Source organism: Rhodococcus chondri (genome assembly GCF_036327435.1).
GTDB classification, from domain to species: domain Bacteria; phylum Actinomycetota; class Actinomycetes; order Mycobacteriales; family Mycobacteriaceae; genus Rhodococcus; species Rhodococcus chondri.
The window spans coordinates 1-41,263 of the sequence record NZ_JAUZMZ010000023.1 but is presented as its reverse complement, the minus strand read 5'-3'; the positions used below and the strand labels follow the sequence as shown (position 1 = coordinate 41,263).

At 66.2% G+C, this 41,263-nt stretch carries 36 protein-coding genes and 2 tRNA genes; 13 read left to right on the top strand and 25 right to left on the bottom strand.

Annotated elements, in window-relative coordinates; genetic code table 11:
• Nucleotides 1-100: 100 nt before the first annotated feature.
• On the bottom strand, nucleotides 101-610 hold the full coding sequence (locus Q8814_RS06480) for a copper chaperone PCu(A)C (RefSeq protein ID WP_330151197.1): 510 nt from the start codon (nucleotides 608-610) through the stop codon (nucleotides 101-103).
• A gap of 85 nt (nucleotides 611-695) precedes the next feature.
• Nucleotides 696-1,196 (bottom strand): hypothetical protein, encoded by a 501-nt coding sequence (locus tag Q8814_RS06475; RefSeq protein ID WP_330151196.1) that lies wholly within the window; start codon nucleotides 1,194-1,196, stop codon nucleotides 696-698.
• Between the two features lie 156 nt (nucleotides 1,197-1,352).
• On the opposite strand from Q8814_RS06475, the gene Q8814_RS06470 reads away from it, so the two are divergent.
• From Q8814_RS06470 to Q8814_RS06460, 3 genes are read left to right on the top strand one after another with little or no spacing between them, the layout of a single operon-like run.
• The gene (locus Q8814_RS06470) at nucleotides 1,353-2,483 is read left to right on the top strand and encodes an ABC transporter permease (protein WP_330151195.1); all 1,131 of its coding nucleotides are present in this window, start codon (nucleotides 1,353-1,355) and stop codon (nucleotides 2,481-2,483) included.
• Nucleotides 2,480-3,160 (top strand): ABC transporter ATP-binding protein, encoded by a 681-nt coding sequence (locus tag Q8814_RS06465; RefSeq protein WP_330151194.1) that lies wholly within the window; start codon nucleotides 2,480-2,482, stop codon nucleotides 3,158-3,160. The genes Q8814_RS06470 and Q8814_RS06465 overlap by 4 nt, the downstream gene beginning before the upstream one ends.
• A 31-nt stretch (nucleotides 3,161-3,191) precedes the next feature.
• The gene (locus Q8814_RS06460) at nucleotides 3,192-3,764 is read left to right on the top strand and encodes a TetR/AcrR family transcriptional regulator (RefSeq protein ID WP_330151193.1); all 573 of its coding nucleotides are present in this window, start codon (nucleotides 3,192-3,194) and stop codon (nucleotides 3,762-3,764) included.
• 36 nt (nucleotides 3,765-3,800) lie between these two features.
• On the opposite strand, the gene Q8814_RS06455 is transcribed toward Q8814_RS06460, so the two are convergent.
• From Q8814_RS06455 to dnaA, 15 genes are all read right to left on the bottom strand, one after another.
• On the bottom strand, nucleotides 3,801-4,241 hold the full coding sequence (locus Q8814_RS06455; RefSeq protein ID WP_330151192.1) for an SAM-dependent methyltransferase: 441 nt from the start codon (nucleotides 4,239-4,241) through the stop codon (nucleotides 3,801-3,803).
• A 173-nt stretch (nucleotides 4,242-4,414) separates the two neighbouring features.
• Nucleotides 4,415-4,487: transfer RNA gene (locus Q8814_RS06450), tRNA-Ala, on the bottom strand.
• 136 nt (nucleotides 4,488-4,623) lie between these two features.
• Nucleotides 4,624-4,697, bottom strand: a tRNA-Ile gene (locus tag Q8814_RS06445).
• A 75-nt stretch (nucleotides 4,698-4,772) separates the two neighbouring features.
• Entirely contained in the window at nucleotides 4,773-6,005 is a 1,233-nt protein-coding gene (locus Q8814_RS06440) for a DUF3566 domain-containing protein (RefSeq protein WP_330151191.1), read from the bottom strand.
• Entirely contained in the window at nucleotides 6,006-8,510 is a 2,505-nt protein-coding gene (gyrA, locus tag Q8814_RS06435) for a DNA gyrase subunit A (protein ID WP_330151190.1), read from the bottom strand. It lies immediately after the preceding gene.
• Between the two features lie 224 nt (nucleotides 8,511-8,734).
• Nucleotides 8,735-9,553 carry an MHYT domain-containing protein gene (locus tag Q8814_RS06430; protein ID WP_330151189.1) on the bottom strand — a complete coding sequence of 273 codons (819 nt, stop codon included), beginning with the start codon at nucleotides 9,551-9,553 and terminating at the stop codon, nucleotides 8,735-8,737.
• A 215-nt stretch (nucleotides 9,554-9,768) separates the two neighbouring features.
• Nucleotides 9,769-10,323 (bottom strand): GTP-binding protein, encoded by a 555-nt coding sequence (locus tag Q8814_RS06425; RefSeq protein ID WP_330151188.1) that lies wholly within the window; start codon nucleotides 10,321-10,323, stop codon nucleotides 9,769-9,771.
• 13 nt (nucleotides 10,324-10,336) lie between these two features.
• Nucleotides 10,337-10,711, bottom strand: a complete 375-nt coding sequence (locus tag Q8814_RS06420) for a DUF742 domain-containing protein (protein ID WP_330151187.1) — start codon at nucleotides 10,709-10,711, stop codon at nucleotides 10,337-10,339.
• A gap of 13 nt (nucleotides 10,712-10,724) precedes the next feature.
• Nucleotides 10,725-11,141, bottom strand: coding sequence for a roadblock/LC7 domain-containing protein (locus tag Q8814_RS06415; RefSeq protein WP_330151186.1), 417 nt, complete (start codon nucleotides 11,139-11,141; stop codon nucleotides 10,725-10,727).
• Nucleotides 11,138-14,587, bottom strand: coding sequence for a sensor histidine kinase (locus Q8814_RS06410; protein WP_330151185.1), 3,450 nt, complete (start codon nucleotides 14,585-14,587; stop codon nucleotides 11,138-11,140). Before Q8814_RS06410 ends, Q8814_RS06415 begins: the two co-directional genes overlap by 4 nt.
• A gap of 390 nt (nucleotides 14,588-14,977) precedes the next feature.
• Nucleotides 14,978-17,017: a DNA topoisomerase (ATP-hydrolyzing) subunit B gene (gene gyrB, locus Q8814_RS06405; RefSeq protein WP_330151184.1), complete on the bottom strand. Its 2,040-nt coding sequence runs from the start codon at nucleotides 17,015-17,017 to the stop codon at nucleotides 14,978-14,980.
• 214 nt (nucleotides 17,018-17,231) lie between these two features.
• Nucleotides 17,232-17,789, bottom strand: coding sequence for a DUF721 family protein (locus Q8814_RS06400; RefSeq protein ID WP_330151199.1), 558 nt, complete (start codon nucleotides 17,787-17,789; stop codon nucleotides 17,232-17,234).
• Nucleotides 17,790-17,796: 7 nt separating this feature from the next.
• Nucleotides 17,797-19,035, bottom strand: coding sequence for a DNA replication/repair protein RecF (recF, locus tag Q8814_RS06395; RefSeq protein WP_330151183.1), 1,239 nt, complete (start codon nucleotides 19,033-19,035; stop codon nucleotides 17,797-17,799).
• Between the two features lie 25 nt (nucleotides 19,036-19,060).
• Nucleotides 19,061-20,245 carry a DNA polymerase III subunit beta gene (gene dnaN / locus Q8814_RS06390; protein ID WP_330151182.1) on the bottom strand — a complete coding sequence of 395 codons (1,185 nt, stop codon included), beginning with the start codon at nucleotides 20,243-20,245 and terminating at the stop codon, nucleotides 19,061-19,063.
• Between the two features lie 511 nt (nucleotides 20,246-20,756).
• Nucleotides 20,757-22,418 carry a chromosomal replication initiator protein DnaA gene (gene dnaA / locus Q8814_RS06385; protein WP_408015847.1) on the bottom strand — a complete coding sequence of 554 codons (1,662 nt, stop codon included), beginning with the start codon at nucleotides 22,416-22,418 and terminating at the stop codon, nucleotides 20,757-20,759.
• Between the two features lie 588 nt (nucleotides 22,419-23,006).
• Between dnaA and rpmH the strand changes: the two genes are divergently transcribed.
• The 9 genes from rpmH to Q8814_RS06340 all read left to right on the top strand — a co-directional run bounded on the left by rpmH (nucleotide 23,007) and on the right by Q8814_RS06340 (nucleotide 29,973).
• Entirely contained in the window at nucleotides 23,007-23,150 is a 144-nt protein-coding gene (rpmH, locus tag Q8814_RS06380; RefSeq protein WP_330151180.1) for a 50S ribosomal protein L34, read from the top strand.
• A gap of 21 nt (nucleotides 23,151-23,171) precedes the next feature.
• Nucleotides 23,172-23,588 (top strand): ribonuclease P protein component, encoded by a 417-nt coding sequence (gene rnpA / locus Q8814_RS06375; RefSeq protein ID WP_330151179.1) that lies wholly within the window; start codon nucleotides 23,172-23,174, stop codon nucleotides 23,586-23,588.
• Nucleotides 23,585-23,863, top strand: a complete 279-nt coding sequence (gene yidD, locus Q8814_RS06370) for a membrane protein insertion efficiency factor YidD (RefSeq protein WP_330151178.1) — start codon at nucleotides 23,585-23,587, stop codon at nucleotides 23,861-23,863. Before rnpA ends, yidD begins: the two co-directional genes overlap by 4 nt.
• 71 nt (nucleotides 23,864-23,934) lie before the next feature.
• The gene (gene yidC, locus Q8814_RS06365; protein WP_330151177.1) at nucleotides 23,935-25,053 is read left to right on the top strand and encodes a membrane protein insertase YidC; all 1,119 of its coding nucleotides are present in this window, start codon (nucleotides 23,935-23,937) and stop codon (nucleotides 25,051-25,053) included.
• A 22-nt stretch (nucleotides 25,054-25,075) separates the two neighbouring features.
• On the top strand, nucleotides 25,076-25,636 hold the full coding sequence (locus tag Q8814_RS06360) for a Jag family protein (protein WP_330151176.1): 561 nt from the start codon (nucleotides 25,076-25,078) through the stop codon (nucleotides 25,634-25,636).
• 134 nt (nucleotides 25,637-25,770) lie between these two features.
• Entirely contained in the window at nucleotides 25,771-26,451 is a 681-nt protein-coding gene (gene rsmG, locus Q8814_RS06355; protein WP_330151175.1) for a 16S rRNA (guanine(527)-N(7))-methyltransferase RsmG, read from the top strand.
• 584 nt (nucleotides 26,452-27,035) lie between these two features.
• Entirely contained in the window at nucleotides 27,036-28,025 is a 990-nt protein-coding gene (locus Q8814_RS06350) for a ParA family protein (protein ID WP_330151174.1), read from the top strand.
• Nucleotides 28,022-29,221 carry a ParB/RepB/Spo0J family partition protein gene (locus Q8814_RS06345; protein WP_330151173.1) on the top strand — a complete coding sequence of 400 codons (1,200 nt, stop codon included), beginning with the start codon at nucleotides 28,022-28,024 and terminating at the stop codon, nucleotides 29,219-29,221. Before Q8814_RS06350 ends, Q8814_RS06345 begins: the two co-directional genes overlap by 4 nt.
• 56 nt (nucleotides 29,222-29,277) lie before the next feature.
• A complete protein-coding gene (locus Q8814_RS06340) occupies nucleotides 29,278-29,973 on the top strand; it encodes a GNAT family N-acetyltransferase (RefSeq protein WP_330151172.1) in 696 nt (231 codons plus the stop codon).
• A 105-nt stretch (nucleotides 29,974-30,078) separates the two neighbouring features.
• On the opposite strand, the gene Q8814_RS06335 is transcribed toward Q8814_RS06340, so the two are convergent.
• The 4 genes from Q8814_RS06335 to Q8814_RS06320 form a co-directional block, all read right to left on the bottom strand.
• Entirely contained in the window at nucleotides 30,079-31,257 is a 1,179-nt protein-coding gene (locus Q8814_RS06335) for an N-acetylmuramoyl-L-alanine amidase (protein WP_330151171.1), read from the bottom strand.
• Between the two features lie 127 nt (nucleotides 31,258-31,384).
• Entirely contained in the window at nucleotides 31,385-31,720 is a 336-nt protein-coding gene (trxA, locus tag Q8814_RS06330) for a thioredoxin (RefSeq protein ID WP_330151170.1), read from the bottom strand.
• Nucleotides 31,721-31,777: 57 nt separating this feature from the next.
• Complete coding sequence (trxB, locus tag Q8814_RS06325) at nucleotides 31,778-32,752, bottom strand: thioredoxin-disulfide reductase (RefSeq protein WP_330151198.1); 975 nt, start codon at nucleotides 32,750-32,752, stop codon at nucleotides 31,778-31,780.
• Nucleotides 32,753-32,889: 137 nt separating this feature from the next.
• Nucleotides 32,890-34,122 carry an NADH:flavin oxidoreductase gene (locus Q8814_RS06320; protein WP_330151169.1) on the bottom strand — a complete coding sequence of 411 codons (1,233 nt, stop codon included), beginning with the start codon at nucleotides 34,120-34,122 and terminating at the stop codon, nucleotides 32,890-32,892.
• A gap of 99 nt (nucleotides 34,123-34,221) precedes the next feature.
• Between Q8814_RS06320 and Q8814_RS06315 the strand changes: the two genes are divergently transcribed.
• Nucleotides 34,222-34,779, top strand: coding sequence for a TetR family transcriptional regulator (locus tag Q8814_RS06315; protein ID WP_330151168.1), 558 nt, complete (start codon nucleotides 34,222-34,224; stop codon nucleotides 34,777-34,779).
• A 21-nt stretch (nucleotides 34,780-34,800) separates the two neighbouring features.
• Here Q8814_RS06315 and Q8814_RS06310 read toward each other — a convergent pair whose 3' ends face one another.
• From Q8814_RS06310 to Q8814_RS06295, 4 genes are all read right to left on the bottom strand, one after another.
• Nucleotides 34,801-35,496, bottom strand: a complete 696-nt coding sequence (locus Q8814_RS06310) for a hypothetical protein (protein WP_330151167.1) — start codon at nucleotides 35,494-35,496, stop codon at nucleotides 34,801-34,803.
• 54 nt (nucleotides 35,497-35,550) lie between these two features.
• Entirely contained in the window at nucleotides 35,551-36,132 is a 582-nt protein-coding gene (sigM, locus tag Q8814_RS06305) for an RNA polymerase sigma factor SigM (RefSeq protein ID WP_330151166.1), read from the bottom strand.
• Nucleotides 36,133-36,183: 51 nt separating this feature from the next.
• The gene (murJ, locus tag Q8814_RS06300; protein ID WP_330151165.1) at nucleotides 36,184-39,990 is read right to left on the bottom strand and encodes a murein biosynthesis integral membrane protein MurJ; all 3,807 of its coding nucleotides are present in this window, start codon (nucleotides 39,988-39,990) and stop codon (nucleotides 36,184-36,186) included.
• On the bottom strand, nucleotides 39,987-41,263 hold a 1,277-nt coding region (locus Q8814_RS06295), incomplete at its 5' end, for a DUF6049 family protein (RefSeq protein WP_330151164.1). The genes murJ and Q8814_RS06295, both read right to left, overlap by 4 nt.

Sequence of the window (41,263 nt, the reverse complement as noted above, 5' to 3'; positions counted from 1 at the left end):
GGGTGGCCGGGAGGCGGCCGCGTATCCGCCGCCGACCGCTCCGAGTCCCACGGCGCCGAGGGCGGCGGCGCCCCCACCGAGGAGACGACGCCGGCTGAACTCAGCCACCGTGGTTCATCCCTCCGGACGACGGCTCATAGTTCTCCTGCGCCCCCGCGAAGTCGCGGACCTGCGCGGTGAAGTCCTTGGTGGAGCCGTCGTCGAAGGTCAGAGTGAACGTCACCTCGGTGCCGGGGGTGACGGGTTCGATGAGGTCCATGAGCATGAGATGGTCACTGCCCGGAGCAAGGCTGTGGCTGGTGCCGGCCGCGACGGTGAGGCCGTCCGCCATCTCACGCATGACCATCGCCCCGGCGTCGCCGCCTGCCATCTCGTGCAGTTCGGTCCGGGTTGCGCTGGGGCTCGACGCGGCGACGACGTGGACGTCCGCGTCGCCGCTGTTCTCGAGTTCGGCGAAGGCGCCGGTCATGCCGCTCTCGGCGGCTTTGGCCCACGCCGAGGAAACGGTGACCGTCTCTGCGGCCGTCGGGGTCGTGGTGTCGGATCCGCACGCCGTGGCAGTGAGCAGTGCTGTTGCGGCGGCAGCGGTGTAGAACAGTGTCTTCTTCACGGGATTCTCCGTCGAATGTGCGCGCCGGGCAGGCGCGTCGATGCGCGGTCGCCTGTTCGGCGACCGGAGGTCTGTGCTGTCGGTGTCAGACCGTGACGGGTGGTCCGCGGGTGCCTCGGCCGCCCGCGAGGAGGACACCGCGACGGACGCGCGTCCGGTACGCCGGAGGGGTCGAGCCCTCGAGCCGGACCGGCGCCGCGGAATAGAGGTCGGGCACGATCCGGCGGAGTGCCGCGAGAGCGACGCGGCAGCCGGACTCGGCCCCGCGGACCAGCAGCGCCGCGACAGCGATCGCGACGACGTGCGCGAAGAACATGACCGGCCCGGGTACGTGCAGGTGGCCCTCGTCGAGCGCGAGCACGAGGTGACCGATCACCTGGCCCGCGGCGAGCGCGAGCGGGACGGAAAGCCTGGTTCCGCCGGCGAGCACACCCACAGCGACCGCGACCGCAACGAGCAGTACGGCCCCGGCCTGACCGGGGGCTTCGCCGCCGGCCAGAGCGTGCGCGGCCACACTCACCGCGATCGACGTACCGCAGACGAAGGCCGCGCGCATCCGCGCTACGAACCTCGCCTCGCCAGCCATGTCGCCAGGATACGGCAGCGACCACGAGCTACTACCCACTGTCGTAATGATCACCCTTGCGGGCGATATCGACGCACTGTCGATAAGATGTCGACATCGCGTCGATAAGTGTCACGGTTCGGCGCACGCCCTGTTCAGCCGACGAAAGATCCACACATGTTTCTGGCCCTGCGCGAACTGTGGTTTGCGCGCACCCGATTCCTCCTGATGGGGGCGGTCGTCGCCCTCATCTCCATCCTCATGGTGATCCTGTCCGGTCTGTCGTCAGGACTCGTCATCGACGGTGTCTCCGCGCTGCAGCGCACACCGGTGCAGGCATTCGCCTTCGCCGAGGGCACCAAGACCGACTCCGCATTCTCCCGCTCGGTCGTCACCGAGGAACAAGCCGACGCCTGGCGCAACCGCCCGGATGTGGCGCAGGCCGAACTGTTCGGCAACACCATCGTCAACGCCAAGACCGACAGCGGCACACCCGTCGACCTGACCCTCTTCGGCATTCGTCCCGGCTCGTTCCTCGAGCCGACCGCATCCGAGGGCACCGCACTCGGGGCGGACACCGACATCGTCCTCAGCGACAGTGCGCGCGACGCCGGTGTCGCTCTCGGCGACACCATCATCGTCGACCGTCTCGGCACCGAACTGAACGTCGTCGGATTCACCGACGACAAGCGCACCTTCGGGCACGTCGACGTCGCCTACGTGCCGCTGTCCACGTGGCAGGAAATCCACGCGGGCGTCGAACTCGGTGAACAGGCACCGGAAAGCGCCTACACCGAGGCCAGCGTCGTCGCGATTCAGGGCACCGACGGCTCACTCCCCGACCTCGCCGCAGGTGACGCCGCTGCCGGCACCGCAACGAAGACCCTCGAGGAGTCCTTCGATTCGTCCCCCGGCTACACCGCCGAGACGATGACGATGACGATGATCAAGGCGTTCCTCTACGCGATCTCCGCTCTCGTCGTCGGCGCCTTCTTCACCATCTGGACCGTGCAGCGCAGCCGCGAGATCGCCGTACTCCGCGCAATGGGCGCCTCCACCGGCTTCTTGCTCCGCGACGCGGTGTTCCAAGCGGTGCTCGTGCTCGTGGCTTCCGTCACGGTCGGGGTGCTCATCGGCCTCGGACTCGGTGCCGGACTCGAAGGGAGCGGCATGCCGTTCGTGCTGGAAGCCGGACCGATTCTGCAGGGTGCTCTCTTGCTCATCGCGCTCGGCCTGATCGGCGCCACCGTCGCCATCGTCCGCATTGTCCGCGTCGATCCGCTCGCTGCACTGGGAGAGAACCGATGACCGTCACGACCACCACCGGGCTCGTCCTGTCCGACGTCTGCCTGTCCTTCGGCGACGGTGACAGCACCGTTCACGCCCTCGATCATGTGGACCTCAGTGTTCGCGCCGGTGAGCTCATCGCCATCGTCGGACCCTCCGGGGCCGGCAAATCGAGCCTGCTGGCCGTCGCGGGCGGGCTCACCCGACCCTCGTCGGGCACCGCCACGGTCGACGGCACCGAGCTCACCAAGCTCGATCGTCGCGCGTTGACGGCCATGCGCCGCGAACGCATCGGCTTCGTCTTCCAGGCGGGCAACCTGCTGCCGGCGCTCACGGCTCGCGATCAACTGCGACTCGTCGGGAAGATCACCGGTCGCGACGTCCGCGACCCCGACGAACTGCTCGAATCCGTCGGCATGAGCCACCGCGCCGACCGGCGCCCGGGCCAACTCTCCGGCGGTGAACGTCAGCGTGTCGGTATCGCCCGGGCACTGATGAGCCGCCCGTCGCTGTTGCTCGTCGACGAACCCACAGCCGCGCTCGACCGCAAGCGCAGTCACGAGGTCGTCGAACTGCTGGCACAGGAAACCCACGAAGCCGAGGTCGCTACGATCATGGTCACCCACGACCACGACGTACTCCGGCACTGCGACCGGGTACTCGAAATGGTCGACGGGACGCTCCGGCCACACGACTGACCGGTTTACACAACGGTGAGAGGAGGGCTCGGTGCCGAAGATTTCCGCAGCGACCGTCGCGGAACATCGCGCGATTCAGCGCCGGGCCCTCCTCGACGCCGCGCTCGAACTCCTCGCCGAGGCTCCCGAACGTGCCCCCACGCTCGGTGAGATCGCGGCTCTCGCCGGGCTCGCCCGGTCCAGCGCGTACAACTATTTCCGATCCCGCGACGACCTGCTGAGAGCGGTCGTCGTGGACATGTTTCCTCGATGGAACGCCCGGGTGGTCGAGGCGATGAACAAGATCACCGACCCGGGCGAGCGGGTGCTGGCATATATCGATGTGAACCTGCAGCTGGTCGCCGAGGGTGAGCACGCGATCGTCGGCGCTCTTGCCACCTTCACACCCCAGGCATTCACCGATGAGAGCATGCTCGCGATGCACGACGATCTGGTTCTGCCACTCGTCGACGCACTGCGCGCGAGCGGCGCCGCAGATCCCGAACTCGGCGCGGAACTGATCAGCGCACTTCTGCACAAGGGCACCGAACTGATCGAAGCGGGTCGCGGACTCGACGAGGTTCGCGCTGCTGTTCGTACTGCGCTCGCAACCGCACACCCGTGACGTTTCACGTGAAACCTCGACGTCCGCTGCAGCAGCTCACACCGTGCGTGCGCGGATGGGCAGTTCGCGGAGTGGCCGACCGCCGTCGATGAAGAGGCGAGCGTGCGAGTGGGTCACTGCCGCGATGCGGTCGAGAGCCGCGATGCCGGCTTCCGGATGCCGCCCGTCGAGCGCACCCACCCGGATCGCGAAGACGAGATCGAACGGACCCTCCCCCTCGACCGGAACGAAGTCCTCGATGGCCACCCGGCGTGCAGTCAAGCGTCCTGAGGCGATCTGGCTACTGGAACGGGCCTCGAGTTGCCCGATCGCCGCCGCCGATCTGTCGATGGCAACGATATGTCCAGTGGTCAGCCGATCGGCGACCGCGCGAGCCGCGGCACCGGGACCGCAGCCGATTTCCAGCACTCGCAGGTGCGGCTGTATCGGCAGCGCTGCAACTATCTCGGCGAGTCGTGGAGAAAGGTGGGTCGTCACAGCTCACCTGCCCGCAGAGCGAGTCCTGGATCCGACATGTCACCAGTGTGACCCGACGGTGGGCGCGAGCACCCGACCGTTCTTGCCTTCTCGAACAGGAAAAGGTGGGCGCGAACGACTGAAGGACGCTTCCCGGTTTCCCGGAAAACGCCCTTCATCTGCATCTTCGACTGTGGAGCCTAGGAGATTCGAACTCCTGACATCTGCCTTGCAAAGGCAGCGCTCTACCAACTGAGCTAAGGCCCCTCACCGCTTCAGCGGCTGGAAACCTCGTGCCATTCGTCTTCGCTCCGAAGCATTCGGGCGATTCCGAGAGCAACCAGCACAGCAGTTCCCACTACAAGGAGAACCTTCATGCTGGTGGCCCTTTCGGCACGGGGAGTGGGCCTAGGAGGACTTGAACCTCCGACCTCTTCGTTATCAGCGAAGCGCTCTAACCGCCTGAGCTATAGGCCCTCGAACCGATTTGGAACACTACCCCACCTAGGCGCGTAGAAACAAATCGCCTCGGTGGGGCAGCGTTACCGCAGGTCAGTCCGGGTCGGCGAGCGTGACCTGAACTCCGCCGACCAGGTCGGTGCACAGGTTGTAGATGAACGCACCGATGGTCGCGAGCGCGGTCAGAAGCACCGTGTTGGCGAGTCCGATGACGGTGGCGTAACCGAACACCTGACCGGCGGTGACCAGGCCATCGCTGCCGGCATCCGACACGATGTCGGTGAAAGCGCTGTTCAGACGCTCCCAAACGCCCATTCCGGCGAGTACGCCGTAAAGCAGTCCCACTGCGATCATCCACACGAAGAACAGTGAGATGGAAATCACCGAGGAAATCTTGAGCATCGACCACGGGTCGATCCGGCGTACCTGCACCGTCGCCCGAAGCGGGTCGCCCGCGCCCACCGCGGCGGGAACAGCGACGGGAGCTGCGTGCGGCGCCTCGGGCGCGGGCTGGGCAGTCGGATGCTTGACCGACGACAGATCGGGAAGGTCCTTCGCGAGGTCCTTGCGCTCGATATGGCGGGTCGGACCGTCGATGACCGCGGCCTTCGCCTTCGCGGCGTTCCGATCGGCCGATTGCGCGCCTCCGGTTGCCGACGGCGCCGCGGTGCCGGTGATCACCGGACGGGTCGACGGGGCCGCCCCGGACGAGTTGGGCGCCTTCTGCTGCGTGGCTCCGGACGGACCGGCAGCCGATTGCGGTGATCCGGAACGCTCACGCTGCGGGGCGCCGGCCGGCTGGCCACCGGACGACTTACCCAAGCCGACACCGGGGACATTGGTCTGCGGCTTGTTCTGTGGAGGCGCGTTCTGGTGACTCCCCTGCGCAGGCCCTTGCGCGCCCTGCTGCTGGCCGCGCTGCCACGGCGGCTTGGGGCCCGCGGGACGCGCGGCCTGCGCAGGCCGCTGTCCTGCACCGGTCGCGTCGCCCTCACGATTGGCGGCACCGGCGGCCGGTGCGGCCTTGCCACCGGCCTGCGGAGGCTTGGACGTGGGTGACTCGACGGTCTTGTTGCCACCCAGTCCGGGCGCCTCGGCCGCAGGCTTCGCCACCGGCGGCTTGTCTGCCGGAGCCGGCGTCTTGGACGCCGGACTCGGGGCCTGATCCTTCGGCGTGGAACCCCTCGGCGCGGAGTCCTTCGGCGTGGACTCCGGTGAAGACACCGGTCCGGGAGGTGCGGACGACACTTCCTGGCCGTTCCTGATCTCGGGCGTCCGCGCGGGTGGCCGCTGCTCGGCTCCGCTGGGTCCCTGGGGAGTGCTCACTTACGACTCCTTCGCTTCGGATGCGTCGCTCACCTCGGGCTCGTCGGCGTTGCGGGCGATCGCCAGCAATGTGTCGCCCTCACCGAGGTTCATCAAACGCACTCCCTTCGTCTGTCGACCGGCCTTGCGCACCTGCTTCGCGGGGGTACGGATGACACCACCGCCCGAGGTGATCGCATACAGCTCGTCATCGTCCTCGACGATGCGCGCCCCGACCAGAGTGCCACGCCTGCGATCGAATTGAATCGTCAAGACGCCCTTACCGCCGCGACCCTGAACCGGGTAGTCCTCCATCGGGGTGCGCTTGGCGTACCCACCGGACGTCGCGACGAGCAGGTACGTGCCCTCTTTCACGACGTTGAGCGAGAGCAACCTGTCCTCGCCGTTGAACCGCATGCCCTGCACACCGGAAGTCGCGCGGCCCATGGGACGCAATGCCTCGTCGGTCGCGGAGAACCGGATCGACTGTCCCTGTTCCGAGACGAGCAGCAGATCGTCCTCCGAAGAACAGAGCACGGCTCCGACCAGCTCGTCCTCGTCGCGCAGGTTGATCGCGACGATGCCGCCGGTGCGGTTGGAGTCGAAGTCCGACAGCCGCGACTTCTTCACCAGACCGTTGCGGGTGGCGAGCACCAGGTACGGCGCGTCCTCGTAGGTCTTCAGCCGGATCACGCCCTGAATGCGCTCGTCCGGCTGGAACGCCAGCAGGTTCGCGACGTGCTGGCCGCGCGCAGTGCGGTTGGCCTCGGGCAGTTCGTACGCCTTCGCGCGGTAGACCCGCCCCTTGGTGGTGAAGAACAGCAGCCAATCGTGGGTGGACGTCACGAAGAAGTGTTTGACGATGTCGTCCTGCTTGAGGTCCGCACCCTTGACGCCCTTGCCGCCACGCTTCTGCGACCGGTACAGGTCGGTGCGTGTGCGCTTCGCGTAGCCGGTCTCGGTGATGGTGACGACCACGTCCTCGCGGGCGATGAGGTCTTCGTCGGCGACGTCGCCGTCGGCCGCGATGATGCGGGTGCGTCGATCGTCGCCGTACTTCTCGACGATTTCGATCAGCTCGTCGCGGACGATCGCGCGCTGACGTTCCGGCTTGGCGAGGATGTCCTTGTAGTCCTCGATCTCGCGTTCGATCTCGGCGAGATCGTCGATGATCTTCTGCCGTTCGAGCGCGGCGAGGCGACGCAGCTGCATCGCCAGGATCGCGTCGGCCTGGATCTCGTCGACGGTGAGCAGCTCGATCAGGCCGGTACGGGCGATGTCGACCGTCCGAGACCCGCGGATCAGGGCGATGACCTCGTCGAGTGCATCGAGCGCCTTGACCAGGCCGCGCAGGATGTGGGCGCGTTCCTCGGCCTTGCGCAGCAGATAGCGCGTACGGCGGTTGATGACTTCGAGCTGATGGTTCACATACAGCCGGATCATCTGGTCGAGCCGCAGGGTGCGCGGCACGCCGTCGACGATCGAGAGCATGTTGCAGCCGAAGCTGGTGTGCAGCTGCGTGTGCTTGTACAGATTGTTGAGCACGACCTTGGCGACCGCATCGCGCCGCACGGTGACGACGATCCGCATGCCGACGCGATCGGACGATTCGTCGTGGATGTCGGAAATGCCGGCGATCTTGCCGTCGCGGACCTGTTCGGCGATCGAGGTGATCAGGTTGTCCGGATTCACCATGTAGGGCAGTTCGGTGATGACGATGGTCGATCGGCCCTTGGCGTCTTCTTCGATCTCGACGACGCCGCGCATCTTCACCGAGCCGCGCCCGGTGGTGTACGCGTCGTGGATGCCCTGCGACCCGACGATGAGACCGGAGGTCGGGAAGTCGGGTCCCTTGATGCGTTCCATGACGGCCGCGAGGGTCGCTTCTTCGTCGGCCTCGTAGTTCTCGAGCGCCCAGTAGATCGCGTCGGCGACTTCGCGCAGGTTGTGCGGCGGAATGTTCGTCGCCATACCGACCGCGATGCCGCCCGACCCGTTGATCAACAGGTTGGGGATACGGCTGGGGAGAACCTTCGGTTCCTGCGTGCGCCCGTCGTAGTTCGGCTGGAAATCGACAGTTTCGTGATCGATTTCGCGGAGCATCTCCATCGCCAGCGGCGTGAGACGGCACTCCGTGTATCGCATGGCGGCCGCGCCGTCGTTGCCGCGGGAACCGAAGTTGCCCTGCCCGTCGACGAGGGGATAGCGCAGCGCCCACGGCTGCGCGAGTCGCACCAGGGTGTCGTAGATGGAGGCATCGCCGTGCGGGTGGTAATTGCCCATCGTCTCGGCCACGGCGCGGGCCGACTTCACATAGCCGCGGTCCGGCCGGAATCCGTTGTCGAACATGGCGTACAGCACACGACGGTGCACCGGCTTGAGGCCGTCACGCACGTCGGGCAGAGCGCGGCCCACGATCACGCTCATCGCGTAATCGATGTAGCTGTTCTGCATTTCGTGCTGGATGTCGACGGGCTCGATGCGGTCGTGCCCCGGCCCCTCCGGAGGCAACGTGGTGTCGGTCATGAGCTCCTTCTTCTACTCGGCTCGAACGTCCGGTCCGGGCCTTCGCCCGGTGGACGTCTCGCAACCACCCGAGTCTATAGGTGCAGGTCAGCTAACACAGCGGAGGACACCACTTTCCGCCCTGCCGGGTGAGTGGAGGCTTCGCCGATCACGCCGCCGGACCGTCGCTGCGTGTTCCCGCAGTGCCGGTTCGCCCTCCCTGCTGCTCGATCCACCCGTGCATCTCAGGCCTGCCGTTCGTCCCGGTCCGCCGCCGCACCGACCCACGCGGCCACCTCACGCTCACGCCGAAGTTCCTCGGAAGTCGGCGTTGCCATCAGCGCCAGCACCGGGACTGCGAGCACTCCGACGCCGACGATGAAACCGGGAAACAGCAACGACATCACGGTCATGCCGGCAGGACTCGGGGCAGCCGGATCGACGGTTACGTCGATCCCGGCCATGCCGGTGTAGTGCAGCGACACGACCGCACACCCCATGACCAGAGCGGCGGGTATACGAACAAGCCAATGTTCCGCATTGCGTGAGAGCCACAGCGCGGTGATCGAGGCGACGACACCGATGAGAATGGAATACAGCACGAACGTCGTGCCCTGATCCAGGGATCCCTGGATTCGTACCGCGGCCATGCCGTTGTAGTGCATACCGGCGACCGCGAAGCCCATGATGACACCGCCGATTCCCAATCGCGACGTCGGCGACACCGACCGCATCCACGGAACGTCGGCGTCCAGCAACCACAGGCCGAACCAGGTTGCTCCCACGGCGAGCACCACGGAGAAGATCGTCAGCCCCAGGCCGTAGCGCACGGAGGATCCGGGGACCGCGAACCCCATCATCCCGATGAAGTGCATCAGCCAGATCGCGACACCCCCGATCGACAGCGCGGCCATGAAAGTCCAGCGACTCCGGTTGGATCCGGTGTGAGCGGTTGCCGCCCGCCGGGCGCAGGTCAGTCCTACGAAGGAACCGACAACCGATGTGAGATACGCGAGAAAGAAGACCCACGTCCCCATGGCGAAGTGGTGAAGCTCGTGCGACATGCGCCCCCCATGACAATGCACTTCCCGGCGCAGCCCCCGCGTGGTGGTGTACCGGATCGACCGGACAACTTCGAACGACGTCCCCCGACGCCACCTAACCTACGATATGAACATCAATCGTATTGGGTAAGAAGAGATTACGCGGCCACCCGACCGATGCCGACAAACCGCGCATCTCCTCACCGCTGTATCCACGACCGTGAATCAGCGGTCCGTCACTGCCCCACAGGCTGATGCAACTTCCGCAGCGCGTACTCCGTCACGGTGACGAGAGCCTGCTTCGCCGACTCACGTGCACGCGCATCGATGGACACGATCGGCACCTCCGGGGAGATCGCCATCGCCTGACGGATGTCCTCGAGCGGATATCGCGGTGCATCGTCGAACTCGTTGATCGCGACGATGAACGGCAGGTTCCGCGCCTCGAAAAAGTCGACGGCAGCGAAACTCTCGTCCAGTCGCCGGGTATCGATCAGCACGATCGCGCCGATAGCGCCGCGGATGAGGTCGTCCCACATGAACCAGAAGCGATGCTGACCCGGCGTACCGAACAGGTACAGCACGAGATCCTCGGCCAGACTGATACGGCCGAAGTCCATCGCCACCGTGGTGGTCGCCTTCTGAGGCGTTGCGGTGAGGTTGTCGACCCCATCACTGGCGTTGGTCACCAGCGCTTCGGTGCGGAGCGGAACGATTTCCGACACTGCCCCGACCAGCGTGGTCTTACCGACACCGAAGCCGCCGGCGATCACGATCTTGGTCGAGGTCACGCGCTTCGTGGCGTTAGAGTTCGCGAAGTCCACTCAGGACCCTTTCAATCAGCTCACGACGCTCGGCGTCGCTCGAATCGTCTTTCAGCGTGGCCAGGATCTGTACATGCCCGGCTTCGACGAGGTCGGCGACGAGAACACGGGCCACTCCGAGCGGCACACCCACCCGAGCCGCGATCTCGGCGACCGACGGGGATTCCTTACACAGCTCCAGAATCGTGGCGTTGATGTTGTCCAGGTCCCGGCGCCGATCATCGGTGCCGGGGATTGCCTGGATCAACGCCTCCAACGCCAGTTCGACCGCAGGAGCTGTACGTCCCGAAGTCAGCGAGTACGGCCGGACCAGACTGGGCTGGTCCGGCACCGACTCCGGCTTACGCGGTTCCATGGCCACCTCGACGTCAGGACCCCTGGCCGACCCGCGGTGTCGCCTCGACCGAAGCACCCACCCGGTCCACCAGAAGTGCCATCTCGTAGCCGACCTGTCCGATATCGCATTCCGACGCGGTCAGCGCCGCAAGATGAGAACCGTCGCCGACACTCATCAGCAGCAGGTACCCGTGCTGCATCTCGACGACCGACTGCAGCACACCCCCGCCGTCGAACAACTGCGACACGCCGTTCGACAGGCTTGCGAGGCCCGAGGTGACCGCAGCGAGTTGCTCGGCGCGGTCGATGGGAAGGTGAGCGCTGGCAGCCATCAACAGGCCGTCGGCGGACACGAGGACTGCATGCGAGACACCGGGAACTTCGCGCGCAAAGTTGGAAACCAACCAGTCCAGCGGACGGGTTACATCGGATCCATGGTCAATGTTCATCGAACTCCCTGTTCATTGTTCTCACGTGTACTTGCATTCGCCGAGGCGCGTCCACTCAGGACGCCCCTCTGGTGGCGACTGAGGTTTGCCCGAATGGCTTCCGGGTCCCGGCGTCGAATCGTCTTCGGCTGTTCCGCCGGAGTCGGGGGCTTGACGGCACCCGGCACCAGGCGATGTCCCGGCGCGCGGCGTGGCAGGCCCGCGGTGGTGTGTTCTTCCACCGGCGTGGCCGCCGCACGTTGCGCGGCTTCCCACCCGGCGTCCGCGGCGGACTGCCACTCCCGCTTCCGCCGGTCCTCGGGCAGGCTCGTCGGATCGATCAGCCAGTCCGACATCATGTGGGAAAAGATCGGTGTGCCGGCCGCAGGGTGCGGTCTCAGGGCGTTGACGTCGGGACGCGGCTGGAAGAACGAGGCCGTCCTGGCCGAGTTCGTCCGGTAGCGGTGCCGGGTGGAGCGAATGTCGTCACCCTGCGCCGATCCGGGTGCCCCGGTGGATACGGGCTCGTTCCCATTCGGCGTGGCCGTGGCAGGCCGCGCGAACGGACCGTTGTCGTCGGATCGCTGCGGAGGAAGTCCGGGTGTCGCGCCGGGGCGACGCTGCGGCAGCCCGTTGGGAGCTTCGGGCGGCTGTGGTGCGGCGGTACGGCCGGGTTGCAGGCCCGGTGTCGCACCGGGCCGACGCTGCGGAAGACCGGGTGCGGCCACAGTGGACTGTTGTGCGGGAGCCGGTGCGGGCGCACGCTGCGGCACACCGGGCGTAGCGCCGGGCCGACGCCGCGGAAGACCCGAACCACCCTCGCCGGGAGCCGAATCAGGTGCACGCCGGATCGGTTCGGCGGGAGCCGGCGCGGCATGCGCGGACGGCACGTACGAGGACGGTCGAGGCCGCGCCTCCCACTCCCGACGGTCGCGCTCCTGCCGCTCCCGGTCCTGACGCTCCCATTCCTGACGCGCTCGGAGCTGAGACTGCCGTTCCTGCTCTTCCTGCTGCAGACGGCGTTCCTGCTCACGCTCGGACTGGTAACGCTCCTGCTGCTCCCGCTCGCGCCGGTCGTGCTCGCGCCGCGCCCGTTCGGCTTCGTCGGCCGATCCGGACTGGCTGCGCTGGGGCAGAGCCGACACGAATGCGGCCGCGGCATCGGGCTGGATACGCCGCGGAGCCGGCTGCGATTGCGATTGAGGCAGACCGGGCGTGGCGCCCGGCCGGCGGGTGGGAAGGCCCGGGGTCGCACCCGGCCGGCGCTGCGGAAGCCCGGAGGCCGCACCGGAACCGCCGTGTCGCACTTCCTCCGACGGCGGTGCCTGCCGCACTGCCTCGGACGGTGCGACCTGTCGCGCAGCCTCCAGCGGCGTGAATTCGGGACGTCCCGATTCCGGACGATGCTGTTCCGAACCCGCATACTCGGATCGATCCTGCTCCGAACGAACCTCGTCGCGATCGGTCTCCGTACGAACCGGCTCCGACGGTGCCGGTTCCAGTTCGGGCCGGGCAGCGGGAAGTGGCAGCTGCGGCATATCGCGCGAGGCGACCGGCTCGGGGCGCGCGGCTTCCGCCGGCACCAACGGCTGCGGACCTGTTTGCGACAGCGCGAGCGGCGACACGAGCAGCACGTCCGGAATGTGGACGCTGGCGGTTATACCCGGGTTGCGGGCCGTGTCGAAGGTCGGGCGCAGACGCACGGTGAGCGCGTGGCGCTCGGCGAGCCGCGACACCACGAACAGACCCATGTGACGTGCCGTGTCCGGTCCGACTTCGCCGCCCTGCGAAAGCCGGATGTTGATGACCTCGAGTTCGTCCGCCGGGATACCGATGCCACGATCGGCGATCTCGACGAGCAGACCGCCGTCGACGGCGCGCGCGAAGCTGAACGTCACGTTGCTGTCCGGCGGAGATGCCCGCAGCGAGTTGTCGACGAGTTCGGCAAGAAGGTGGACGATGTCGGTTGCCACCGCGCCACTGAGCGCACCGTCCGGCGTCGAACCGATCTGAACTCGCTGGTAATCCTCGACCTCGGACATCGCGGCGCGAAGGATGTCGCCGAGCTGAACCGGCGCGGAATGACCGCGGCGCATCCGGGTACCGGAGAGGATCAGCAGGTTGTCACCGTTGCGGCGCATACGGGCCGCGAGATGGTCCAGCCGGAACAGACTCTCGAGACGACTCGGATCCTTTTCCTCGTACTCGAGCTTTTCGATGAGACCGAGCTGCTGCTCGACGAGGGACTTGCTTCGTCGGGCGAGGGTCTCGAACATGTCGTTGATCTGCAGCCGCAGGTGCGCCTGCTCACCTGCCAGTCGCAGGGCCTGGCCGTGCATATCGTCGACGGCGCGAGCGAGCTGCCCGATTTCCTCGGTGGTGTGCACCGGGACACGCGTGAACTCGATGTCCTCGATGTCGTCGCCGACCTTGATCCGGTCGATCGCCTCGGGCAGCTCCTGCCGGGCGACCTTGAGGGTGCCGTAACGCAGCCGGCGGATCGGGCCGACCAGCGACCGGGAGACCAGCAAGGCGAGAACGAGAGCAGCCAGCAGCGTCGCAAGGACGATCGCGGTGTCGCGGAGGGCGGCAGAACGGGTTTCGGCGGCGCGATCGAGGACTGTCGAACTGATCTGCTGCGACGCGTCTTCGATGATGCCGCCGTAGACGTCGACGCTGTTGAGCATCGACGCGCGCAGGTTGAGGATCGGAAGCGGTCCCTGTCCGGCTGCGGCGACCATGTCGGTGCGTTCCTGCACACCGTCGCGCAGCTCGCCGATCTGGGCGTCGGCCAGCGGGTACGACCGGGCGAGCAACTCGAGCATCGCGAGTTCGCCACCGGACGCGGCGATGAGATCCGTGCCGGGCGTGCTGGGGTCGTTGAGGATCTGCAGCACGCCCATGACCTGACCGAACAGGTATCGCTGGGAGTACCAGGCGTTGATCAGGCGGGTGCCGTATTCGACGACTTCCTCATCCGAGGTCTGATCGAGGATCGCCTCGACGATGCGGTTCAGATTGTCGCGAACCTCATTGGTGACCGTCGCGATCTCTTCGATCGGAACCGGGCCGTTCTGCAGCTTGTTGTAGAGGGTCTGAGCGGTCGCGACAGTGCGCTCGAGGTCTGCGGTGACCGCGCCGTCGAAGTCGGGATTCTCGGCGATGGTCTGAACCGACCCGAAGGTATCGCCGAGTCTGTCCATCTCTTCGGGAGTTACAACTCCGGCGGCAGCACTCGCAGTGGCCGTGGCGAAGGCGGTCGAGAAATCGACGATTTCGGGTACCAGGGAGACCTGGTCGGCGGCGGAGGAGAAGTGGACGGCGTTACTGAGCTCTTCTTCGACGCGAAGACCTCCCAGCACCATCGCCACTGTTACGGGGACAGCGAGGACGGCGGTGACCTTCCTGCGAAGACCCCACCCTTCGATGTTCCACCACCGCTGCCGAGGCAGCGATTCGTCACTCATGAGTTACAGCTCTCCTTCCACCCCGCTCCCGCCCGGCGACGAGCACCCGCGAGCATCTCACTCGAAGGTGAGGGCAGTTACCGCTGGATTCGGTCGAACAGGGCGTTCCTGGGTGAGGGCACCATATCGGGACATACAGCGAATATGGAAGAAGATCTTTCCCATACTCTCCGTCATCCCCCTTGCGCCCTGTACGGCAGCCACGCATACGAGTGGCCGAATGAAGTGTACTCACCGGTAACCGGCAGCGTGAGCGGCGTGTCGGAGTGATCTGCCACAAACACGCGACACGCGTTGTGATTTCCCTCACAGCGCGTGCCGCGGCGGTTCGATTTCACCTTCGCTTCATCTTGCATCGCCGGGCCGAACCGGATTTCGCCGATCTCCCGGTCAGACGTCGAGGAATCGTACGTCCTTCGCATTGCGCGTGATGAAGCTGCGACGGGCCCCGACATCCTCACCCATCAGAATGCTGAACAGCTCGTCCGCCGCTGCGGCGTCGTCGAGCGTCACCTGCCGGAGGATGCGCACGCTCGGATCCATGGTGGTCTCCCACAACTCCTTCGCGTTCATCTCGCCCAGACCCTTGTACCGCTGGATGCCGTCGTCCTTGTTGATCTTCTTGCCGGCAGCCAGACCGGCCTCGAGCAGACCGTCACGCTCGCGGTCCGAATACGCGAATTCCGGTTCCGTACGCTGCCACTTCAGCTTGTAGAGCGGCGGCTGTGCGAGATACACGTGACCGTGCTCCACCAACGGGCGCATGAACCGGAACAGGAGGGTGAGCAGCAACGTGGCGATGTGCTGACCGTCGACGTCGGCGTCGGCCATCAGCACGATCTTGTGATAACGCAACTTGGCGAGGTCGAACTCGTCATGGATGCCGGTACCGAATGCGGTGATGATCGACTGCACTTCGGCGTTCTTCAGCACGCGATCGATACGCGCCTTCTCCACGTTGATGATCTTGCCGCGCAACGGCAGGATCGCCTGGTACATCGAGTCGCGGCCGGACTTCGCCGAACCACCGGCGGAGTCACCCTCGACGATGTAGATCTCGCACTTGGCCGGATCCTTGGACCGGCAGTCGGCCAGCTTGCCGGGCAGACCGCCGATGTCCGTCGCGCTCTTGCGGCGCACGAGCTCGCGCGCCTTCCGGGCCGCGACACGAGCGTGCGCGGACGACACCGCCTTCGTGACGATGGTCTTCGCGTCTGCGGGATTGGCCTCGAGCCAGTGTGCGATGTGCTCGTTGCACGCCTTCTGCACGAAGGACTTGACCTCGGTGTTGCCGAGCTTCGTCTTCGTCTGGCCTTCGAACTGCGGCTCGGCGACCTTCACGGAGATGATCGCGGCCAGACCCTCGCGGATGTCGTCGCCGGTGAGGTTCGGATCCTTCTCCTTGAGGAGCTTTTTGTCTTTCGCGTACCGGTTGACCACGCTGGTCAACGCCGCACGGAAGCCCTCCTCATGGGTGCCGCCCTCATGGGTGTTGATGGTGTTGGCAAAGGTGTGGACGGACTCGGAGTAGCCCGAGTTCCACTGCATCGCCAGCTCGAGCTCGTGACCGGTGCCCTTGGCCGTGAACCCGACGACCGAGTTGTGGATGGGGGTCTTCGTGCGGTTGATGTGCCGGACGTAGTCCTCGAGGCCGCCCGGGTAGTGGTACACCCGGGTCTTGATCTTGTGATGGGGCTCCGGATCGGCCGCCTCCGCAGCTTCTTCCTCGGCAGATTTCGGAGCATCGGCCGTTTCCGGCACGACCTCCTCGGTGACCTCTTCGGGCAGGACCCGCTCGTCGGTGAGCGTGATGGTCAGTCCCTTGTTGAGGAACGCCATCTCCTGGAGCCGCCGCGCGACCGTCTCGAAGTTGTAGACGGTGGTCTCGAAGATGTCGGGGTCCGACCAGAAGCGGACGGTCGTCCCGGTGCGCTTCGTCGGCTCGCCCTTGATCAGCTCACCGGGCTTCGAGTTCGTGTACGTCTGCTCCCAGTGGTAGCCGTCGTTGTCGATCTCGACCTGGAGAGTGCTCGACAGTGCGTTGACCACCGAGATGCCGACACCGTGCAGACCACCGGAGACGGCGTAGGCGTCGGAATCGAACTTGCCGCCCGCGTGCAGCTGGGTCAGCACCACCTCGACCGTCGGCACGCCCGAGGAGTGCATCCCCACGGGGATACCGCGACCGTCGTCGACGACCTGCACACCGCCGTCTGCGAGAAGGGTTACCTCGACCTTCGATGCGTAACCGGCCATCGCCTCGTCGACCGAGTTGTCGACAACTTCCCAGATCAGGTGGTGCAGGCCACGCTCACCGGTGGAACCGATGTACATACCGGGGCGCTTACGCACCGCCTCGAGTCCCTCGAGGACAGTGATGGACGACGCGCCGTACTCATTTTTGCTCTTGTTCGACTTCTGGGCAGCCACGGGTGGGTAGCTCTCCTTCTCCGCCTCGGCCCCGCGCACGTGCGCGACGCATTCCTGACCATCCTACGTCGCCGAAGCCCGGCTGCCGGGCCCGACACAGAATGTGCTTGTTGCACCGCTGACGTCCCCGTAGTGGACACGGAGCGGACCGACACAAGTGAATTCCTATGTCGGCGCATTTGCGTGCCCTGTACGCGACTCCGGCGCCTTCACCTCAGCCGTACGTGTCGCGGGGGCCGCGACCGCGGATGTGCCGCTCACCCTTGCGCCAGCTCGGCGCCGTCGGACCCGTGATCCGCAGTTCCTTCACCACGCCGTTGCCTACCGCCGCCGCGATCCGCGCGAGAATCTGAGACTGCATCATCCGCAGCTGTGTCGCCCATGCCGTGGATTCCGCGGACACGTGCAGCACTCCTTCACGCAGCGTCGTCGGTTGGGCGTGGGACGCGATATCCTCGCCCACCACCCGCGCCCAGCTGCCCATCACCGTGCCCTCGGACACGTGACCGGACCATCCGCGCTGCTTCGACAGCGAACTGACCAGCGACCCCAACGGCTGTGGATCGCGCTCGTCGGGTCCAGGGCCGGACCAACCCCGGCGCCGCCGCCGCGGGCGGAGGGAGCCACGCGACGCGCGGCCCTGCCCGACGGCCTTACCACTCGCCTTGGCGGCGGCCCGCGCCTCCTCGAGGGCACGCCGGGCCAGATCCACGCCGCGCAGGGGCGGTTCGCCGGCGTCGGTGCCCGGAGGCTCGTTCGCGACGGGACCGATCTCGTCGTCATTCACCGGCACCCACCTCTTCTCGTGTGTGGTTCTCGCACTCGACCGGACCCAGAACCGAGACTCTGCCCCGCTCGGTGTCCAGCGCGTGCACGGGGAATCTTGCGCCGGCGAGTTCGGCCGGGACATCCTCGGGGACCGCCGCGGTGATCAGCACCTGCTCGGCCGAGGCCGCGACCGCGGCGAGCGCGGTGCGACGACGGCGGTCCAGTTCGGCGAACACGTCGTCGAGCATGAGCACCGGGTCGGTCCCGTCGTTCCGTAGCAGCGCGAACGCGCCGAGCCGCAAAGACAGCGCGAACGACCACGATTCACCATGGCTCGCATAACCCTTCGCAGGCTGATCGCCGAGGATCAACTCGAGATCATCGCGGTGCGGCCCCACCAGACACACGCCGCGTTCGATTTCCTTCGAGCGGGCCTCGGACAATCGATGCAGGAAGGCGACCTCGATCAGTTCCCGATCGCCGGGATCGACGGGGCGGGCAGGATCGGCGAACTCGGGGGGCAGCGCGTCGGCCAGGCTGCTGCGGTAACGCAACACCGCCGGACGGGATTCGGGTGCGATAGACCGGTATGCCTCGGCCACGTGCGGGGCAAGCTCGTGCAGCAGCGCGATCCGTGCGGCGACCAATTCGGCTCCGTGTGCGGCGAGGTGCCCGTCCCACACGTCCAGCGTGGCCAACGCACTGGCACCGTCGCTCGAGCGGGTTCCGCGCCGCAGCGCCCCGCCCGCCGTCTTGAGCAGCGCGGATCGTTGCCGCAACACCTTGTCGTAGTCGGCACGGACACCGCTCAACCGCGGAAATCGGGTGCTGAGCAGTTCGTCGAGAAATCGGCGCCGATCCCCGGGATCGCCCCGGACGAGCGCGAGATCCTCGGGGGCGAACAGCACGGTGCGCAGGATCCCCAGAATCTCCCGGGGCCGCCGCTGCGGCGACTGATTGATCCGGGCCCGGTTGGCCTTGCCCTCGTTGATCTCGATGTCGATCCCGAGCTCACGTCCGCCGTTTGCGACGAGAGCGCCGACGAACGCTCGAGACGTTCCGGTGCGCAGCAGCGGGGCATCCGAGGACACCCGGTGCGACGACAACGTCGCCAGATATCCCAGAGCCTCGAGCAGGTTGGTCTTACCGTGTCCGTTACGCCCCAGAAAGACCGTGGCGCCTGGGCTCAGATCTGCGGAAACCACTTCCCACGAACGGAAGTCGCGCAGTGAGAAGCTACGAACGTACACGGCCGCCCAACTTCCTGCCTGCCGGTCAGCCCGGCAGGCGCACGGGCATCAGCAAGTAGGTGTAATCGCTGTCCGGTGCGGCGAACGTGCCCGATTCGTCGGGCACCGGCTCTTCGTCCACGGCGGCACGCAGCACCGCGGGACGGCTCGAGGTGGTGAATCCGAACAGCACCTTGTCGGAGTGCAGCGAGGTGAGCCCGTCGAGGAGGTATCCGGGATTGAACGCGATGACGAGGGGCTCGCCGTAGAACTCCGCCGGATGCGATTCCTCGGCGCGGCCGGCGTCGTCGCCGCCGGCCGACAGCAGCACGCTGCCTTCGGAGAACTCGAGACGGACCTGAGCTCCACGCTCGGCGACGAGGGCGACACGCTTGATGGCCTCGACCAGGGGCGCGATCTCGACGGTGGCCATCGCGGTGTGCTCGCTCGGCAGCAGCTGCCGGAACTTGGGGAACTCGGCGTCGAGAAGACGGGTGGTGGTACGACGACCATCGGCGACGATGCCGAGCAGGCCGTCGGCACCCACCGACGAACCACTGCCCAGAGCCAGCTGAACCGGCGAAGTAGAAGATCCGCCAACGGTTTTCGCTGCCTCGGACAGGGTCTTCGACGGAACGAGCACTGCGGATTCCGCGGATTCCGCGGTGGGCATCCACTCGAGTTTGCGCACTGCGAGACGGAAGCGGTCGGTGGCGGCGAGCACCATGTCGGTGCCGTCGATCTCGACGCGGATGCCGGTGAGCATCGGCAGCGTGTCGTCCTTGCCCGCCGCGACGGCAACCTGGCTGATGGCCTCGGCGAACAGGTCTCCGGCCAGCGAACCCGTCTGCGGGGGAAGCTCCGGGAGCTGCGGGTAGTCCTCGACCGGCATCGTGGGAAGGGAGAACTTCGCACTGCCGCACGTGATGAGTACCCGGGTGCCGTCGAGAACGACGTCGACGGGCTTGTGTGGCAGCGAGCGCGTGATGTCGGCCAGCAGTTTGCCGGAGACGAGCGCCTGACCGGGCGTGATGACCTCTGCCGCGACGTGGACCTGGGCGGACACCTCGTAATCGAAGCCCGAGACGGTCAGGCCGTGCTCTTCGGCACCGAGCAGCACACCGCCGAGGACAGGAACCGGCGGGCGCGACGGCAGGCTACGGGCCACCCACGCGACAGAGTCGGCGAAGTCCTCGCGAGCAACACGAAACTTCATGGTTCCAAGCTCCATTGCCCGGTGGATCCTCTCGGTCGTCGGTCTCGACAAGTCGTACGAAGTCTGACACAAGGCCCCGACAACGATGAGCGATGCCGGGGATGCGGCTCCACGGTATGCCTTCCCCGGCGGGTTGGAAAGCCGGACCCTCGAGGTCGAGAGACCTCTCGAGAGGCCTGTGGACTCGAGCGATCCACACACCTGTTTTCAAAGAAGATTTTTATAGAGAACTCACAGAAGTAGTAATAGGTCCTGTGGAATCTGTGGATCGATCGACGTCTACGCTGGTGAGGAGGAGTTCTCGAGGGTGCCTCACTCGAGGATGAACTCGAGGAATTCTCGAGGACAAATGTGGACTCCTCGAGACAGTTCGACTTTTGTCCACCGCCCGTCCACAAAGATCCCACGTTCTGCACATGCTTGTCCACAGGTGTGAACTGGTCGAACTTCTCGAGATCCGGGACGAAAAAAACATCGGGAGCGTCTGTGGAGACGCTCCCGATGCTCTGCCGGCCGGTGACGGCCGCTATCGCTTGGACCGCTGTTTGATGCGTGCGGTGAGTTCCTGCACCTGGTCGTACACCTTGCGTCGCTCGGTCATCTCCTTGCGAATCTTCTTGTCCGCGTACATAACCGTGGTGTGATCGCGACCGAAGGTCTGCCCGATCTTGGGGAGCGACAGGTCGGTGAGCTCGCGGCAAAGGTACATGGAGATCTGCCGGGCCGCCGCCAGCGGACGAGCCTTTCCCGGGCCGCGCAGGTCGTCGATGGATGTCCCGAAGTACTCCGCCGTCACCGCCATGATGGTGGCCGCATTGATCTCGAGCGCCGACGAATCGGGCATCAGGTCGCGTAGCACCACCTCGGCCAGCGTGAGGTCCAGCGGCTGGCGGTTGAGCGACGCGAATGCCGTGACCCGGATCAGCGCACCCTCGAGTTCGCGGATGTTGCGTTCGATCCGGCTGGCGATCAGCTCGAGGACGTCGTGCGGGACGTTGAGACCGTCCATGCGCGCCTTCTTGCTGAGAATCGCGATGCGCGTCTCGAGTTCGGGTGGCTGCACGTCGGTGATCAGACCCCACTCGAATCGGGTGCGCAGCCGCTCCTCGAGTGTTGCAAGCTGCTTCGGCGGCCGGTCCGACGACACCACGATCTGTTTGTTGGCGTTGTGGAGGGTGTTGAAGGTGTGGAAGAACTCCTCCTGGATACCTTCCTTGCCTTCGATGAACTGGATGTCGTCGACCAGCAGGATGTCGGTCTCGCGGTATCGCCGCTTGAACGCGACCTTGCGGTCGTCGCGCAGGCTGTTGATGAAGTCGTTCGTGAACTCTTCGGTCGACACGTACTTCACACGCATGCCCGGGAACAACCGCTGCGCGTAGTGCCCGGCCGCGTGGAGCAGATGCGTCTTGCCCAGGCCCGACGCGCCCCAGATGAACAACGGGTTGTACGCGCGGGCCGGCGCCTCGGCGATCGCGACGGCCGCCGCATGGGCGAACCGGTTGGAAGCGCCGATCACGAACGTGTCGAAGGTGTACTTCGCGTTGAGGCTGCTCCCCATGACGGGCGTCTCGGGCGGTGGCGGTTGGGTGAAGTACGACGGCCACGACTCGCGGACCGCGGTGAGGGCCTCGTGGTCGTCGTCGACTTCCTCGAGTTCGCCGGCGTCACCGTCGAGTGGTTCGTAATCGCGGCCGGACATGAATCGCCGCCGGTACTGCGACATCGAGTCCCGGACGGGGTGGCCGTCGGGTCCGGCTCCTCCCTCGCGGGGTGCCTGTTCTCGGGGGCCCTGCTCGTGAGATGCCGGCTCGCGTCGACCCTGTTCGCGTCGACCCTGTTCCCGGCGTCGTCCGTCGGTGGGGTGTGGTTCGCCCGGCAGGCCTTCCAGGGGCAGCGTGTCGCGAGGTTCGGCATAGGGATCCTCCGCCGGATCGTCCATACGTTCCCGCGGTTCGACCCGGACACCGAGACCTTCGACACGGTGCCCGAGATAGCGGTTGAGGACCCGCAGGATCGGTTCGCGAAGATCGCGTTCGATGGACTGCTGAGCCAGCGAGGACGGCACCGACAGCAGGGCGAATCCCTGAGCGAGGGTGATCGGCTTGACCAGCGCGAGCCACGCCTTCTGACTCTTGGTCAGCTCGCCGTCTACGACGGCCAGCTCGGCGACGACGTCCGACCACACATCGGCAAGCGCGTTCGGCTCGTCGTTCACGTAGCTTCCTCCCACAGGGTCGACCGGATTTCCACACAATTATCCACAGGTGTGGACAACCGGGTGAATCACCAGGTCAAAGGTGTGGATGGGAGGCGCAGGTTGTGTATCGACACCGTGCTCGGCGGCCGTTCCTGCGAACCCAGTGTTACATACGATGCGGTTGTGACTCCCGGCCCGGGGAGCGTGTGTCAGCGAAATGCACGCACGACGGGCGGGCGTGCACATCGTCGGTGGGCGTGTTTCGGCTGGAAGTTGCGGCCGGGAAGAACGCGGTTCGCCGACAGAGCCATGGCAGGGAGCGTACCTCGAGAGTGACCGCTGTCACATCCCCTGCGGGGCATGAGATCCGGCGAATTCATCGGCGTGTCGGGTTGCGCAGGCACAGTTGTCGCGGTTTGATTTCGCGTCTGCCACCGAGTAACCTCGAACAGTCACTCGTACAGTAGTGGCGGATTCGTGCTGCTTCAGTTGTTCAGCGCAGCGCGAATCATGCGAATTCCGTACATCAGACCGATGGCGCCTCCCGGCGTCACAGTATTTCGAGGAGTGTTGACCGTGGCCAAGGGCAAGCGGACGTTCCAGCCGAACAACCGACGCCGCGCGCGCGTTCACGGCTTCCGTCTCCGGATGCGTACCCGTGCGGGTCGCGCGATCGTATCGGCGCGCCGCCGTAAGGGCCGCGCCGAAGTCACCGCCTGATCCCAGAAACGGAAGCTCGGGGTGTTACCTGAGCCGTATCGACTACGGCGCCGCACGGACTTTTCCGATACTGTCCGTCGCGGACGTCGGCAGGGACGGCGAGATCTCGTCGTTCATGCGCTCGAGCGGGATCAGTCCGAGTTGGTGGTGAGTTACGGCGGCCCGCGTTTCGGGCTTGTCGTCAGTAAGGCTGTCGGGCCGGCGGTGATTCGACATCGAGTCGCTCGCCGGCTTCGTCATATCTGCGCCGGCCTCGTCGAGGCGATTCCCCCGAATACCGATGTGGTGTTGCGCGCCCTCCCGGGTGCCGCGACCGCCGACTCGCGTGAGCTCGGCAAGCAGGTGCGTTCCGGGCTCGAGCGCCTCGGTCTTCTCGAGGTCGGCACAAGTGGCGTTCCCGAGCGCGGGAAACTCGCCGAGGCGGGGAACGACGCATGAGTTCGGCCTGGGCGTCGATCCGCTCCGCACCCGCGCGTGCGTTGATCTTCTGCATCGAGCTCTATCGCACGTATGTGTCCCCGACCCGGATGCCGACGTGCCGTTTCACTCCAACCTGCAGCGAATACGCCGTCGAGGCGATTCGTACCCGTGGTGTGGTGACCGGCTCGGTACTGTCGATCGTGAGACTGCTCAAATGTGCACCTTGGCACCCTGGCGGGTGGGATCCGGTGCCCGAGCGTCGACATCGGTCGTCCCACGCGGCGGGTACCTGACCGGCGTGCGCAGACCCGAGACCAACGCCGCTGCGTGGCGATGATGGACGACCAGAGGAGTACATAGAGCCGTGCTCGACTTCATCTACTATCCCGTGTCCTGGATCCTGTGGTTCTGGCACAAAGCCTTCTCGTACGTGTTGGCACCCGACAGCGGCTGGACGTGGGCGCTGTCCGTGGTGTTCCTCGTCTTCACTCTTCGCGCCATCCTGTACAAGCCGTTCGTCAAGCAGGTGCGCACGACCCGGCAGATGCAGGAGCTGCAGCCGCAGATCAAGGCCCTGCAGAAGAAGTACTCCAAGGACCGTCAGCGGCAAGCCCTCGAGATGCAGAAGCTCCAGAAGGAGCACGGCTTCAACCCCCTGATGGGCTGCCTGCCGGTCCTCCTGCAGGTTCCGGTCTTCATCGGCCTGTTCCACGTGCTGCGCTCGTTCAACCGGACCGGCACCGGCGTGGGTCAACTCGGTCTGACCCCGGAAGAGAACGCACAGCTCGGCAACTACGCCTTCAGCGCGGCCGACGTTGAATCCTTCCTCAGCGCCCGCCTGTTCGGCGCCCCTATCTCTGCCTGGATCACCCAGCCGGTCGCGTCGCTGGAAGCCTTCGCGCCGTTCGGGGAAATCCCGACGCGCTGGGAAATCGCCGCTGTCGCGGTTCCGTTGATGATCGTGGCCGGCATCGCGACGCACTTCAACTCCCGCGCATCTGTGGCCCGGCAGAGCGCAGCGGCAGCCGCGAACCCGCAGGCCGCGATCATGAACAAGCTGGCCCTGTATGTGTTCCCGCTGGGTGTTCTCGTCGGTGGCCCGTTCCTCCCGATCGCCATCCTCCTGTACTGGGTGAGCAACAACGTGTGGACCTACGCACAGCAGCACCTCGTCTTCCGTCGGATCGACAAGGAAGAAGAGGAGAAGCACGCCGCTGCGCTGGCACGCCGCAACGAGAATGCGCCCAAGCCGGGTGCCCGCCCCACCAAGGCGAAGAAGAAGGGTGTCGCTGCGGCCGATGCCGCGGATACTCCGCAGTCCGAGGACGAGGCCGGCGAGGTGTCGCTGCGGAAGGACACCGAGGCGGACGCGTCGACCCCGATCGAGAAGGGCGACGGCACGACAGCGTCCCCCACGGAGCCTCGATCCAGCACACCCCGGCCGGGTAGCCGGCCCAAGAACTCCAAGCGCAAGCGGCGCTGACCGAAGTAGAAGAGAGCTGATCATGGCCAGTGACCTGGACAAGGCACAGGAGAACCTCGAGGTGACCACCGAGACTCAGGCACGCGATCCTGAACTCGACACCGACCTTGCTGCCGACGACGACGATTACCTGATCGAAGAGGGTGAGATCGCCGGCGATTATCTCGAGCAGCTGCTCGATGTGCTCGACTTCGATGGCGACATCGATCTGGACGTCGAGGGCGATCGGGCCGTCGTGAGCATCGACGGTGGCAAGGATCTGTCGAAGCTCGTGGGACGCAACGGTGAGGTACTCGACGCGCTGCAGGAGCTGACGCGGCTTGCGGTGCAGCAGGCGACGGGTGAGCGCAGCAAGCTGATGCTCGATGTCGCCGGCTGGCGTGCCGGTAAGCGCGCCGAGCTGTCCGAGCTGGGTGCGTCTGCCGCCAAGCGGGTTCTCGCCTCCGGGGAGCGCGAGGAACTCGCGCCGATGACACCGTTCGAACGCAAGATCGTGCACGACGCGGTCGCTCAGATCGATGGTGTGTCGAGCGAAAGCGAAGGCGCCGAGCCTCATCGTCGCGTTGTGATCGTCAAGGACTGATCGCGGCCGGTGCAGTCATAGGAGGGACCCCGCACGATGCGGGGTCCCTCTTCCGGTTTCAGCGGTTGGGGTATCGGTAGGTCCCAAGGTCGGGACACCGTTCATGTTTGCCGGGACACCGTCCGCGGGAGAGGATGTTTCACGTGGAACAAGACGACGCTGCTCTACTCGAGTGCGCACACAAGGTATTCGGCGAGCGCTTCGAGATCGCCGAGCACTATCACCGCTCACTTTCCACCGACGGGGTCGAACGTGGATTGATCGGGCCGCGGGAAGTTCCCCGGTTGTGGGACAGGCACATTCTCAACTGCGCGGTGATCGGTGAGCTGATCGACGAGGGCGAAACCGTCGTGGACGTCGGGAGTGGGGCGGGTCTGCCCGGTATCCCCCTCGCGATTGCGCGTCCCGATCTGCAGGTGACCCTCGTCGAGCCGTTGTTGCGTCGCACCGTGTATCTGGCCGAGTTCATCGAATCGCACGGTCTCGAAAATGTTCTTGTGGTGCGTGGACGTGCCGAACAGCCGGGTGTGCTGCAGGAAGCCGGCGGTGCGGACGTCGTCACTTCACGCGCGGTGGCTCCGCTCGCGAAGCTCGCCAAGTGGTCGCTGCCTCTCGTTCACGAGGGAGGACGGATGCTGGCGCTGAAGGGCTCGTCCGCGGCCGAAGAGATCGAACGCGACCGGGAGGAGCTCACCCGGCTCGGTGCCGGCAACCTCGAGGTCCTCGAGTGCGGAGTTGACCTGCTCGAGGTTCCGACGATCGTCGTCAAATGCGAGCGCATGAGCAGGCCCTCGCGGCGGAAGAAGAAGCGTTAGTAGTTTCACGTGAAACGCCCCTCCCCTCCCCCGTCGGGGAAGTGAGGGGTTTTCTCTTGCCCGCTCGAGCTCGAGCGCCTCGAGCTCGAGGTTTTCTCTCGAGATGTGCCGAAAACCGACCGCCGGCAAGGCGCTCGGGCCACGTGCAAACACCTACGGTCGTTTCGTCACTGTGACGAATACCGGAACAATGCATAGCAGATGCCGAATTTCATTCTCCGCAAACAAGTCCGGGCTGGATAATCTGGAATCGTTTGTGTGCCGGGGATTTTCGTCCGGTCTTGACTTCCCGGCAGAGGAAGCTTGCCTGTTCGGAACTACGCGGTCCTGTTTCACGTGAAACAGTGTCGGTTCGTGTTTCACGTGAAACACACGCACGCGGTGTCGTGTCGTCCACCTAGAATGCGGATGGGATACTGGTCCACATCGAGGGGTGGATGTGCGGGACGCGTGGGCATCCCGCCCTGCGCCCCCTATCTCATCACTTCGAGTCCGTCTCCATGCGGTTGCCGTGTGCATCGCATGCCGGGTGTGAAGAGGATGTAGCGTGCGAACCGAGCGGATCTACTTTGAAGGAGCGTTCTATGTCGGGTGGATCTGAATCCGCTGTTTCACGTGAAACCGAGCCGATGGACGACGAGTTCTCTCCCGTACCTTTCGACGGCCTCTCCGAAATCGACGACCCGATCGGCATCGACACCCCGATCGGGGCAGCGGCGCACCGCGCCTCGCAGGTTCTTCACCCCAGCGCGGAGAACTCGCTACCGAAGCCCCGTGAACGCCGCGTGTTCACCGTCGCGAACCAGAAGGGCGGTGTGGGTAAGACCACGACCGCCGTCAACCTCGCCGCGGCACTCGCGGTGCAGGGACTGACCGTCCTGGTCGTCGACCTGGACCCACAGGGAAATGCGAGCACCGCGCTGGGCGTGCCGCACCACTCCGGGGTGCCGTCCAGCTACGAGATTCTTCTCGGCGAGGTGCGGGCGTCCGACGCGGTGCAACAGAGCCCCCACAGCGACCGCCTGTTCTGCATTCCCGCGACCATCGACCTGGCCGGCGCCGAGATCGAGCTGGTGTCGATGGTGGCGCGCGAGAACCGCCTCCGGAACGCGCTCACCGTCGAGGCGCTGGGCGATCGTGAATACGACTACATCATCATCGACTGCCCGCCGTCGCTCGGCCTGCTCACGGTCAACGCCCTCGTTGCGGCGAAGGAAGTGCTGATCCCGATCCAGTGCGAGTACTACGCGCTCGAGGGTGTGGGTCAGCTTCTCCGCAACATCGAACTCGTGCAGTCGCATCTCAACCGTGAGCTACACGTATCGACCGTTCTCCTCACCATGTACGACGGGCGCACCAAGTTGGCCGATCAGGTCGCGGCGGAAGTGCGGGCGCATTTCGGTGCTGCCGTGCTCCGTTCCATCATTCCCCGCAGCGTCAAAGTCTCCGAAGCTCCCGGGTACGGAATGACGGTTCTCGACTACGATCCAGGATCGCGCGGCGCGATGAGCTACCTGGACGCCGGGCGGGAGCTGGCGGCACGAGGGTTACACGAGAATCAGGGGAACTCATGAGCGCGACACGTAAAGGTGGGCTCGGACGAGGTTTGGCGGCGCTCATTCCGACCGGACCTCCCCTGGACGCTCCCACCCAGACTGCGGCTCCCGCAGCCCCCGTCCAATCGGCCCCGACGCAGGCTCCCCCCGCTCCGGACAAGACCGCCCCGGCCCAATCGACACTCGCGAAATCGGCACCGGCTCGTAAGACGGGTGCGTCGTCGGGAATGTCGATCTCGCCGTCCGGGCTCGGGTCGGCTGCGGCAGACCTCATCATCGGCGACGGCAAGTCGCCATCGGTGAAGCGGACGGACGACCCCGGCGACGACAGCGGCAGCGGTTCGGCGCCCGAACCCCTCCCCTCCCCCACCGGGGCGGTGTACCTCGAGATCCCCATCGACCGGATCGACCGCAATCCCAAACAACCGCGCCAGGTGTTCGACGACGAAGCGCTCGCCGAACTGGTGCACTCGATCCGCGAATTCGGATTGATGCAGCCCATCGTCGTGCGGCGCGCCGACGAGGAGCGTTTCCAGCTCATCATGGGCGAGCGGCGATGGCGAGCCGCGCAACAGGCGGAGCTGGACACGATCTCGGCGATCGTCCGCGACACCGACGACCAGTCGATGCTGCGCGACGCGCTGCTCGAGAACATCCACCGGGTGCAGCTCAACCCCCTCGAAGAAGCCGCGGCGTACCAGCAGTTGCTCGAGGAGTTCGTGGTCACCCACGAAGAACTCGCAACGCGGCTCGGGCGGTCGCGTCCCGTCATCACCAACATGATCCGGTTGCTCAAGCTGCCCATCCCCGTCCAGCGTCGCGTCGCTGCCGGGGTGCTGTCGGCCGGCCACGCTCGGGCGCTGCTGTCGCTCGAAGCGGGAGCCGATGCCCAGGAGGTGCTCGCTGCGCGCATCGTCGCCGAGGGCATGTCCGTGCGGGCCACGGAGGAAGCGGTGGTGCTTGCCAACCGCGAGCAGACGCCGGGCACCCCGACCGCGCCGCGCCGGAAGCCCATTCAGATGCCCGGACTACAGGATGTCGCGGAGCGGTTGTCCAACTCCTTCGATACCCGTGTCACCGTCAGCCTGGGCAAGCGCAAGGGAAAGATCGTCGTGGAATTCGGGTCGGTCGACGACCTGGAGCGCATCGTGACGATGATGCAGTCCCAAGGCGGCGTCGGTGCCGTAACGATGGAGCAGTCGGACCCTTCTTGACTCCGCGTCGGAGCAGGACAACAGTCTAGAGAAAGACGTGGAGGCGAAGGTATCCCGTGTCTACTCGAGTCACGCCCCTCACCTTGAGCGGTATCGAGCAGTTGCCGGCGCATGCGCGGCGCTGCGTGTTCTGGGAAATGGAACCCGCCGCCGTCGACGACGCGCGCGGATTCGTCGACGCAGAATTCGAGAAGGAAGCGTGGCTGTCCATGGTCATGCTCGAGTGGGGGTCGTGTGCGCAGGTCGCGACCATCGACGACAAGACCGCGGGATGCGCGTTCTATGCCCCGCCCAACATGGTGCCGCGTGCCCGGCTGTTCCCCACGTCGCCGGTCAGCGCCGATGCGATTCTGCTGACGACGATGCGGATCGAACCGTTGGCCGCGGACACCGCCCTCGGGTCCGATCTCATCCGCGCGGTCGTCGACGACCTGGTGCGTCGCAACGTGCGCGCATTGGAGGCATTCGGTTTCCGCGCCGGCGGTGAGCCCGAATCATCCACCGGTCAGGTACCGACCGCGACGGCGGCTCTCGCCTGCTCTCCGTCCGAGTGCATGCTTCCCGCCGATTTCCTCGAGGACATGGGGTTCGACGTGGTGGCCCCCCACCCGCGCTTCCCGCGGCTGCGTCTCGAACTCAACCGGGACCACGGCTGGAAGGAAGAGGTCGAGGCGGCCCTGGATCGCTTGATCGAGTCCGCGTCGTTCACGATCGAGGATTTCGCCGGGCGCTCCACGGTCGGCGTGCCGTAGTTCTCACCCGCCGCGGCTCTCGCCCACCACCGAGTGCCGCAACGACAACGGTCACCGGGATCGAGATCCCGGTGACCGTGTGCGGAACGATTCGGTGAGCGCGGCTCAGCGCGTCTCGGTGATGGACAGCTCTTCTGCCAGAAGCTCCGCGAACGTGTACGTGCCGGTCGGCTGATCATCCTGACCCAGCAGATACAGCCGCTTGACGGAGATGAGGATGGCCTCGGCGATCGTGTCGCGCGACCGCGGGTCGGCGAGGAGCGACGAATCGTGGTCGTTGGTGAGGTAACCGAGGTCGATCTGCACCGTCGGCATATTCGTCAACCGCAGCAGATCCCACGTCCGGCCGTGGCTCCGGCAATCCTGCAGTGACGTGCGGGCCACGATCTCCCGCTGGATGTAGCCGCTGAGGACCTGACCGATCATCGATTCGGATCCGTGAGAGTTACCGTAGTGGAAGCTTGCGATGCCACTCGCGAACGGATTCGCACTGGTGTCGCAGCGCAGCGAGATCATCAGGTCCGCGCCGAAGGCATTGGAAGTTCCGGCCCGCTCCACGTCCGTCGGGTTCGCGTGGTACGGACGCGAGAGGAACGTTTCCATCCCCGTCGCCGCCATCCGGCCTTCGAGCCTCCGGGAGAGATCCCACAGGATGTCGGCTTCGGAGATGGCCCCGTGTGGATTCGGGACGATGATGCCGTGGTGTCTGCCGCCGAGCCCCGGGTCGATGACGATGCGTTTGCCACTGAGCTGAGGCCCGGAGCGACGCACGATTTCTTCCTCGCTGATCGCGTGCGGCGAACCGCCGGACACCCGAGTGCCCAGCAGATCGAGTGCGCGAAGAGTTTCGGCGCCGCAGATGCCGTCGGAAGCCAGCCCGATCTCACGCTGGAAGGAACAGAGCCCCTCGTGGGTGCGCGAGCCGAAGTAGCCGTCGATGCGGTCGACGTAGAACCCGAGATCCTGGAGGCGGGTCTGCAGGGCCGCGACGTCGTCGCCGTACAGCGGCGCCGACAGCTGATAGATGAGGGTGCGGGCGCCGAGGCGGTACGAAGCTTCCTTCAGCGACCGATATGTGGCGGGACCGACGACCCCGTCGACGAGTAGTCCGCGCTGCTGTTGGAAGGCTCGCACAGCGCCGTCGAGTTCGCGATCGAACATGACGTCCGAACCCACCCATTCCCCGGTGGGGCCGGTGTCGCTATGGAGGAAACCCAAACCTGCCAGAGTGCTTCGTATCTCGGCGACTGCCGGGCCGTGGTCGCCGTGACGAAGAGGGCGCATGTCTCGGGCCTTTCCGTGCTGACCGGATTGTGCCCGGCACGCAGCAGGGCAACATCAACGAATTATCTCAGATGCGCCCGGAGCCGGGGCTCACGGGCGCATCTGCGAGTCGATCTGCAGGACGGTACTACAGGACGTCTGCGAGGTCTCGCAGCAACGCCGCCTTGCCCTTGGCGCCGACGATCGTCTTCACGGGCTTGCCGCCGGAGAACAGGATCATCGTGGGGATGGACATCACCTGGTAGTCGCGAGCCGACGACGGGTTGGCGTCGATGTCGAGCTTGGCGACGGTCAGCTTCTCGCCGTGCTCACCCGCGATCTCCTCGAGGACGGGCGCAACCATCTTGCAGGGGCCGCACCACGTGGCCCAGAAGTCGACCAGGACCGGCTTGTCGGCCTGGAGGACGTCCTCGACGAATGTGGAGTCGGTGATGGTGATCGTGTTGGAATTCTTCTCTGCCACGGTGGTCTCCTGCTGTTGAGGGATGAAGGAAAGTGTGCTGCGACGACCGGTGATCGGTCAGGCGTGCGCTGCGCTGCCGACCGTGGGCTCGGTGACCTCACGGTTCGCAACGAGCCACCGTTCGGCGTCGATCGACGCCGAACAGCCCGTTCCGGCGGCGGTGATGGCCTGACGGTAGGTGTGGTCGACGAGGTCGCCGGCTGCGAACACTCCGGGGGCGGAGGTGGCCGTCGTCGGGGACTCCACCTTCACGTAGCCCTCCTCGTCGAGTTCGATCTGACCGGAGACGAGAGCACTGCGCGGATCGTGGCCGACAGCGACGAACAGGCCGGTGACGGCGAGGTCGCTGCGGTCGCCGGTGACGGTGTCCTCGACGACGAGGTTCGTGACGGAGTTCTCGCCCTGGACCTCGGCGACCCGAGCGTTGGTGAGGAAGCGAATCTTCTCGTTGGCCCGGGCCCGCTCGAGCATGATCTTCGACGCGCGGAACTCTTCGCGTCGGTGGATGAGCGTGACGCTGCGCGCGAAGCGGGTGAGGAACGTGGCCTCTTCCATCGCGGAGTCACCGCCACCGACAACGGCGATGTCCTGGTCGCGGAAGAAGAAGCCGTCACACGTGGCACAGGCCGAGACGCCGCGTCCGAGGAGCTTCTCCTCCCCCGGCACACCGAGGTAACGGGGTTCGGCACCCATCGCGAGGATGACGGCGTGGCTGCGGTACGTCTCGCCGTTCGCGACGACGGTCTTGACCGGTCCGGTGACGTCCATTTCCTCGACGTCCTCGGTGCGGATGTCGGCACCGAAGCGGAGAGCCTGCTCGCGCATCTGGTCCATGAGTTCGGGACCCATGATGCCGTCCTTGAATCCGGGATAGTTCTCGACCTCGGTGGTGGTCATGAGCTCACCACCGAACTGGGTGCCCTCGAACACGAGGGGCGTGAGCTCCGCGCGCGCCGCGTAGATCGCCGCGGTGTAGCCGGCGGGTCCCGAACCGACGATGATGAGGTCGTGAATCGTGGGCGAGGTCGTCATGCGGGCCTTCCAGGTCGTCTGTGAGGTCATGGGGATGTCGCTTGCCGGTCGAGCCGGCTCGGCAGACGTAAACGTTCAACACCAGGGTAAACGGTGTTGTTCCCCCAGAGCCGTGGGTCACACCACAGCGCTGTGTCTCACGCCACAGTCGGTGATATCGCGGGGTCGGGAAGGTCGGTATGCGAGTGGTCGCGCATCGACTCGCGGATCACGCACCGGGTGCCCGTGTAGATGGTGGGCATGCACTTGTTGCAGTGGATGCACAGGCCCTCGTCCGCACGGTGCTGGGCGAACTTGTTGACGAGGTCGGGATCGCGCAGCAGTGCCCGTCCCATCGCGGCGAATTCGAACCCTTCGCCGAGGGCACGTTCGATGGTGTCGAGGCGGTTGATGCCGCCGAGAAGGATCAGCGGGAGCGCCAATTCGGAACGGAACTGGCGCGCCATCGGGAGGAAGAATGCCTCTTCGAACGGCAACTTCGGAAAGATCCTGGGCCCGTAGACCTTCAGACCCCAGCCGACCACCCTCGGCTGGGATGCCTGGAACTCCTTCATCGGGACATCGCCGCGGAAGAAGTACATGCCGTTGAGGAGTGAGCTGCCACCGGTGAGTTGCATGGCGTCGATGCATCCGTCGGCTTCGATGAGCTTGGCCATCGGTACGGATTCGTGGAGCCACAGACCTTGTGGCACGCCGTCGGTCATGTTGAACTTCGCGATGACGGCCACCTTGTCGCCGACTGCTTCCCTGACCGCTTCGAGGACCCGTCGCGGGAACGCGGTCCGGCGCTCGATACTGCCGCCGTAACGGTCCTTTCTCCTGTTGAGGTTGGGACTGAAGAACGAGCTGAGCAGGTAGTTGTGGCCCAGGTGGATTTCGAGAGCGTCGAAGCCGGCCTCCACCGCGTTGCGCGCGGCGTTCGTATAGTCCCTGACCACCGAGTCGAGTTGCGCGAGGCTCGCCCCGTGCACGAGACCCATTGCAGGTGCGCTGATCCGAGTCGAGGGTGCGAGGGTCCGCATGCCGTTGGAGATCTGGTTCGCGACGAGGCCGGCGTGGCCGATCTGTGCCGATGCGAGTGCGCCTTCGGCGTGTACGGCGTCGGTGAGGCGGCGTAGTCCGGGTACGGCGTCACGATCGAGGACGAGCGTGTCGCGGTGGACACGTCCGCTGGGCGACACCGAGCAGTAGGCGACGGTGGTCAATGCGGCGCCGCCGCGCGCGACCTCGGCATGGAATTCGATGAGCTTGTCGGTGACTGCGCCGCGAGGCATGACGCCTTCGAAGGTGGCGGCCTTGACGATGCGGTTGCGGAGGGTGAGCGGGCCCAGTCGGGCGGGCTCGAACACGGTGGGTCTCGGCTTGGTCATGCCTCTACTTTCGATGCCAATGGTATCGTAACTATTCGCCTGACTATAACCCTCGTCACATCCGTGCGCCACGATCCTCGCCGAAAAGATACGAACTGTATGTCCGATAATTCACCCGGCCGTCCCCGCGATCCTCGTATCGACGCCGATGTACTCGCCGTGACGCGCGAGATGCTCGTCGAGGTCGGCTGGGACGGACTGAGCATGCGCGGAATCGCGGCCCGCGCCGGTGTCGGACGGGCCGCCCTCACGCGGCGCTGGCCCACCAAGGCGCATCTCGTCCTCACCGCCCTCCTCGGTGCGGCTCCCGACCTCGAGCCCTACGACGGCATCGACCGTCGCGGGTGGATCGAATGGGTGGTCACCGGCAGTATCGAGTTGTTCGGACGACCCGAGGTGCGTGCCGCCCTTCCGGGCCTGCTTGCCGCTATGCGCGACCATGAGGATCTCCGGAACACCTTGTGGCGCACCTTCAGCGGCCCGAGCACCGCGCTGTTTACGGACGGCGCGGACGCTGCCGCCGAGTTGGATGCCCGCGCTGTGCTGGTGATGGCGGCCGGCTCGGCGCTGTTCGCGGGGCTCATCGCCGCCGAGGACGACACCCCGGGACTGCGCGCGCGTGTCCTGGAGTTGCTGCTCCCGGTCGCGGGGGGATGAAACCCGTTTCGACGCAGTCCGTTACGTCACCCGATCGTTTCCCGATGCAAGGTCTCGGGACCTTCTGCGCCGCAGCCGCTCCCGACCACGAGTGCCGTCAGCTGCGGAGGTTGCGGCCCGGGCAGCAGCAGGATCACTGCGTCCCGCTCCGCGAAGCGGATCGATCGAGAGCCGAGAACCGCTTCGGTGGAATCGAATCCGTTGGCTGTCAAGCATTCCTCCAACCGCTTCGGCTCCGTGAGCGGCCCGCGTTCGGTCGTGCCGACCAGACCGTGCAGCACCGCCGGCTCGAGGAGCGAGCGCGTCGTCTGACGACTCCGAGGTCGGTGCGGCGAGCGGAACCGTGCCGGGCCCCTCATCGCCCTGCGCGACACCGCGCAACACGAGAGTGAAGATCACGGCGAGCGCCGCGGCGGCACCGATTCCGGCGACGGTGAGCAGTCGCCGTCTACGCTGACGTTGCTCTCCCTGGGCGGCCAGCGCCGTGTCGATCCGGGCCGCGACCTCCGGAGGTATCGGAGTGGTCGGAGCAGCGTCACCGAGTGACCTCAGCCGTGACTGCACGGCGTCGAGCGAGGCGATGACGGCCATCGCGTCCGGATCGCGTCGCACCCGCGGCCACAGGCGGTCCGCCAGATCGTCGTCCAGCGCGCCGGCGTGCAGATCTGCGAGCAGGTCGGCGGAGTACGGCGGACGTAACAGCTCGTCCTCGTTCATGCGCGGTCCTCCTCGGCGGCAGCGGTGCCTTCTCCACAGTAAGACGATGCCCGTTCACGTTCGGTTCCCTCCGTCGCGAAGGTCGGCGAGAAGGACAGCGAGTTTTCCGCGTCCGCGCGCGCATCTGCTCTTGACGGTCCCTTCGGGCACCCCGAGCCTCCGGGCCGCCTCCCGCACCGGATAGCCCTCGACATCGACGGCCACCACGGCGGCTCGCTGATCCGGTGGAAGCGCGAAGAGGGCCGATTCGATGTCGAGTGCGATCTCGACGTCGGTGAGGTGACTGTGCTGGTGGTGCGGATCTTCCACGTCGTCGTCGAACAGTGGCACGGTGGGACGAACCTTGTTGCGCCGGATCCGATCCAGGCACGCATTGACGACGATGGTGTGCAGCCAGCTGCGCACTGCCGCATCCTCACGAAAGGTGCCCGCCATCCGGTGTACCGACAGCAAGGCCTCCTGTAGCGCATCGGCCGCGTCCTCCTGTGAATAGCTGGTGCGGCGCGCGACCTGCCAGAGATGGTCGTAGTGCCGAGACAGCAACGTCGAGAAAGCGTGTCGGTCCCCTGCCGCATGCGCCGACAGCAAATCTGCGTCGGACACGGCGATTTTTGCGATCCCCCCGAAAATTCGCACGCGCGGATGTTATCCGATTTGCCCGGGAAAGCCCGGCGACGAGATTCCGCGTCAATCGGCGGCGGTGAAGGTGATCTCGGAGATCGTGCTCTTGTTGCTGCCGCCGCTGGTGCTCAGATCCGTGATCCAGAGCAGCACGTGGGACGTGCTTCCCTCCGACTCCAGGGAGATCTCGGTCTCGCCGGATTCCAGTGTGCCGGAACCGATCACCTGGGTCTGATCGAGGGACGACTCCGCCGACGGTGCGCTGCGTACCTCCACGACGGTGCCCGGCGAGTCGGTAATGACCTTGACCGACGCCGGCGTGGCCGACTTCTCCAACGTCAGCATCAGACCCACGCCGCTCTTCAACGACGGAAACGGCTCGAAGTACGCGTCGGTGCTCCACGCCGTGCTCGGGTCACCGTCGATCGCGAGCGGTGCGGTGGCCGGCGAGTCGGGGGTGCCCTGCGGCGAGAAGACGGCCACCGACGTCGCGGCCACCGGTCCCGTCGCGGCCGACGAGGCAGGTTCGGCCGCGGTGGCCGACTCGGCCGGTGCCTCCACCGTGGGCGTGAGCCCGAAATCCTGGCTCGTCAACGGCGCGTCGTTGGCGTTGCCCGCCAACAGGTTCGTGATCCACCAGCCGATCAACGCGAGCAGCACGACCGTCGTGATGCCGAGACCGACCAGAGCCATGAGCATCCGGTTCGAGTGCTTCTTCTTCTCGGCCAGCGCCTCCGGATCGGTGAGGGCATGCGTTTCGGGTGTCGCCGCGCGCTGCCCGAGCCGCAGCGCCGGGATCATCTCGGTCTTCTGGTCGACGACCGACGCCTGATCGAGAATGTGCTGGACCGTCGCCGCGGTCCGGATGCTGCCGTCGGTGGAAAGTGCGCGCACCGCCACCGCAGAGATCTCGAACGGCACGTCGGGCCGGATGGCCCGCGGTTCGACGGGTTCACCGTTCCCACCGCGATCGGCGGGAGGCATTCCGCCGATGGTTCCGCCGTGCCGGGTGTCGTCGTGTCCGGGGGCGGGCAGTTCGGCCAGCGGCCAACGACCGGTCATCAGGCCGTAGAGACTCGCGCCGAGGCCGTGCACGTCCGACATCGCATCCGCATCGGAGAACGTCGCGGGGAACGCGAGCACCGCGTCGCCGGCGACACTGATACGGATCCGGTCGGGATGGTCGATCGACAGCGCGCCGCCTCCACGGTGAGCAGCCTCCGCCGCGGAGGCGAGCGCACGGATCGCTCGGGCCGCACCGATCGGAGACGGCTCGGTGGCCGACATTTCACGCAGCGAGCGGCCCGGTGTCCATTCCGACACCACGATGCCGCCGGAGCTGCCGCGCACGACGTCGAGGACGCGCGCCAGACCCGGGGAGCTGATCCGGCCGAGCCGCAGCGTGCGGGACAGGACGGCCTGCGGCGAATCGGGACCGGTGGCTTCCGCGGCGCGCTGCTCGGCATCGACGAACGTCAACGCGACCTCGCGGTCGAGTTTGACATCGAGGGCCTGCCAGAAGCGCAGCCCGCGCGCGCCGCCGTGCGGTGCCAGGAGCCGGTAACGGCCACCCGCGACAGATGCACCGGCGATGAGATCGGGACCGCGCATCGTGCGGCGCGGTGCCGATCCGGCGACATTCACCGGCGGAAGTTGCGGTGAGCCGATGGGGATGATGCCGGTGTCGACGTGAGGGTCGCGGGGCGGCCGGGCCGCGGGAGCGGATTCGGGATGCGCGGACTTCGCACGGTCCGAGGTATCGATCGTGGACTTGCCGGCAGCGTGGTCGTCGCTCACCCTCACTCCTTCTTCGTCGACTCGTCCACTCCTGGTTCGGAGACGTGGATCGCCCTGGGCTGCGAAATATCGCGGTCCTCTACGCGCGGGCCGAATCTGCTGTTGACCAGGGTACGGGAGTTGTCGCTGTGCATCGACGCCTCCGGGTGTGTCCCGAATCGCCGGCATAACCTCTGTGATCGCGTCGTACGGCCCCACCCCGTAGTCGCCGAAGTCGATCCGCGGCAGTATCACGGTCTTCTCGGTGTCCGATTCGGGATATGCCTCGCGCCGGGGGAAGCGCTGCGGCGGGGGGAACTGCTGAGGCCGGGGCTGCTCGGTGGCCGCGGTTGTGGACGGGTCCGCGACCGCGACACCGGAAGCGTCGTCGGGGGCACCGCGCCCGCGCAGGGTCGCGACCTTCCGCCGGACCACCGCCTCGATCGCGAGGATCTCGGGCACCTTCAGCATCCACATCGCAACGAGCGCGACGAGCACCATGACCACGCCCGTGATGGCGACCCGGATCATCGAGCCGAGTCCGCCGAACCGCTCGGCGAGCGCGTCGAGCTGCATCGCCCAATCCACGAAGAGCACGGCGGCGGCGCCCGCCACCGATGCGAGCACCACGTGCCACACCGTGCGGCCGACGTTCGCCATCTGCAGGTCACCGAGCGTGCGGTGCAGCAGGAACCCGCCGATGAACGCGCCGACCGTGAACGCGAGACCGGTCGCGACGCCGAGCAGCACGACAACCTGCTCGTCGCTGCGTGCAACGACGGGGGCCAGCGCCGACAGCGCGATCTTGACGGCGGTGATGCCGAGGATGATCCACGTCGGCGTCCACGCCTGCTCGCGCGCGTAGAACACGCGCAGGTGGATGAGGACGAGGGAGTACGGGATCAGGGTGAACGCGGACCAGCTCACGGCCTGGCCGAGGAGCTCGGCGTTGCCTGTCCCGAAATTGCCGTACCCGTATAGCGCGGCGCCCACATGAGGACCCGCGATCGTGAGGAAGGTGACGATCGGGACGAGCGCGATCATCGTCAGGCGTGTGGCCACCGACAGGTCGTCGACGACCGCCGGGGTGTCTCCGTCGGCCGCATTACGGCTCAGCCGCGGCATGATCGCGGTCAGCACCGTCACGCCGAGCACGCCGTACGGCAGCTGCAGCAGCAGCCACGCATTGTTGTAGATCGCGGGGCCCGCTTCGTCGGCGCCCGAGGACACACGGGTCGCGAAGACCATCCCTACCTGGCTGATCAGCACGTACAGCACGATCGCCGTGGCCATTCCGCCGAACTGCCGCAACCGGTCGTCGAGACCCCACAGCGGTTTGAGATTGATGCCCTCGCGGCGCAGCGCCGGAATCAGGCACAGGGCCTGGGTGATCACGCCGAGCAACACACCGAGACCGAGCACCAACAGCTTCGGATCGCTCATCCGCGCCGGATCGAGGGTGATCTCCCCCGGCATCAGGTAGTAGGCGACCAGGACCACGAGCACCACGAGGTTGTTGAGCACAGGTGCCCACGCGCCGGGTTTGAATACCTGGCGTGTGTTGAGAATGCCGGTGAACAGTCCCGACAGGCCGTAGAAGACGATGGCAGGGAGCAGCAGATACGACAATGCCGTCGTCAACGACGTCGACACCTTGCCCGACTCGTCGAGGAACACGTGCGTGGTCAGGAGCGGAGCAGCGGCGATGGCGAGCACCGTCGCGCCCAACAGCAGAGCCAGCGCCGCCGTGAACAGGCGCCGGACGAACGCTTCGCCGCCGTCGGGATCCTCGCGTTCGGCGCGGACCAGAACCGGCACCACGATCGAGGTGAGAACTGCGCCGAGCACCAGTTCGGAAATCATGTTCGGGATTTGATGGGCCACCGTGAACGAGCTGGCCACGCCCGCACCGAGCAACGTGAGCACCAGCAACTGCTTGAGGAACCCGGTGATGCGACTGACCAGGGTCGCCACCGCGATCGACCCGGTCGCTGCCAGGAGACTCGGAGGCTTGCGAGACGGGCGTCCGGCGCCGGTGACGTCCGGTGAAGTCGTCGGCGACTCCACGTAATCGTCTCGCGTCGGATTCCCGGTCATGGTCGTTCGTACCCTTCGTCGGCTGGATCCGGCTCTCCGCGGAACCGGTGCAGCAGTCGCCGGCCCGCCAAGAACAGCAGAAGCGCCCCCGCACAGCCCGTCACGATGGCGAGAATCTGGCCGTACGCATTGGAACGTACCGTCACATTCGTCGGTGTGCCGAGCGACAGGCCGGACTCCGTCGTGAGCGCGAACTCGAGTTCTAGCTTCCGCGAATCGCTGATCTGGGCGGGCACCGTCAGGGTCCGGCTGCCGCGCGGCGGAAGCTGGGTCGGCCCGATGTCGGTGATATCCACCGCAGAGGGCGCGTCCACGTGCAACCGCACGGTGATGCCCACGGGCAGATCGTTGCGCGCGACCAAGAGTAAGGGACTCTGCTCCGAGGTCAGCGTGTAGACACCCCCCGGTGAGAGCACCGTCACGCCCGCGTACATTCTGTCGACCGCCTGATGTACCTCGTCGGCGCGCTCGTCGGCAGCGCTCGCGGCATCGTCGAGATCCGGTCCGCGCCGACCCGCAAGGCTCATCGCCCGCAGCAGATCCTCCCGCAGCGGCGCCATGAACAATTGCGGCGTCAGCTGCGCTTGCGGATCGGTCACCAGCGCCGCCTGCAGGCCATCGAGTCGGGGTGCGTGCTCGGCGGCACGAGTGACCACCGATGCGGCCGCACCGTCGGAGATCGCCTGCTCGGGGTACGAGAGGACAGAAGCGTCGGATGCCCCCGCGACCCCGGTGGCCGACGAGATCACAGCTTCGAACGGACGTGGCGTGGCCAGGCCGGATCCCATGAGCGTCGAGAGCATGGACAGCACAGCCGACGCGTCGTCGGGAGAAGCCGACCACAGCTGCGGCGGCGCGAACAACACCGTACGACCGGGCGTCGGCAGCATTGTCGGGGTCGAGCCTTCGGAGGGTGGCTTCAACGTGGGCCAGGCCAGCGCACCCAGAGCATCCTGCAGCCGGGCGGTCGTCGAATCCTCGGTCAGGTCGTAGCGGGCCGACTCCGGGACGAACGACGGGGTCTGCGGGCTCGAGCCGACTGCGGCGAGCGCAGCCGCGGCCGAACTGTCGAACAGTCCCGCGGTCAGCCCGTCGACGCCGGACACCCGAACCGATGTCGCGTCGGTCGAGCGCTCCACCGAATTGTCGGCAAGGAGGACGGTGACCGGTCCACCCGTCGCTCCGCTCGCCCCGTCACCTCCACCCGTCGCTCCGCTCGCGCCGTCACCTCCACCCGTCGCTCCGCTCGCGCCGTCACCTCCACCCGTCGCTC

Coding starts and splice junctions, on each gene's coding strand:
- Q8814_RS06360 (WP_330151176.1), top strand. CDS start 25,076: ATGGCCAGTGACCTGGACAAGGCACAGGAGAACCTCGAGGTGACCACC.
- Q8814_RS06470 (WP_330151195.1), top strand. CDS start 1,353: ATGTTTCTGGCCCTGCGCGAACTGTGGTTTGCGCGCACCCGATTCCTC.
- gyrA (WP_330151190.1), bottom strand. CDS start 8,510: ATGACCGACACCACGTTGCCTCCGGAGGGGCCGGGGCACGACCGCATC.
- Q8814_RS06420 (WP_330151187.1), bottom strand. CDS start 10,711: ATGGAACCGCGTAAGCCGGAGTCGGTGCCGGACCAGCCCAGTCTGGTC.
- yidD (WP_330151178.1), top strand. CDS start 23,585: ATGAGTTCGGCCTGGGCGTCGATCCGCTCCGCACCCGCGCGTGCGTTG.
- trxB (WP_330151198.1), bottom strand. CDS start 32,752: ATGACGACCTCGCCCACGATTCACGACCTCATCATCGTCGGTTCGGGA.
- Q8814_RS06430 (WP_330151189.1), bottom strand. CDS start 9,553: ATGTCGCACGAGCTTCACCACTTCGCCATGGGGACGTGGGTCTTCTTT.
- dnaN (WP_330151182.1), bottom strand. CDS start 20,245: ATGGAGCTTGGAACCATGAAGTTTCGTGTTGCTCGCGAGGACTTCGCC.
- Q8814_RS06345 (WP_330151173.1), top strand. CDS start 28,022: ATGAGCGCGACACGTAAAGGTGGGCTCGGACGAGGTTTGGCGGCGCTC.
- rsmG (WP_330151175.1), top strand. CDS start 25,771: ATGTTTCACGTGGAACAAGACGACGCTGCTCTACTCGAGTGCGCACAC.
- Q8814_RS06310 (WP_330151167.1), bottom strand. CDS start 35,496: ATGAACGAGGACGAGCTGTTACGTCCGCCGTACTCCGCCGACCTGCTC.
- Q8814_RS06465 (WP_330151194.1), top strand. CDS start 2,480: ATGACCGTCACGACCACCACCGGGCTCGTCCTGTCCGACGTCTGCCTG.
- Q8814_RS06410 (WP_330151185.1), bottom strand. CDS start 14,587: ATGAGTGACGAATCGCTGCCTCGGCAGCGGTGGTGGAACATCGAAGGG.
- Q8814_RS06320 (WP_330151169.1), bottom strand. CDS start 34,122: ATGACCAAGCCGAGACCCACCGTGTTCGAGCCCGCCCGACTGGGCCCG.
- Q8814_RS06415 (WP_330151186.1), bottom strand. CDS start 11,141: ATGAACATTGACCATGGATCCGATGTAACCCGTCCGCTGGACTGGTTG.
- Q8814_RS06335 (WP_330151171.1), bottom strand. CDS start 31,257: ATGCGCCCTCTTCGTCACGGCGACCACGGCCCGGCAGTCGCCGAGATA.
- murJ (WP_330151165.1), bottom strand. CDS start 39,990: ATGACCGGGAATCCGACGCGAGACGATTACGTGGAGTCGCCGACGACT.
- Q8814_RS06475 (WP_330151196.1), bottom strand. CDS start 1,196: ATGGCTGGCGAGGCGAGGTTCGTAGCGCGGATGCGCGCGGCCTTCGTC.
- Q8814_RS06350 (WP_330151174.1), top strand. CDS start 27,036: ATGTCGGGTGGATCTGAATCCGCTGTTTCACGTGAAACCGAGCCGATG.
- Q8814_RS06315 (WP_330151168.1), top strand. CDS start 34,222: ATGTCCGATAATTCACCCGGCCGTCCCCGCGATCCTCGTATCGACGCC.